Here is a 55,804-nt window from a genome sequence, read left to right on the forward strand (position 1 = left end):
CACCCCACCCGGGGGTTCTCCTCACATCAAGCCGACACGCCCGCTACCAACGTCATGTCCCGGTACAGCTAGCCGGGCGGCGCGAAACCGCCAGGCTCCGGCTCCGGCCAGGGGACCGGGGGCTGCTGGGGCTGCGGGGGCGGTTGCGGCCAGGGTGTAACCGGTGCCGGCGGTTGTGGCCACGGCCCCGCGGCAGGGGGTAGGTGGGGTGCCAGCCGGGCCAGTTCGCGGCGGTGCCGCTCGGCGAGCACCGCGGCGAGCACCAACTCCGGTGGTGCGCCGGGCGGCGGCGGTGGTGCGATGCGCGACAAGACGTCGCCGGCGATCCGGTAGCCCATCTGTAGGCGCAGTTGAGGATCGAGTTGCGGTGCGCGGGAAAGGAATTGGCGCGCCACTTCGGCCTGTCCGGCGCCCAGTCCCGACAGCTGCAGCGAGGACGCCCACCACGCCAGCGACGGCGGCATCATGGGCGGCGGGCTCAGCCGAGGCCCGCGCTCGCTGATCACGACCGTGCCGGCGAAGACGTCGCCGATGCGCTTGCCCTTCGGCGAGAAGATGCTGCAGATGACCGCGGGACTCCCGGCGAGCATCCAGATCTCCACCACCGACGCCAGCGCCCGAAACAGCGCCTGCCGGAAGCGTTCTGGGCCGCCGTCCTCGGACACCACCCGCAGGCCCAGCGCCATCTTGCCCACCGACCTTCCCCGCGTGGCGGTTTCGAACGCCAACGGGTAGCCGACCACCACCAACACCGTGAAGATGAGCAGGACGGCGGTGCTCAGCGCGGAGTCGAACTCGGTCAGGGTGGCCGCCCACAACATCAGGCCGAGCACGTAGCAGATGAAGATCACCGTGATATCGATCAGCGCGCTGGCCGCCCGCACCGGCAACTGTGCGATCTGCACGTCGAGCACCACGGCGTCCCCGGTCACCACCTCCGACATAACACCGAACGGTACAGGCCGATTAGGCTGCGCAGGGTGGACGTCGACGCATTCGTGCTGACCCATCGCGGTACGTGGGACCGGCTCGACCAGTTGGTCAAGAGGCGCCGCTCGCTGACCGGCGCGGAGGTCGACGAACTCGTCGAGCTTTACCAGCGGGTCTCCACCCATCTGTCGATGCTGCGCTCGGCGTCGTCGGATTCGCTGCTGATCGGTCGGCTGTCGAGCCTGGTCGCGCGGGCCCGGTCCGTGGTCACCGGCGCCCACGCGCCAATGAGCAGCACGTTCGTCCGCTTCTGGACCGTGTCGTTCCCGGTGGTGGCGTACCGCACCTGGCGGTGGTGGTTGGGCACGGCGGTGGCGTTTTTCGCCGTCGTGGTGATCATCGCGATGTGGGTGGCCGGCAACCCGGAGGTGCAGTCCGCACTCGGAACACCAAGTGACATCGACGAATTGGTCAACCACGATGTCGCGTCGTACTACAGCGAGCACCCCGCCGCCGCGTTCGCGCTGCAGGTCTGGATCAACAACTCCTGGGTGTCCGCGCAATGCATCGCGATGTCCGTGGTGCTGGGGCTGCCGATCCCGATCATCCTGTTCAACAACGCCGCCAACCTCGGGCTGATCGCCGGGTTGATGTTCCAGGCCGGCAAGGGCGGCATCCTGCTGGGCCTGCTGGCCCCCCATGGGCTGCTGGAGCTGACGGCGGTATTCCTCGCGGGCGCAACGGGGATGCGGCTGGGCTGGTCGGTGATTTCGCCGGGCGATCGCCCCCGTGGGCAGGTGCTCGCCGAGCAGGGGCGCGGCGTCGTCGCGGTCGCTGTCGGACTGGTGGGTGTGTTGCTGGTCTCGGGGCTGATCGAGGCGCTGGTGACGCCCTCGCCGTTGCCGACGTTCGTCCGGGTGGGCATCGGGGTCATCGCCGAGGCCGCGTTCCTGTCCTACATCGTGTATTTCGGCCGCCGCGCGGTGAAAGCCGGTGAGACCGGTGATGTCGAGGACGCGCCCGACGTGGTGCCCACCGGCTGAGCCTCACCGAAACTTACAGCCGCCCGGTGGCTTTCATCGCCAGATAGCGGTCGGCGAGGGCGGGTGCGATCTCGGTGGGCGGGGCGTCGACGACCTCCACGCCGCCGCGTCGCAGTCGGGTCGCGATCGCCCCCCGGTCGTTGCGCGACCGTTCCGCGGCCGCGGCGTCGTAGACCGCGGCCGCGTCCGAGCGCCCGGCGGCCATCTGGTCGACGCGTGGGTCGCCGACGGCGGCGATCATCACGTGGTGTTTGGCCGACAGCTGCGGCAGCACCGGCAGCAGGCCCTCGTCCAGGGCGGTCGCGTTGAGGTCGGTCAGCAGCACCACCAGCGACCGCCGCCGGGTGCGCCGCAGGATGGTGGCAACCATTGCGCGCCAATCCGATTCGATGAGCGCCGGCTGGACCGGGGCCATCGTGTCGACGAGCTGGGCAAGCAGCTCAGTGCGCGACGCGCCGAACACGCCGGCGCGGCTTACCCGGTCGTGGGCGAGAAAGTCAACGTGGTCGCCGGCCCGCGACGCCGGGGGGGGCAGCAGCAGCGCCGCGTCCATCGCCCAGTCCAGCCGGGGCCACCCCGCCGGGTCGGAGGCGGTGGGGTCGACGCCGACGCGGCCGGCCGCCGTGCGCCCGGTGTCGAGCGCGATCACCACGCGCCGGTCGCGTTCGGGTCGCCAGGTGCGGACGACTACGTCGGCGCGCCGCGCGGACGCACGCCAGTCGATCGAGCGCACGTCGTCGCCGACGACATACTCACGCAGCGAATCGAATTCGGTTCCCTGCCCGCGTATCAGCGTCGGCAGGAGGCCGTCGATCTCGCGCAGCTTGGCGAGCCGCGACGGCAAGTGCTTGCGCGACAGGAACGGCGGCAGCACCCGGACCTGCCCCGGCACCGGCCGCGAACCCTGCCGTCCGGCCAGCCCCAGCGGCCCGATCGAACGCGCCGTGACCGCGGCCGCGCGCTGATCGCCGCGACGGACCGGACGCAGCCGGGTCTCCAGCGGCTGCGCCTGCCCGGCCGGAATGTTGACGGCGTGACTGCGCGGCTCGGCGCATGCGCTGGGCGGCCAGGCGTCGCGGATCTGGCCGCGGAATCGCCGGCGGCCGTCGTTGTGCACCTGCAGACCGACCTGCACCTGCTGCGCCAGCCGGGCCGAGCAGTCCGGGGAACGGGTATAACGCAACGCGCGGGTGCTGGCCGCGAGCGTGGCGTCGACGACCACCAATGTCACCAGCAACACCAGCAGGACCACGAAAGCCCTTGCGGGCCAAGGTGATACCGCGATGGGCAGGACGCAGATCAGCGCCAGCAGCCCGGTGCGCCCCGTCAGGATCACTAGCGGGGCACCGGCACCGACGCCAGGATTCCGTCGAGCACACCGTCGGGCGTCGCCCCTTCGAGCTCGGCCTCGGGGCGCAGCATCACCCGGTGCCGCAGGGTGGGGCGGGCCATGGCCTTCACGTCGTCGGGGGTGACGTAGTTGCGGCCAGACAGCCAGGCCCACGACCGCGCCGTGCCCAGCAGCGCCGTCGCCCCGCGCGGCGACACACCAAGCTGCAGGGCGGGCGACGAGCGGGTGGCGCCGACAATGTCGACGATGTAGCCCAGCACCTCGTCGGCGACCAGGACCTGTTGCACCGCCTTGCGCCCGGCCGCGAGCTCGTCCGGTCCGGCCACCGGGTTGATCTCCGACAGGTCGCGGGGATCGAAGCCGTGCGCGTGCCGGCCGAGGATGGCGATCTCGGCGTCGCGCGACGGCAGCGTGACGTTGAGTTTGAGCAGGAACCGGTCGAGCTGGGCCTCGGGCAGTTGGTAGGTGCCCTCGTATTCGATCGGGTTCTGGGTCGCGGCGACGATGAACGGGTCGGGCAGCGGCTTGGCCTCGCCTTCGACGCTGACCTGACGCTCTTCCATCGCCTCGAGCAGCGCGGCCTGCGTCTTGGGCGGGGTGCGGTTGATCTCGTCGGCGAGCAGCAGGTTGGTGAACACCGGGCCCGGCCGGAACACGAACGCGGCGGTGCGCGCGTCGTACACCAGCGAGCCGGTGACGTCGCCGGGCATCAGGTCGGGGGTGAACTGCACCCGCTTGAACTCCAGCTGCAGGGCGGCCGACATCGCCCGCACCAGTAGCGTCTTCGCCACTCCCGGAACGCCTTCCAGCAGCACGTGCCCGCGGCACAACAGCGCGATCACCAGGCCGCTGACGACCCCTTCCTGCCCGACGACGGCCTTGGCGAGTTCGGCCCGCAACGCCAGCAGCGCCTCGCGGGCCGCCTCAGCGGTGGGCGTGGTTTGTGATTGCGTCACGTTCGTGTGACCTGCCTTTCGATGTCGTCGAGCGCACGGGCAAGTTGTAACAGGTCGTGGTCGGTGGCCGGGGGCGGCCCGAACAGGTGGTAGGAAACGAATCCCGGATCGGCGCCACTGCGCCGGGCCACCGTCGCCACCACCGCGGGAGCCGGCGCGCCCGGGCCTAACCCCAGGCGGGGCAGCAACCGCTGCACCGTGGCGGTGCGCAACGCCGCCGGCCTGCGGTCGCGGGCGCGCCGGGACCGGTAGAGCCGGCCGCGGCCCTCGACGGTCTCCGACGCACGCACCACGACGGGCAGTTCCTCGGCCACCAGCGGGCCGGTCCGGCGGCCCTTCCACAGGGCAACCAAGAGCACGACCAGGCACAGCTGCCACACGATCCAGGTCACGTTTTCCGGGATCAGGTCGGAAATCGATGACGGGGACGACGTTTCACCCTCGATGCGGTGGGGCGCGTACCAGATGAGCCGGGGCCGCGCGCCCGCGAGGTTCATCGCCAGCGCGGCGTTGCCCGCCTGCAGCAGGCTCCCGTTGGTCATGAAGTCGGTGCTGCCGACCGCGGTGACGACTCGCCCGTCGTCCCGGTACCGGATGAGTATCCCGTCGTAACAGCTCGTCATGGCCCGGTGGTCGGTGGCCCGATAGGTGTTGCTGGGCCCGAATCGCACCGTGCCGGCGCGGTTCGCCTCTCGCAGTGAGCAATTCGGGCTCTTGTCGAACGCCGTGCTGCCGGCCGACATGCGCACCCCCGGCATCAGCGCCTCCCGGGTGCGCACCGTCGGCTCCACCAGCAGCAGATCGCCGGGGGCGCTCCCCAGCCGGTCCAGCAGCGCGGAGTCGGTGAGGTATTGGCTCTGCGCCACCAGGATCTGCGTGCCCGGCCGCGCCGCGCGTTCAACGTCGGCGACGGTGTCGGCCACCACCACCTCGACACCGCCGTCGCGCAGCAGTGTCACGAGCGCGCGTGCCCCGTCCGGCTCGGTGGATTTCGGATCCATCCGGGCGCCCGGGCGCGGTGCGGTCAGGTAGGCGCCCACGCCGGCGATGACGGCGAGCGCGACGATGGTGACGACCACCCAGGCCCACGTTCGCCACCGCCGCACCGGCGTTGGCGCCGCCGGACGCGTCGTCGTCATCGGACCTGCGCCCAGGAGTCGGTGGCCGCGGGCCGCCCGGCCGCCGGGGCCGTCGCGGGTGAGCGCGAGCGCAGATGGTCGTCGAGGGCGGCGATCATCCGGTAGGCGGCCTCGGTTCCGGGCCGCTCGCCGTACGTCACGTCGTTGAAGGCCGTTGCGGCGTCCGATAATTCGCTGCCCAGGTGTGGGAGCGCCGCGCCGGCGTCGCGGGCCAGCTCGTTGGCGGTGCGTCCGGGAGCCGGTTCCAGCACACCGGTCTCCTCGAGCTGACGCGCGACGGCGCGCAGCCGATGCCGAATCGCCGCCGACCAATCCCCCTGCGCGGCATAGCTTTCCGCGGTGGCGCGATGCTGCGCCGCGGTGAGCTGAGCCGCCTCGAACAACTGATAGTCGCCGCCGCGGTTGGTGCGCATAGTGCGCCGCGCGACACGGACGGCGACCGCGACCGCGATCACCAGCAGGATGAGCAGCACACTGGTGGTGAACCAGCCGCCCGGTATCGACGCGGTCTTCTCCAGCAGCCGGTAGATCAGTTCGTTGACCCACTCGGCGAATTGTTGGGCGGCCGAACCTTTCGAATAGATCGGCTTGCCCAGCTCTATCTGTGCGGCCTGATGGGCGGCATCGCGGTCGATGTCGATGGAAGGCACTGTCGGTTGGTCCTAAACCGGCCGGGTCAGCCAGAGGTTGTCGGTGGACGCGACCGCGTAGGGGCCGCCGGCGGCGCCGGTCTGCAGCACCAGGTCGAACGCCTCGGCCCGCATCCGGCGGTCGGTGTAGAGCAGCGTGATGACGCCGGCGTTGAACGGCGCGATGATGATTTGGCCGATAGCCGATCCGACGGATGCGATCGCGCTGCTCAGCAGCAGTCCGCCGGTGGACGGGGCGCCGCCGCTGATCAGCAGTACCTGCCCGACGATGCTGAACGGCAGCGCGACCGCGTTGCCGACGAAGGACGCGACCACGAACGTCAACGCCCGGATGCCCAACACGCGCCAGAAGCCGCCACGGACCAGCCGAAACGATCGGGTGATCGCATCCATGACGGGCAACCGCTCCAGCACGATCAGCACGGGCGCGAACAGCACCATGTTGTAGAGGTAGACCAGCAACACGATCGCGACGAGCACCAGCGGCAGGCCGAAGAGGACCGCCAGCGCCGGGCCGCCGGCCACGGCGAAGACCGCGACGATCACCGCCACCAGCCCGAAAAGGACCGCCACGGCGGCGCCCTCCAGCAGCGCCAGCCCGAGCAACGAGAGCAGCCGCCCGCGGATCTTGACCCAGGTTTCGCCGATGGTGATGGGCGATCCGAACACCGCCCGCCCGACGATGACGGTGAGCATGCCGGACAGCAGCATGCCGCCGAGCCAGGTGACCAGCATTCCCGCGGCCATCGAACCCAGCCACGCGCCGACGACGCCGCCGCTCAGCTCGCTGGAGCGCGCGACCGTGAGCCGGCCGTAGGCCGCCAACGGGCCGAACGTCGCAAGCATGGAGATGAGCTGCATGACCACGACGACCATCGCGGTCAGTCCCAGCGTCGCCTTGGGGTTGGCCCGGATGAACCCGACCGCGCCGTTGAAGATGTCGCTGAGGGTCAGGGGCCGCAGCGGGATGATCCCGGGCTTGAGCGCCCCGGGAACCAATTGCGGCGGCCCGTACCCCGGCGGCGGCCCGTACCCTGGCGGCGGCCCGTACCCCGGCGGTGGGCCGTACCCCGGTGGCGGGCCGTACCCCGGTGGCGGGCCGTAGCCGGGCGGCGGAACGCCGTACCCCGGCGGGGGACCGTACCCGGCCGGCGGGTAGCCCAGCGGTGCGTATCCACCGGGCGGGGGGAACGCCGGATAACCGGGCGGCGGCAGCGTGCTCACCGGGTGCTGTGTCCTTCAAGGCTTGCGCGGCCGGGCCCGTCGTTCGTCATGGGCTCCATCCTGTCGGCGGTCCGGGCATTTCTCAATCTTGACCGGCGCCGCGGCGCGTAGCGTCTGAGCCATGGCGGAACTGAAATCCCGGCTGCGGGCCGACCTGACGCAGGCGATGAAGACCCAGGACAAGCTGCGCACCGCGACACTGCGCATGCTGCTGGCCGCGATCCAGACCGAGGAGGTCTCCGGCAAGCAGGCGCGCGAGCTCACCGACGACGACGTCATCAAGGTCTTGGCCAGGGAATCGCGCAAGCGGGCCGAGGCGGCCGAAATCTACACCCAGAACGGTCGTGGTGAGCTCGCCGCCAACGAGCACGCCGAGGCCCGGGTCATCGACGAATACCTGCCCACGCCCCTCACGGAGGCCGAGCTGGCCGACGTCGCCGACACCGCGATCGCACAGGTCGCCGAGGAGATCGGCGAGCGCCCGGGCATGAAGCAGATGGGCATGGTCATGAAGGCGGCCACCGCGATCGCGGCGGGAAAGGCCGACGGCGCGCGGCTGTCGGCCGCGGTGAAGGAGCGCCTGTAGGGCCGATCGATCAGGCCATCGTCCGGGTGCCGTCGCCGGCCCGCCGGGTGACCCGCCGGTCGTCGAGCCGCTCGAGCAATGGCACGGCCACGCGGCGGGTGGTGCCCAGCGCGCGGCGGGCCTCGCTGACGGTGAACGGCTGCGGCAGCTTGGCCAGGACGCCGGCCGCCCGGTCGAACGCGTCCGGACCCAGCACCACACCGTCGGCGATCCGGGCGAGCCGCCCGGCGCGCACCGCCGCGGCCAGCTCACGGGGGCCGAGCTTGAGGTCGGCCAGTTCGTCGGCCTCCGGGGCGCGAAAGGGCTCGGCGGCCAGCCATTCCTCGATCGCGCGCACCGCCTTGTCGACCCGGGCCGGCAGGCCCGCGCCGGGCGGGCGGACCAGCCCGTCGGCCACCTCCAGGCCGGTGCCGGCCAGCAGCGGGGGCAGCAGTTCGGCGGCCGGCAGCCCGGCGCGCTGCCGCAGCGTCTCGAGCGGCATGCCCGCCGCAACGTCGTGCTCGCCCGCCCAGCGCCGCACCGCCTCGATCGCACGGACGCGCCGCTCGGCCCACCACCGCGGGTCCACCACCCAGTCGCCCACCCGCTGCCCTTGCGCCGGCAGGCCCATCGCGCGCAGGTCGCTCGCCCGCGCGCACTCGGCGGGACGGACCCGGCCGGTCGCCAGCTCGGCCGCGCGTTCGCGCGCCGCTCCCCGGCGGCGCAGCCCCGGCGGCCGGACGTCGAGCACCTCGATGCCCGCCGCGATCCGATGCTCCCCGGGATCGCGCAGCAGGCCTATGTCCCCGACCCGCAACGGCAACGGGTTCGCCAGGCGCAGCCGCGCCGCGGCGGTCCCCAACGTACGCACCTGCACCGGCACGGCCGCGGACCCGACGTGCAGCACCAGCTGGCGGTGCAGAGTGCCGGGCGACCGCAGGCCGACGTCGATCTCCGCGGTGTCCAGCCACACGCCGGGCGTCCGAACGGTGTCCCCGCGGCCGATGTCGTGGCGGTCCACCCCCCGCAGGTTCAGCGCGACCCGCGCCACCGCGCCGACCTCAATCTCGTTGCGGCCCAACGACTGTAGCCCGCGGACCGTGACGCGCCGGCCCGCGTGTTCCAGCTCGTCACCCACCCGGATGGTGCCCGCCGCCAGCGTCCCGGTCACCACGGTGCCCGCCCCGCGGACGGTGAACGACCGGTCGACCCACAACCGCACGTCGGCGTCGCGGTCCGGCACCGGCAGCCGATCGATCAGCGCCGCCAGCCCCGCCCGCACCCGCTCCAGGTCGGTGCCGACCGCGACGGGGACGTCGCCGAGCGAGGTGGCGGCGAATCGTTCCCGCGCCCGCTCGATCGCCGGTCCGGGGTCGGCGAGGTCGGCCTTGCTGATCACCAGCAGGCCGTGCCGGACCCCGAGGGCGTCGAGCGCCGCCAGGTGTTCCTCGGACTGCGGCATCCAGCCCTCGGTGGCGGCGACGACAAACAGGACGGCCGGCACCGGGCCGACGCCCGCGAGCGTGTTCGCGACGAACCGTTCGTGGCCGGGCACGTCGACGAACGCGACCTGACGGCCGCCGACCTCGGCCCACGCGAAGCCGAGGTCGATGGTCAGGCCCCGGCGCCGCTCCTCGGCCAGCCGGTCGGGCCACATGCCGGTGAGCCGGTGCAGCAGGGTCGACTTCCCGTGGTCGACGTGGCCCGCGGTGGCTATGACGTACACGCGCGCACCGCCGCCGCCAGCAGCTCGTCGCCCTCCGGCGCCACCGTGCGCAGGTCGAGCAGGCAGCGGCCGGATTCCAGGCGGCCGACGACCGGCGGGCTGCCGGCGCGCAGCGCGGCGGCGTACCACTCGGGCAGGCTCACGGCGGCGCTGGGCAACTCGACGCCCGGCGCACCCCCGCCGCCGACGGCGGCGACGCAGTCCACCGCGACCGCGTCGGGCAGTTGGGCGGCGAGCGTTTCGGCGCGGGCCCGCAGCCGCGCCACGTCGGCGTCCAGCGCCTGGGCCACCGGCGGCGGCGGGCCGGTCAGCGTGGCCTCCAGCGCGGCGAGGGTGAGCTTGTCCACGCGCAGGGCGCGCGCCGCGGGATGGCGGCGCAGCCGCTCGATGAGCGCGGCGTCACCGAGCAGCAGGCCGGCCTGTGGACCGCCCAGCAGCTTGTCGCCGCTCGCGGTGACCAGGCTGGCGCCGTCGCGCAGCATCGACGTGGCGTCGGGCTCGTCGGGCAGCACCGGGTGCGGGGCCAGCAACCCGGAGCCGATGTCGACCACGAGCGGCACGCCCAGGTCCTTCAGCTGTGTGACGTCGACGGCCGATGTGAACCCGGTGACGTGGAAGTTGGACGGGTGCACCTTCAGCACGAAACCGGTGTCGGGCCCGATCGCGTCGGCGTAGTCGCGCAGGCTGGTGCGGTTGGTGGTGCCGACCTCGCGCAGCCGCGAACCGGTGGACGCCAGCAATTCGGGGATGCGGAAGCCGTCGCCTATTTCGACCAGCTCGCCGCGGCTGAGCACGATCTCCTTGCCCGGGGCAAGGGTCAGGGCGGTCAGCAGCAGCGCGGCGGCGTTGTTGTTGACCACGTGCACGCCGCCCGCGGTGGGCACCGCCCGCGCCAGCGCCCCCAGCGCGCCCCGGCCGCGGCGCGCGCGCCGGCCCGTCGCCAGGTCGAACTCGACGTCCGTCGTCCCGGCCGCGGCGATCACCGCGTCGACGGCGGCCCGCGACAGCGGCGCCCGGCCCAGGTTGGTGTGCACGACGACGCCGGTGGCGTTGAGGACGGGTCGCAGGCTCGACGCGGTGGCCGGAAGCGCGGCGACGGCGTGCTCGGCGACGCGGTCGGGCTCGATCTCCCCGGCGCGGGCGCGACGCTGGGCCTCGACGATCACCGACTTGACCAGCGCGCGGCCCAACACCCGTTGCGCCTCGACCAGGCGCGGGTCGGCGAGCAGGACGTCAGTCCCGGGGACCCGTCGGCGCGGGTCGCTCATGCGAGGCTCGAGGGAGTATGGCGGAGGCGGACGGGAATCGAACCCGCCAGCGGCAGCGTCTGCCGTTCGACGGTTTTGAAGACCGCGCCGGTCACCAGACCGGACACGCCTCCTCGGACCATGTCGACAAGTATGGACTTCGTGACATACCGACTGACCCAGTACACCCACGGCGGCGGCTGCGCGTGCAAGATCCCGCCCGGTGAACTGGAGGACATCGTCCGCGGGCTCGGGCCGGCCGGGCCGCGCGACCCGCTCGGCGAGCTGCTGATCGGGCTGGACAGCGGCGACGACGCGGCGGTGGTGCGCCTCGAAACTGGCACGGCCGGCACGGCGCTGATCGCGACGACGGACTTCTTCACCCCGGTGGTGGACGACGCCTACGACTGGGGCCGCATCGCGGCCACCAACGCGCTGTCCGACGTGTACGCCATGGGAGGGCGGCCGGTGGTCGCGGTGAACCTGCTGGGCTGGCCGCGCGACGTGCTGCCGTTCGAGCTGGCGGCCGAGACGCTGCGCGGCGGGCTCGACGTGTGCGGCCTGGCCGGCTGCCACCTCGCCGGCGGGCACAGCGTCGACGACCCGGAGCCCAAATACGGGCTGGCCGTCACCGGGATCGCGGACCCGAACCGGTTGCTGCGCAACGACTCCGGCAAACCCGGCACGCCGCTGTCGCTGACCAAGCCGCTCGGCATCGGCGTGCTGAACAGCAGGCACAAGGCCACCGGGGAGCGCTTCGAGCAGGCGATCGACGCGATGACCATGCTCAACGCCGATGCGGCCGCCGCCGCGCTGGCCGCGGGCGCCGAATGCGCCACGGACATAACGGGTTTCGGATTGCTGGGACACCTCTACAAGATGGCGCGGGCCAGCGGCGTCACGGCGGTGATCGACTCGGCGGCGGTGCCCTATCTGGATGGCGCGCGCGAGGCGCTGGCGGCCGGCTACGTCAGCGGCGGCACCCGGCGAAACCTCGACTGGGTGGCGCCGCACGCCGACCTGTCCGCCGTCGGTGAGGACGAGGCCCTGCTGCTCGCCGACGCGCAAACCTCGGGCGGTTTGCTGATCGCCGGCGAGGTCCCGGGGGCGCCCGTCGTCGGGGAGCTGGTGCCCCGCGGCGAGCGCACGATCGTGGTGCGCTGAGCGGGCGGGGTTTTGGCGTGACGCACTAGGGTAAGGGGATGGCGATGCGGAAGATCTTCCTGGAATGGCCCGTGCTGCGTCAGCTGCGTTCGGGGGACAAGCTCGGCCGCGGGTCGGCGGTGACCTCCAAGCACACCCGCAGCCTCGCCCCGCGCACGGCCACCGCCGACCGGGTGGTGCAGAGCGTGTGCCCGTACTGCGCCGTCGGCTGCGGTCAGCGGGTGTACGTTAAGGACGAGCGGGTGGTCCAGATCGAGGGTGACCCCGACTCGCCGATCTCGCGGGGGCGGCTGTGCCCGAAGGGGTCCGCCAGCGAGCAACTCGTCAATTCGCCTGGGCGGCAAGTGAAAGTGCTGTATCGCGCGCCACGGGCCACCGAATGGCAGCCGCTGGAACTGAACACCGCGATCGACATGATCGCCGACCGCTTCCTGGAATCCCGCCGGCACACCTGGCAGGACATCGACAAGAAGGGTCAGCTGCTGCGCCGCACCATGGGCATCGCCTCGCTGGGCGGCGCGACGCTGGACAACGAGGAGAACTACCTCATCAAGAAGCTGTTCACCGCCGCGGGTGCGATCCAGATCGAGAACCAAGCTCGCATTTGACACAGCTCAACGGTTCCCGGTCTGGGAACCTCCTTCGGGCGCGGCGGCGCCACCCAATCACTGCAAGACATGGCCAACGCCGATTGCATCGTCATCCAGGGCTCCAACATGGCCGAGTGCCATCCGGTCGGGTTCCAGTGGGTGGAGGAGGCCCGGGCCCGCGGCGCCCGGGTGATCCACGTCGACCCGCGCTTCACCCGCACCTCGGCGGTGTCGGACCGGCACATCCCGATCCGGGCCGGCTCGGACGTGGTGCTGCTCGGCGCGCTGATCAACCACGTGCTCACCAACGACCTGTGGTTCAAGGAGTACGTCCTCGCGTACACCAACGCCGCCACCCTGATCAACGAAAACTTCCGGGACACCGAGGATCTCGGCGGGCTGTTCTCCGGTTTCGATCCCGAGACCGGGCAGTACGACATGTCGACGTGGGCGTACGACGAACAGGGCGACGCCGGGCCCGGACCGGCCGGCGAGCACGGCGCCGAGTCGTCGGCGCGTGCGGCCGGTGACCAGCACGGCAGCGGCGGGCCACCGCTCGCGCACGCCCGGGTGAAGCGCGACGAGACCCTGGCGCATCCGCGCACGGTATTCCAGATCCTCAAGCGGCACTACGCGCGCTACACCCCGGAGATGGTCCGGGACGTCTGCGGCATCGGCGCCGAGGACTTCGACTACCTCGCCCGCTCCATCGTCGAGAACTCCGGGCGCGAGCGCACCACCTGCTTCGCCTACGCCGTCGGCTGGACGCAGCACACCCTGGGGGCCCAATTCATCCGCACCGCAACGATTTTGCAGCTGCTGATGGGCAACGTGGGCCGGCCGGGCAGTGGCATCATGGCGTTGCGCGGCCACGCCAGCATCCAGGGCTCCACCGACATTCCCACGCTGTTCAACCTGCTGCCCGGATACCTGCCGATGCCCAAGGCCGGGACGCACGACTCGCTGCGGGATTACCTCGACGCGGTGGGATCCAAACGGCAGAAAGGCTTTTGGGCCAACGCCGACACCTACACGATCAGCCTGCTCAAGGCGTGGTGGGGCGACGCGGCGCGCGCGGACAACGACTGGGCCTACGATTACCTGCCCCGCCTGACTGGCCCGCACGGCACCTACCAGACCGTTACCGCGATGCTGGCCGACGAGGTGGAGGGCTACTTCCTGCTGGGCCAGAATCCCGCGGTCGGTTCGGCGCACGGCCGGATGCAGCGCCTGGGCATGTCCCACCTCAAGTGGCTGGTCGTCCGCGACCTCAACCTGATCGAGTCGGCCACCTGGTGGAAGGACGGTCCCGAAATCGCCTCCGGCGAACTGAAAACCGAGGACATCGAGACCGAGGTGTTCTTCCTGCCCGCGGCAACGCATGTGGAGAAGGCGGGCTCGTTCACCCAGACGCAGCGGCTGCTGCAGTGGCGCCACAAGGCGGTCGAGCCGCCCGGCGACTGCCAAAGCGAGTTGGCCTTCTTCTACGAGCTCGGCAAGCGCATCCGGGCGCGCCTGGCCGGCTCGACCGACGAGCGCGACCGCCCGCTGCTGGACCTGACGTGGGACTACCCGACCGACGAGCACGGCGACCCCGACGGCGAGGCGGTGCTGGCCGAGATCAACGGGTATCACGTCGCGGAGGGCACGCCGTTGTCGTCGTACACCGAGCTGCGCGCCGACGGGTCCACCGCGGCCGGGTGCTGGATCTACACCGGGGTGTACGCGGACGCCACCAACCAGGCCGCGCGCCGGGTGCCGCACGGCGGTGACTCGCCCAGCCAATCCGAGTGGGGCTGGGCGTGGCCCGCCGACCGGCGGATCCTCTACAACCGCGCGTCCGCCGACCCGGACGGCAAGCCGTGGAGCGAGCGCAAGCGATACGTCTGGTGGGACCCGGACCGGCAACGGTGGGTCGGCCATGACGTGCCCGACTTCGTGGCCGACCGCGCGCCCGGAGCCCGGCCCGACCCCGACGTCGGCGGCCCCGATGCGCTGGCCGGCGACGACCCGTTCATCATGCAGGCCGACGGCAAGGGCTGGCTGTTCGCGCCGAAGGGGGTGCTGGACGGGCCGCTGCCCACGCACTACGAACCCCAGGAGTCGCCGGTCGCCAACGCGCTGTATCCGCAGCAGCGAAACCCGGCGCGAATCACGTTCCCGCGCAAGGACAACCTCAGCGCGCCCAGCGCCGGGGAACCCGGGGCCGACGTGTATCCGTACGTGTTCACCACCTACCGGCTCACCGAGCACCACACCGCGGGAGGCATGAGCCGGTGGCTGCCCTACCTCTCGGAGCTGCAGCCGGAGATGTTCTGCGAGGTTTCGCCGGAGCTGGCGGCCGAGCGCGGCCTCGAGCCCTACGGGTGGGCCACCATCGTCTCGCCCCGCGCGGCGATCGAGGCCCGGGTGCTGGTCACCGAGCGGGTGGCCCCGCTCGTCATCGGCGGACACACGGTGCACCAGATCGGGTTGCCCTACCACTGGGGCGTCGGCAGCGACGCGGTGGTCAGCGGGGACGCGGCCAACGACCTGCTCGGCGTGACACTGGATCCCAACGTGCAGATCCAGGAGTCGAAGGCCGGCTCGTGCGACATCCGGCCCGGCCGGCGGCCGCAGGGGGAGGAGCTGCTGCGCCTGATCGCCGAATACCAGTCTCGCTCGGGCGCCACCGCCGAGACCGGCAATGAACGAGTGAGCGATGCCGCCTGGGAAGGGGGAGCCGATGGGCCAGCTGAGCGGACCGACTGACCCCGCCGCCGACGCCGGTTGGGCAGAACCCAAGCCGCGCAAGGGATTCTTCACCGACACCTCGATCTGCATCGGGTGCAAGGCCTGCGAGGTGGCGTGCAAGGAATGGAACCGCAACCCGCAGGACGGGGAGCTGGAGCTGTTGGGTTCGTCCTACGACAACACCGGCGCGCTCGGCGCCAGCACGTGGCGGCACGTGGCGTTCGTCGAGCAGGGCCGCGACCGCATCGAGGAGGCGCGCGAATCCGGCCGCGCGCTAATCGGTTTGGGCATGCCCGCCCTCCCCGGCCGCCCGGACATCAGCCCGCCGGACACGCCGGAGTTCCGCTGGCTGATGTCGTCGGACGTGTGCAAGCACTGCACCCACGCCGGGTGCCTCGACGTCTGCCCGACCGGCGCGCTGTTCCGCACCGAATTCGGCACCGTCGTCGTGCAGGACGACGTCTGCAACGGGTGCGGCACGTGCGTCGCGGGGTGCCCCTTCGGCGTGGTCGAGCGTCGCAGCGACGGCACCTACACGACGCCGGCGCAGCGACCGGGTTCCGCGGGCGAGAAGCCCGTCACCGGGGTGGCCCAGAAGTGCACCCTGTGCTACGACCGCCTCGTCGAGGACCAGACGCCGGCCTGCGCCCAGACCTGCCCGACGACCTCGATCAAGTTCGGTGACCACGACGACCTGGTGGTCAAGGCGCGCGAGCGGGTCGCCGCGCTGCACGCCCAGGGGCTGACGGAGGCCCGCCTGTACGGCGCCAACGAGCACGACGGGGTGGGCGGCACCGGCTCGATCTTCCTGTTGCTCGACGAGCCTGAGGTCTACGGCCTGCCGCCCGACCCGCGGGTGTGCACGGCCGACCTGCCCCAGATGTTCAAGCGGGCCGGCCTGGCCGCGGCCGGCATGTTCGGCGCGGCGGTGCTGGCGTTCTGGAGGAACAAGTGACCACCTCGGAATTCGACAGCGTGCGCCCGCCCGAGCCGACGGGCGGCAGGCGGCGCAACGGAAAGGGCAAGGGGCGCAAGGGCGGTGCCGACGGCTCGCGCGAGATGCCGATGGTCCCCGAAGCGGAGTTCACCTCCTACTACGGACGCCCGGTGGTCAAGCCCGCGCCCTGGGGACACGAGGTGGCGGCGTACCTGTTCCTGGGCGGCGTCGCCGGCGGGTCCGGCCTGCTGGCGGCCGGAGCCCAGCTCACCGGCCGGCACAAGCTGCGCCGCAACACCAGGCTGTCCGCCCTGATCGCGGTGATGCTGGGCGCGGTCGCGCTGGTGAAGGACCTGGGCCGGCCCGAGCGCTTCGTCAACATGCTGCGGACGATCAAGCTGACCTCGCCGATGAGCGTCGGATCGTGGATTCTCAGCTTCTTCAGCGCCGGCATCGGGTTGGCCGCCATGTCCGAGGTCGACCGGATGACCGGCGGGCGCATCCCGCTGGGCCCGCTGCGGCCCGTGCTGCGCGCCGTCGAGGGACCGGCCGGATTGGAGGCCGCGGTCTTCGCGCCGCCGCTTGCCGTCTACACCGCGGTGCTGCTCAGCGACACCGCGACCCCGACCTGGAACGCCGCCTACAAGGACCTGCCGTTCGTGTTCGCCAGCTCGGCGAGCCTGGCCGCGTCGGGATTGGCGATGATCACCACCCCGGTCGCCGAGGCCGGGCCCGCCCGCACGTTGGCCGTCATCGGTGCGGTGAGCGATCTCGTCTCCGCCAGGTTCACCGAATACCGGATGGACCCGGTGACCAGGGAACCGCTGCACCACGGCCGGCCCGGCCGGCTGCTGGCCTGGAGCGAACGGCTCGCCGCCGCAGGCGGTTTGGGCGCATTGCTGGGCGGCAAACATCGCGGCGTCGCCGCCCTGTCCGGCATGGCGCTGCTGGCAGCCTCGGCGCTGCTGCGGTTGGGGTTCTTCGAGGCGGGCCTGGAATCGACCCGCGACCCCCGCTACACGATCGAGCCGCAGAAGCGCAGGCTGGCGGCCCGCCGGGCGGCCGGCGTTACCGGCGACTCCATCACCACGGCGGACTAGCCGCCTTGTGAGTGCATTCAGGGCCTTGAGTGTGCGGTGGCGGTTTTCGGTGTGAACCCTGGGCGGGGATCCGACGATTTTCCCGCCCAGGCTTCACAATCAAAGCCCGGGCTTCACACTCAACGCCCTAGGGCCCGATTTTTGCCGCGGCGTTAGGCTCGCGAACCCGTGGGTATCCATTTGGCTATGACGAATTTTGGCTACACTTTGATGACCGAGCAGAGTGGACCCAAAGACCTTGTGCGGCATTCAGTTTCAGCCGAAGATCGCGGGTTCGACTTCGAGGTATGCAGTGACCATTTCTCGCCCTGGCTGGTGTCGCAGGGGCACGCGCCGAACGCCTGGGCGGTACTGGGCGCGGTGGCGCATGCCACCGAACGGGTGGACCTGTACACCTACGTGACCTGCCCGACGATCCGGTACCACCCCGCGATCGTCGCGCAGCAGGCCGCCACGGTGCAGATCCTGTCCGACGGCCGGTTCACCCTCGGCCTGGGCAGCGGCGAGAACCTCAACGAACACGTCGTCGGCAGGGGCTGGCCCACCGTCGAGCGTCGGCAGGACATGCTCCGCGAAGCCATCAAGATCATCCGCGAGCTGTTCGGCGGCGAGCTGGTGAACTGGCGCGGCGAGTACTACCAGGTGGACTCTGCGCGGCTGTGGGACGTGCCGGACGTCCCGGTCGCCATCGGGGTCGCAATGTCCGGCCCGAAGGGCGTCGAGCGGTTCGCCCGGCTCGCCGAACACCTGATCGCGGTGGAGCCCGACGGGGAACTGGTCCGCGAGTGGCACGCCGCGCGCCAGGCCGCCAACCTTGCCGGGGGCGGACGGGTGGTCGGTCAGATCCCGATTTCCTGGGATCCCGACAAGGATGCCGCCATCCAGCGCGCGCACGATCAGTTCCGCTGGTTCGGCGGCGGCTGGAAGGTCAACGCCGACCTGCCCACCCCGGCCGGTTTCGCCGGCGCGACCCAGTTCGTGCGGCCCGACGACGTTGCCGAAGCCATCCCCTGCGGCCCCGACCTGGATGCGATCGTCGAGGCCGTCCGACCCTACTGGGAAGCCGGGTTCACCGACATCGCGCTCGTCCAGATCGGCGGCGAGACGCAGGAGCTCTTCCTCAAAGAGGCGGCCCAGCCTTTGCTCGACGCGCTGCGCGACGCGTCGGGCTGATTAGGCGTTTGGGCGTTTCCTGCAGGGGTATCCGAATTCCAACGTGGGCATCGGGCTACCACCGGCAGTTTGACGTACGAACGAAGGCTATGGGCCAGGCGGCCGGCGAGTTGCTGTGCAACAGCGGATTTGCGGCGTTGTGCGCCCGCGCCGCGGTGGAGACGGAAGTCGTCCTATATCCACGACACAGCGAGGGAGGTACTGCGATGTCAAATGAATTGCAAGGAACAAAGATTGCCATCCTGGCGGCCGACGGCGTAGAGAAGGTCGAACTCGAGCAGCCGCGGGAGGCTCTGGAGCAAGCCGGCGCCCAGGTCGAGGTGCTGTCGCTGAAGGCGGGCGAAATCCAGGCTCGCAACCACGATCTCGAGCCCGCGGGTATTTTTCCCGTCGACCGTGCGGTGTCGGACGCGTCGGTGGGTGACTTCGGCGGCCTGGTGCTCCCGGGCGGCACGGTGAACCCGGACAAGCTGCGTTTGGACGGTGCCGCGGTCAAGTTCGTCCGCGACTTCGTCGTCTCCGGCAAGCCGGTCGCCGCTATCTGTCACGGCCCCTGGACGCTGGTGGAGGCGGGCGTGGCTGTGGGGCGCACGCTGACCTCTTATCCCAGCATCCGCACGGACCTGCGCAACGCCGGCGCCCACGTGGTGGACGAGGAAGTGGTGGTCGACGGCAACCTGATCACCAGCCGCTCACCGTCGGATCTGCCGGCGTTCTGCGAGACCATCATCAAGCAATTCGCCAACGGCAGCGCGGGATAGCCGCCGTCGATCCGTGACGGCACCGTTTTAACCCGCGAGTTTGCGGGCATTACACAGGTCAGGCCGTGGTCGCCACGGCGATCTCTGCCAGGCTGACCGAAAGGCCCACGTTGACAACGACTTACCCTGAACCCGCGATCTCCGTTGCGCAAAATGTGTATCGGCCCCAAGAGGATTCCCGATTGCTGGTCGACGCCATGCACTACTCCGCGCTCATTCCGGGACGACGGGTCCTCGACCTTTGTACTGGTAGCGGATTCGTCGCGATCGCCGCGGCCGAGATGGGTTGCGCCAGCGTGACCGCCTGCGACACCTGCCCTCACGCGGTGCGTTGTTCGCGCGGCAACGCCGCCCTGGCCGGTGTGGAGGTGGACGTGCGCATGGGATCGTGGACCGACGCCGTCGACTGGGCACCGTTCGACGTGGTGGCGGCCAATCCGCCCTATGTGCCGGCCCCGCCCGACGACGGCGCCGAGCCGGCCCGCGCGATCGCCGAACCCACGTGGGCCTGGGACGCGGGCCCCGACGGGCGGCTGGTCCTGGATCCGCTGTGCGACTCGGCGCCAAAGTTGCTGTGCGACGGCGGATCCCTGCTGCTCGTTCACTCGGCGATCGCGGGCGTCCAGCAATCCCTGGACCGGTTGAAATGGGCCGGCCTGAGGGCCGAAGTCATCGCGTCGAAGTGGATTCCGTTCGGTCCCGTCATGTCGGCGCGCGCCAATTGGCTGGAGCAGACCGGGCGGATCCCGCGCGGGCGGAGGGAAGAGGAACTCGTGGTGATCCGGGCGGATAAGCCATGAGCACCACGCGGGTACAGGTGGTGGCCGGAGGGCCCGTGCTGGTGTCCGGGCCGGTGCGGGTGGAAACCCCAGGCGGCGACGTCGTCGAGTCCGACCGCTTCATGGTCGCGATCTGCACCTGCCGGCGTAGCGACGATTATCCGTTGTGCGACACCAGCCATCGCCGCTGCCGCGGCGTCAAAACCACCAGCTAGTCCAGGGGCTGGCGCAACGAGGTCTGGCCCTGCTTCCACGCCTCGATGAGCTTGTCCGCCAGGCGGTTTTCCACCGCCGCGTGCGCGCGGATCCCGAAGACGACATCGGAGTCGAGGTGCGGTTCCCGCGCGACGAGGTCGCCGACGACGTCGATGCGCACCACCTGTTCGTGTACCGCGTCAGCTTCGACGTGCTCGCTGTAGAAGCCGATGCAGGCCGGCGGCGCATCCATCCGCTGTAGGGCCTGCACCATGCGCCGCGATCCCGGCGGCGAGGTGATCTCGGTCGAGGCGAAATGCCCGATCGCGGCGCCACGCAGCCGACGGTGCAACCCGAACAGCGACATGAGGTTCACGACGGCCAACGCCTCGGCGGGGACGGCGCCGAGATAGCCGAGATACGTCGCGTCCAGGCCCGCCGCCGTCAACAGGTCCGCGAAGAGTTGCTGGTGCAGGCGCGGGCCCTGGCCGGCGCCATACTCGTCGAACTCGACGGCCACGAATGCCGCCTTGGCGGTGCCGATCAGCCGCGGGATCGCCCACGCGTGCGGGTCGCCCTCTTTGAGGTGATACAGCGACCGGTGCACGAAGTATTCGCGCATCTGCTGCCAGGTTCCCGAGTCGCGCAGGAAATACGACGGCCCGCCACCATCGGCGGGCTCGATGGAAATCGCCTCCATTTCGGCTTGCGCCGTTTGGTCGGGGTCAATGGGACCGACGTCGCGTCGCACCCCGGCCAGGAAGACGCGTTCCAGTTCCGCGCGCAACCGCAGCAGCGCGGGATTCCACTCCCAGGCGGGATCGACGCCCGCGAAACCCCGGTAATGCAGCTCGTAGCACATGCACAAGGCGAGCTGGAGATCCAGGCCGAAGGGGTCGGAGTCCCGCACCGAGGCGCCGATGCGCGTGAGGTTGTCGTGCGCGGGTGGGCCGGCCAGCGCGCGATGGACGGCCGTCGACAGCGGTCCATGCGCCGCGGGCAGGGCAGGCTCCACCGTGATTGATGCGCGAGTCACGCCGATGACTACCCGAGAATCGGGCCAGGCAAACGGGGGCCCCTCAGGCCGGGGGCTCCGGAATCCGGAAGGTGTTCTCGATGGTTGTGCCCTTAGGGCTGTTGCGCACTTCCATCGTGTCGCTGAGCGCCCGCATCAGCACCAGGCCGCGCCCGCTGTTGCCCGGGTCGGCGGCCGGCGTCTTCCACGAACCGTCGTCGCTCACCCGCGTCTCGACTCGGCCGTCGGTCACTTCCGCCTCGAGCAGCATCGTCCCGATCTGGTGTCCGCGGTAGGCATGCTCGACGCAGTTGGTGCACGCTTCGTTGATGACCAGCACGATGTCGGCGGCCAGCGCGTTCGGAACCTCGACGGCGCGCAGCCACGCGGCGAGCCGGTGCCGGATGTCGACCAATTGATCGGCGACGGCCTCGCTTTCGATCCGCAGCCGCGTCGGCCGATGCCGGTATATCACCATGGCGACGTCGTCGTCATAGCCCGACGCGGGGGCCAGCGTGCGGACCACGGTCTGCGGGACGGCGTCCAGGGGCAGCTTCATCGTCTCGAGCAAAACGTCTGCGGCGCGGGCGATTCCGATGTCGATCGACTCGTGTTTGCGTTCGACCAGGCCGTCGGTGTACAGCATCAGCGTCGAGCCCGCCGGCAGCACCCGCGAGGCCTGCGGCCGCGGTTCGTCGCGCCGCACCGCGAGCGGCACCGAGGCGGCGTCGGTCACCACGGTCGTGGTCGCGGGCCGCGGGCCGGCGACCATCGCGGGCATGTGGCCGGCGTTGCTGTATTCCAGGACGCCGGTCTCGGTGTCCAGGATCGCGAGAAAGACCGTGGTGCAGTAGGCATTCGGGATCAGCGACGCCGCCAGGTCGAGCTGTTCGAGCAGGAGCGCGGGCTGGGCGCCGTTGATCAACAGCGCGCGCGCCGAACTGCGCAGCTGGCCCATGACCGCCGCCGCCGGCAGGCCGCGGCCGACGCAGTCCCCGACGACGATGCCGATGCGGTTACCACCGATCGGTAGAACGTCATACCAGTCGCCCCCGATCTCCAACGGCAGGACGGCCGGTTCGTAGCACACGGCGAAGCCGGCGGGGAGCTGCACCGTGGGCAGCATGGCGCGCTGCAGGGTCAGCGAGGTTTCGCGCGCGCTCTCGAACTGGCGCACGTGCTGCATGGCCAGGCTCAGGTGGCCGATAAGCACCGTGACCAGCAGCCGATCCTCGGCACTGATCCAACGGGGTGTCAACAGCTCCAGCCACAGCGCGAGGTCCCCGGTGTTGGACAGTACCGCCACCAATCCCTGTGCCTTGCCGGGATTCTCGGGCCTGTCCACCGTCTTGGCCGTCAGCGGAAGCTGGTGGCGCGCGTCCTGAAACGTGTCACGCAGCCAGGGATCCAGTTCGCGCCAGGAGGATTCGGCAGGTTCGCCCGCCACCTGAACGGTCGGTTCGCCCCCGCCGCCGGGCCACGAGACGGCGATCACCCGCTTGACGTCGATCGCCGTCCGGCATTCGTCGAGGGTGATCGCGAGCAACTCGGCCACGCTCTTGGCCACGGCCACCGCCGTCGCGAGCCGCAGTACCGCGCTCTCGCGGGCGGCGAACGCCCGCTCCGCGGTGATGTCCCGGATCGTGCCCACGAAGGCGTCCCGGTCGCTGCCGGCCTCCTTGACCGCGTTGATGCTGACCATCACCCACGCGAGATGCCCGTCTCGATGACGAATCGGTGTTTCGTACTCGGCGCTGCCGTTACTGCGGACCAGGGCCTGCTGCTCACGGGCGGTCTTCCGGTCGACCAGCCACGGGTGGGGCCACCGGTATGGCAGCCCGTCGGCGGGATAGCCGAGGATTTCGATGAAGGCGTTGTTCACTTCCACCACCGAGCCCTCGTGGTCGGCGACGAAAAAGCCCTCCTGCAGCGAATTCACCAGCGCCGTACGGAATTTGTCGCGATCGGCCAGGCCCTCGGCCCGGGCCCGCTCCTGCGCGAAACGCCTGGTGCCGTCGAGGAATCCGCGGGTCGCGACGTCCAGGGGGGCCAGCGTCTGCAGGAGAAATTCGAGCCCGGCCGACGCATCGGCCCAAGGGGACTCCTGGGTTGCCTGCACCAATCGGAAATGGTGCTCGATGATTTCGAGCACGCTGATGTCCTCCTCAAGGGCGCGGCGTCCGAGCTCGTGGCCGACGGTCAGGGCGTCCTCGTCGCGCGACTGCAGGTAGTCGCGCAGGGCGGCGCGGTACTGCGCGTGGAAGTCGTGGTTGCCGTTCATGTCGATGCCCCCCGGTGACGCGCGGCCAGCACCATGGCATCGTCGGTTTCCCTGGCGTGCTTGGCCAGGAGCCCTTCGGCGATGACGACGGCGGAGGCCGCGAAGTCGATGTGCTCCAAGTAATCCTCGGCGATACCGTCGGTGGTCATCACGAGCAGGTCCCCGGGGCGGATCGAAACCACCTGGGCGGGCCGGATTTCGGGCATTCGGTAGCCGACGATTCCCCCGGTGAGGCGCGCGCTGGACCGGATCTGAATACCGGTCGGAGCCTTGGCCACCAGCTCCGCGGTGACGTTGCCCACCCCCGTCCACGACAGCGTGCCGGCCGCAAAGTCTATCCGCGCCAGCGTCATCGCGACTCCTCGGGTGCCGTCCAACACCCGGTGGCAGAGCTGCATCAAAACCTCGAGGCGCTCGGAACCCGAGCGCTTGACCACGTCGACGGCGCGCAGCGCGGCCGCCGCTGCGTCCGGGCCGTGGCCGAGGCCATCCACCACGCCGAACAGCGCGCCGGCACCGTCGAGGTCGACCGCGATACCCCGGTCGCCGGAGGTGAACTCGCTGGGCATGGGGCGGCCCGCCCTCGCCCACTCGATCGGCCCGAAGCGCCCATTCTCATGCACGGCCGGGGACCCACTTCCACATCTCGATCACCGTTCCGCGGCCGAGCGTCGAGTCCACGATCAAGCGGTCCATCAGGCGGCGGGCGCCGGGCAGACCCATCCCCAGCCCGCGGCCGGTCGAGTAGCCGTCCTCCATCGCGCGCTCGATGTCGGCGATGCCCGGGCCGTCGTCTTCCGCGCGCACCACCAGGGCCTTGCGCCCGTCCCGTTCGGCCACGGCGATCCGGACGGCCCCGCGTCCGGCGTAGCTGGTGATGTTCCGGGCTATTTCGGAGATCGCCGTGGCGATCATGGTCACGTCGGTCAGCGAGAACCCGAGATCGAGGGCGAGTTGGTGTCCGGCCTTGCGGGCGGCGACGATGTCGTCGGAGTTGTGGATGTCGACGACGATATCACCCGCCACCATCGCGCCCGATCGTCGATTTCCCCACTCCGCCTTGGCGATTCAGCAGCGCGAGGCCCTCTTCGAGATCCAGTGCGGTGTTCATGTCATCGAACTGCAGACCCAGTTGCACCATCGCGAAGGCCACTTCCGGTTGCAGACCCACGATCACGGTGTCCGCGCCGCGCAGCCGGGTCATGTGGGCGATGGTTCGCAGCGAGCGGGCGGCGAACGAGTCCATCACGTCGATGGCGGTGACATCGACGATGATGCCTTGGGCGCGAAACCTGCTGACCCGCTCCATCAGGTCGAAGCGAAGGCGTTCGGCGTCGGAGTCGGTGAGCGCGGACTGCACCGAAGCGATCAGAATCGCGCCCTGTTTCAGAATCGGTACTGGCATGGGGTGCTCGTGCTGATGGTGGTTATCCGGTCTGTTCGCCGGTGCGTGTGACTTCGTAACCGAGCAGGCGTTCGGCCTCTTCGATGCCGCCCTGCAGGTCGCCGACGGCGTTCATCTTCGACAGGTCGAGCCCGATGGTGACCAGGGTCAGCGCGATCTCGGAGGACAGGCCGGTGATGATCACGCTGGCGCCCATCAGGCCCGACGCGTCGACCGTCTGCACCAGGTGGTTCGCCACGGTGGAGTCGATGGTCGGCACACCGGTGATGTCGATGACGACGACCTTCGCGCGGTTCGCGCGGATCGCCCGCAGCAGCTGCTCGGTGACCTGGCGGGCCCGCTGGCTGTCGAGCACGCCGATGATCGGCAGAATCAGCAACTGCTCGCGCACCTGCAGCACCGGCGTGGACAGCTCGCGGATGGCCTCCTGCTGCTGGCGAATGATGCGCTCGCGTTCCTGCACGAAGGACACGGCCACGGTGTTGGCGATCCGGTTGGCCGCCGGTTCGTAGGCGTCGAGGACGCGGTTGAGCATTTCGAAGTCGGTCTGATACTTCTCGAACAGCGATCGCGCCAGCACGTCGCGCAGCAGCAGCACGATGCCGAGGACCTCGTCGGTTTCCACGCCTCGCGGGATGATGCGTTCCGACAGATCGCGGGCGTAGTCCTGCAGCGCCTCGACGCTACCGGTCTCGAGCACCTCGACGTAGCTGTCGTAAACCGTCGTCGCCTCGGAGAAGATCTCCTCCGGCGTCATCGCCGTGAGGAGTTCGGCCTCGGTGATCCTGCGGGCCCACACCTCGCGCAATACCGTGCGGTTCTGGCGCAGGTGCTGGACCAGCTGGGGCAGCAGGCCCTCGCTGACCGTCTGCGCGGCGATGCTGGTGGTTCCGAGATCCAACGGCGAATCTGACATCTGGCCTCCCATGTGCCGCGTCGCGCTCCGCAGTATGCCTATGGGGAGACTAGCCTGGGCAATCGCGTAGCAGGTGTCGAGGGCATATTCTTCTCGCAGTTCGCATGGCAGGCTAGGCTTGCACCACACTTCACGGCCCGGACAAAGGATCGCCATTGTCAGCTCCCGATTCGATTACCACGCTGGTCACCGACCACGACGGTGTGTCCGTGGTCAGCGTCAGCGGCGAAATCGATCTGGTCACCGCTCCGGCGCTCGAACAGGCCATCGGCGCGGTGATCGCGGACGGTCCGACGGCACTGGTCATCGACCTTTCCGCGGTGGAGTTCCTCGGGTCGGTCGGGCTGAAGATCCTGGCCGCGACGTACGAAAAACTCGGGAAGTCCACCGAGTTCGGTGTCGTCGCGCGGGGGCCCGCGACCAGGAGACCGATCCACCTCACCGGCCTGGACAAGACCTTCCCGCTGTACCCGACGCTGGACGACGCGTTGACCGCCGTCCGGGACGGCAACGCCAACCGCTGACGCGCCTTCGCGGCCCTATCGCATCAGCGTGAAGTTTCGCCAGAAGTTCAGCCCAGGCGCTTCGGGCGGGTAACCGGGGACTGAAACCAAGCGTCCGGTGGGATGATCGGTGCTATGGGTGACGACGTCGATCATCCCGAAGACGATCAGCGGTGGGATCGCGATCAGCGCGGCGAGACCGAAATCGAACGGCTGGACCGCAATTGGAACAGCCTGCTGCAGGAGCTGCGCGTGGTGCAGACCGGCGTCCAGCTGCTCACCGGTTTCCTGCTGACGCTGCCGTTCCAGCAGCGCTTCGACGTTCTCACCGAACCCATGCGGATCGTGTACCTGGTGACGGTCGGCTGTTCGGTGGGCGCCACGGTGCTGCTCGTCGCCCCCGTCGGCATTCACCGGCTGCTATTCCGGCGCCATCGCCTCCAGGTCCTGGTGTCGGCCGCGCATCGGTGCGCCTACGCCGGGCTGGGCCTGCTGGGCAGCGCGCTGACCGGGGTGACGGTCATCGTTTTCGATTCGGTCGCCGGACGCAGCGCCGGGCTCATAGCCGGGGCTTGTGCGCTGGCGCTGTTTGCGTTCTTTTGGTGGCTCTTACCGCTGTTGCTGCGCACTCACGGTATGTAGCGCCCCGATCGGGCTGGAGTCCAGCTGCTCGAGGAGATCTTGCGGATCGGTGAAAATCGGTGACGCGCCGGCCGACTCCAATTCGGCGCGGGAGATGCCGCCGCTCAACAGCCCGATGCACGGCAGTCCCGCGGCGGCGGCGGCGTGGGCGTCCCACACGGCGTCGCCGACGAGCACCGCGTGGTCGGCGTCCACGCCGGCCCGGTCCAGCGCCACCTGCACGATGCCCGGGTCGGGTTTGGCGGTGTCGACGTCGCGTGACGACGTCTTCTCGCCGATGACGTCGTCGCAGTCGAGCGTCTTGAGCAGGGTTTTGAGTTCGTCGTCGGGCGCCGAACTGGCCAGCACCACTTGCAGTCCGAGGTCGGCGACGCGGTGCAAAAGCTCGCGGGCCCCGGGCAACGGGGCCAGTAACCCTGTGACCTCGCGGTAGTAGCGGCTGTGCCCGTCGCTGAGCCGGTCCTGCACGTCATCGGGTGCGTCGTTGGAAAGCGTGCGCACCAACGTGTCGCCGTCCATGCCGATGCAGCGGTGGATCTGCCACCCCGCGACCGGCATGCCTTCGGCGTCGAAGGCGCGCTGCCACGCGTAGACGTGCAGATAGTTGGAATCGACGAGGGTCCCGTCCACGTCAAACAGGACGGCGGGCGCTTTGTGCATGCGCGGGGCATACCCGCGGCGGGGCCGGCTGACACGAGCCGCCGTTTGGCCCATGGGGGCGGTGGGTAGACCTCGACGAGGCTTCGGCGCGATCTGCCCTGCGAACAGCACTGGCACAAAAGCTTTTTCACGAGGAGAGAATTTGCGAACCCCGAAAAGCGACCCGGTTGACCACCACCGAACTTCTCGTCAGCATGCCGGCGAATCGTTCACGTACGCCGCCAATGCTCCAGGCCTCGCGTGGGCGGCCGTCGCGGTGGTCGCCCTGGTGATCGGCCTGTACGCGTTCGCGACCGGCCATGTCCTGGTCGGTTCGGTGGTCGTGCTGTTGGCGGCCGTGTCGGGCGCCGCCGGTGTGGCCTGGCTGTTGCAGACCCACCGCAAGGTGCGGGCGGCCGAACTGCGCTGGCAGGCAACGCATTCCGACGAGCCCGCACCGCCGCCGAGCAGTTGACCGTTGCGCGGCCGCGCCGCAGCCGAAATGTTTAATTTTCGGGCTGACCGGGCATAAGGGGCGCATGTTCGACACGTCCGGCCCGTTGCGCCCCACCGTCGCGGGCCTCGTGGCTGCCGCCGTCTGGGCGGTCGGCCTGGCGGTTGGCGTTCTTGCGCTGGTCGCCGGGCATCCGGGGGTGGCGGTCCTTGCGCTGTTCCTCGCCGTCGTGGCGCCCTGGTTCGGCCTGGCTTTTGTATCGCGGAGTCAGCGACGGGCCTTCAACGTCGCACTGTTTCTGCACGGCACCAGAGCCGACGACTCCACGGCGCGCGTCAAGGCGCCAATCGCCTGCTGAGTCGGCCCTCCACCCGACATGGGAGGCGCTCAATTGTCGTTCACGCAATTTTTTGGGCCGAGTAGGTGTTATCGGCAGTTGATCGGGGTATCGACTGACCCACGGGTGAGTACAGGCAAGTGCGTCAACCCGTCGTCCAGCAGGGAGGAACAGCCATGACGACCACCAGCGATTACGACGCACGCCGCATACCCGACGTCGAGACCCAGGATGCATCCGCACTACGCGAGCTCGCGACCACCGGCTCACCGACAGCGGTCGTCGACGAGGACCCCAACGACGTCGTCTTCTTCGAGCTGCCGGGCGCGGATCTTTCCGGCGAGGAATTGTCGGTGACGGTGATACCGCAGCGCTCCGACGAGTTCACGTGTTCAAGCTGCTTTCTAGTGCAGCACCGCAGCCGGTTGCGCCCCTCGAGCTCGGGTCTTCCAGTCTGCGCAGACTGCGCGTAACCCCGTCGCGGGCGGCCTTGACCAGCTAGGCCCGCCGTGTTTCTGTCGTCAGCGTGCCCTTGAGCCGTCCGCCCGGCCTGCCGGCTCCGCGCACGCTGCGGCCAATGTTCGCCGCGGCGTATGCGGCCGCCTATCTTGTCGGCGGCGAGCGGCGGATGCTGCGGTTGATCCGCCGCTACGGGCCGATCATGACCATGCCGGTTCTCAGCCTGGGCAACGTGGCGATCGTGTCGGACCCCGAACTGGTCAAGCAGGTTTTCACCGCGCCGCCGGACGTGCTGCTCGGCGGCGAGGGCGTGGGACCGGCGGCGGCCATCTACGGCTCGGGGTCGATGTTCGTCCAGGAGGAGCCGGAGCATCTGCGCCGGCGCAAGCTGCTGACACCCCCGCTGCACGGCGCCGCGCTGAGCAGTTACGTACCGATCATGCAGGACTGCGCCCGCGCGGCGATGCACAGCTGGCCCGTCGACCGACCGTTCGAAATGCTGAAGGCGGCGCGGGCGCTGACGCTGGACGTGATCGTCAGGGTCACCTTCGGCGTCGATGATCCCGAGGAGGTCCGCCGGCTGGGCCGGCCCTTCGAGCGCCTGCTGAACCTCGGCGTCTCAGAGCAATTGACCGTCCGCTACGCGCTTCGTCACCTCGGCGCGCTAAGGGTGTGGCCGCAGCGGGCGCGGGCCAACGACGAGATCGACGGCGTCGTCATGCCGCTCATCGCGCGACGGCGAGAAGACCCCCGCTTGAGCGAGCAGCTCGACATCCTCTCGTTGCTGATGTGTGCCCGCGGCGACGACGGGGAACGGCTGTCCGACAGCGAGATTCGCGACGACGTGATCACTCTGATGCTGGCCGGTCACGAGACCACCGCGACGACGCTGGCGTGGGTCTTCGACCTGCTGCTGCACCACCCCGATGCGCTACGACGGGTACAGGACGAAGCGTTGAGCGGGGAGGAGGCCTTCACGACCGCCGTGATCCACGAGACGCTGCGGGTCCGGCCGCCGGCGCCGTTCACGGCCCGCGTTGCGGCGCAACCGTTTCCGATCGGCGGCTACCTCGTCGAGCCCGGCACGCGCATCGTCGTCCACATCATCGCGATCAACCGCAACCCGCGCACCTACGAGCGCCCCAACGAGTTCCGCCCGGAGAGATTCCTCGGCACCCGGCCCGAGACCTACGCGTGGGTGCCGTTCGGCGGCGGCATCAAACGGTGTCTGGGCGCCGCGTTCTCGATGCGCGAGCTGATCACCGTGCTGCACACGCTGCTGCGCGAGGGCGAGTTCACCGCCGTCGACGAGAAGCCGGAGAGGATCGTGCGGCGCTCCATCATGCTCGCGCCGCGCTACGGGACCCGGGTTCGGTTCCGCCTCCGCTGAATTGTCGTAACCCTCCGCTACGTTCATCGCACGAGTCCGCATCGCCACCGTGGGGAGTCATGGAGATAGCCGCCGGGTCCTTGCTGCTGTTGGGGTTCGCTGTCCCTTGGTATTTCGCCCAGCACGCCACCGGCAGCGTCCCGGCGGGATTTTCGGCCGGTCTGACCGGCCTCGCCCTGACCGTCGTCGCCCTGCTGTGGCTCGGCCTCCGACGCGACCGTTATAACGTCGGGCGGCAGCGACGGCGCGACATGCGATACGCGGCGTCGGACCTGGCGGCCATCGACCAAATGTCGGGCGTCGAGTTCGAGGAATTCGTTGCGGCACAGCTTCGAACCGTGGGGTGGAGCGTCGCGCACACCGCCAGCACGGGTGACTACGGTGTGGATCTGATCGCGAAGCGCGACGGCGCGTGCATGGCGGTCCAATGCAAGAGGCAGGCGAAGGCCGTCGGGGTGGCCGCCGTCCAGCAGGTGGTGGCCGGCGCCCTGCACCACCGGTGCAACCAAACGGTCGTGGTGACCAATCAGGGGTTCACGAAGGCCGCCCGCCAGTTAGCGACGACGCACCGTTGCCGCCTCGTCGGTAGGGAGCAGGTGCAGATCTGGGCGCGGGCCGATCGTCGGCGGGTCCAACCCGAGTTGGAAGGCTAGCCGCCACGTGCCGTGATCTGTGCCCGCAGGCCGTCGCTCCGAAGAGATCGACAGCGGTTACTTGGGCGCGATACGGCCGTTGACCGCGGCGGTGGACTGGGTACCGATGACCTCGCGAGGATCAGCCGCCGGAACGGCCCGGCCGTCGATGTCGTCGTTTGCAGGCGGTCGCGTCGTGTCCTCCTTGGTTTCCGGGAAGGCGTCCCAATACCAGAAGTCTGGCCCGGGCACCGAAGCGGAAATAAACAAGAAAATCACGAGCGGAAAGAACATGCCCAACACAACCGCAAAGAATGCCGCTACGCCGCCGGGCACAGAATTATTAGAAATGAGACTGGCGTGCAAAGGCGCCACCAAGGCCATGCCGGCCGTCAACACCACTACGCAGATGACGGGTCCTCGTCGCAAAAGTCGCGCTACCTTGGACTCGTCGCGTTCGTCCCACTTTCCATCAATTCTTTTCTGTCGGACCCGGTAATATCCTGCGGTCCGGACGTAGATTATGCGGGCGTCAACAGCCATGCTCAACCCAAATGTCCACCAAGCTACGGCCTTCAAAGAACTCGGCGCATGGACGCCGAGGCTGCCCATCAGGTCGTAATAACCGAGCGAACCCCTCGTCAATAGCAGCGATACCGTGGCAATGGCGACGAACACAAGGAAGTTGCCAAGATGTATCAGGGTTCTGCGGTCCTGAGCGCCGTTTTCCTGGGCGTTCCGGCTAATGTTTCCGTCCACCGCGTGAGCCATCATCCAGACCAGTCCGGCGACCGCGACGACGAAGCCCACGCCCAACATGCCGTTCGCGGTCGTTCCCTGCGTCCAGCCGACGCTGCAGGCGACTTTTGCCGAGCCTTGTATGACCTGGTCGCCGGATTTAGCCGGGGCTTGCGCCGTGATACCGACAAACTGATTGCAAGCCAGTGCCAGAACCAGCAACCCTGGCGCAAATAGCGCGACGGCGTGCAGGATTTTGTCCTCTCTCCGTTCTCTGCCCAGCAAGAAGGCGATCGCGGAGATCATGAAGCCGGTCAGCAGAGCCGCAAAACCCGCGTCGGCCGGAGCGGCGGCAATAAAACTCACCAGGACGTTGTCGCCCCGACAATGCTCGTCAAAATTCATGACGCCATCCCTTCGTGCTCAGATGGCGGCCCGCAGTCGCCGCGCGGTCAGTTCTACGCACTAGCGGGCCAGCCAATTCCGTGACGGTTCCAGCAGTCGCCGACGTCGCTAATACTTCACCCGGATATGCGCGGCGGATAGAGTAGGCGGCTACTCGGATTCACGGCGAATGAGCGCCGCGCCGTAATGCGTAGGCGCAGTGGGCTGCTGATGATCGCCGGCGGTGCCCCGGCGCGTTTCAAACGCGATAGCGCATCCGATATCGCGTTCGCGAATCGAGTGGTGGCCCCGGCGTGACGCCGGAGGGCCAGTGACAGTCGGGGTGGCGGGATTTGAACCCACGGCCTCTTCGTCCCGAACGAAGCGCGCTACCAAGCTGCGCCACACCCCGCTTGAAGCCACGACAGCGTATCGCACCGGCCGGTCGGCTGGCCAAACCGCTGGCTATGGGCTCGACCACGCGCAGCTGCGCTCGAATTCGACCAGCGCCTCGGCGGGGCCGGACGGATCGAGCCCCTGCGCGCTGACCCACTCGTCGCTGAAATAGGTGTCGGCGTAGCGGTCGCCGCTGTCGGCCAGCAGGGTGACCACCGACCCGCTGCGGCCCTGGGAGACCATCTCGGCGAGCAGCCCGAAGGCGCCCCAGAGGTTGGTGCCCGTCGACGGCCCCACCCGGCGCCCCAGCACGGCGCTGACGTGGCGGGCGGCGGCGATGGACGCCGCGTCGGGCACCGCGACCATGCGGTCCACGACGCCGGGCAGAAACGACGGCTCGACGCGCGGTCGACCGATGCCCTCGATCCGGGAGGACACCGGCATCACGATGTCGTCGCGGTCCTCGGCGTAGGCGGGAAAGAACGCGGAGTTCTCCGGGTCGACGACGCACAACCGGGTCGCGTGGCGCCGGTAGCGGATGTAGCGGCCAATGGTCGCGCTGGTGCCGCCGGTGCCCGCGCCGACGACGATCCACTCCGGGACGGGGTGCCGCTCGTCGCGCATCTGCTCGTAGATCGACTCGGCGATGTTGTTGTTGCCGCGCCAGTCGGTGGCGCGCTCGGCGTTGGTGAACTGGTCCAGGTAGTGGCCGCCGGTGTCCTTCGCGACGCGCTCGGCCTCGGCGTACACCTGGCTCGAATCCGTCACGAAATGACAACGGCCGCCTTGTGATTCGATCAGCTTGATCTTGGAGGCGCTGGTCGACGCGGGCATCACCGCGACGAACGGCAGCCCCAGCAGGGCCGCGAAGTAGGCCTCCGACACCGCCGTCGAACCCGAGGACGCCTCGACGACCGTGGTGCCCTCGCCGATCCAGCCGTTGCACAGCGCGTACAGAAACAACGAGCGCGCCAGCCGGTGCTTGAGGCTGCCGGTGATGTGCGTGCTCTCGTCCTTGAGGTACAGCGCGACATCCGCGTCGCCGCCCCACGCCGACGGCAGGGGATAGCGCAGCAGGTGGGTGTCGGCGCTGCGCCGCGCGTCGGCCTGGATCAGCCGGACCGCGTCGTCCGTCCAGCTTCGTGGCAGGGTGCGGACCGCGATCCGGGTCCGGTCGCTCAACGCACCGAAGCGGTCGGCTGTGAACGGCTCAGGTCGCTGGTGGAATCGCGGTCGCCCATCGGGCTGGCGATCAGCGTCAGCAGGGTCGCCTCGGGCCGGCAGCAGAACCGCACCGGCGCAAACGGCGAGGTGCCGAGCCCGGCCGAGACGTGCAGCGCCATGTTCGCGCCCCAGCGCGACGGTCCCTTGGCCCGCGAGCGGTCCAGGCCGCAGTTTGTCACCAGGGCCCCGTAGAACGGCAGGCACAGCTGCCCGCCGTGCGTGTGCCCCGCCATCACCAGCTGGTAGCCGTCGGCGGCGAAGCGATCCAGCACCCGGGGCTCCGGGGAGTGCGTCAGACCGAGCCGCAGGTTCGCGGCCGGGCTGGCCGGCCCCGCGATCGCGTCGTAACGGTCCCGGTCGATGTGCGGGTCGTCCACGCCCGCGGCGGCGATGTGCAGGCCGGCCACCTCGAACTCGCGGCGGGTGTGCGTCAGGTCGAGCCAGCCGCGCTCGGTGAACGCCGCCCGCAGATCCTGCCAGGGCAGCGGCTCGCCGCGAACCCGGTGGGACGGGTTGGTGAGGTAGTTCAGCGGGTTCTTCAGGCGGGGCCCGAAGTAGTCGTTGCTGCCGAAGACGAAGACGCCCGGGCGCGACAGCAGGTCGCCCAGCGTCTGCACCACCGCGGGCACCGCCTTGGGGTGCGCCAGGTTGTCGCCGGTGTTGACGACCAGGTCGGGTTCCCACGCGGCCAGCTCGCGCAACCAGGCCTGCTTGCGGCGCTGGTTGGGCGTCATGTGCAGATCGCTGATGTGCAGCACCCGTAGCGGCGTGGAGCCCGGTGACAGGACGGGCATGGTTATCTCGCGCAGGACGAACGCGTTGCGCTCGACGAGCGAGGCATAACCGATGCCGGCCAGGGTCGAGCCGAGCACGACGGCGCCGGTGCGCATCAGGACGGGCAGCGGGGCAATCGGGCGAACGTCAGCCATGCAGGAAGCCTACTGCCGGTAGCGGTCTCGGCGCGTATAGCTTGCGCCACAAGTCCGTTTTGCAGGCCCGTTACGGAGGGGGCGGCCCCCCGGGCGGCGGCGGGGGCGCCAGCAGCGGGATCGTGATCGGCGGCAGGCCGGGAATCTCGACCACCTGCGACCCCACCACCGGGGGCGCGCCCTCCGGCGGTGGCGGCGGCGCCGGCGGGATGCCGTTGCTGACCTGGATCGTGATGATCGACCCCGGAATCGTCTGGCCAGAGGGCGACGTCCCGACCACCTCGCCGGCCTTGGCGCTGCTGTTCACGGAGTTGGTCTGGTCGGCGACCGGGAAGCCCGCCTCCTTGATGCGCTGTCGGGCCGCGTCGACGTCCAGGCCGGTGACGGACGGCACCCGCGACGCCGGAGAGCCCTCGACGTAGCGGGGGTCGGTCGGCGGCAGCTTCACCTCGCCGAAACTGGTAGCGATCGGCTTCATCGCGGTGAACCACGTTCGTGCCGGCTCGTTGCCGCCGTAGAGGTCCCCCTCGCCGCAGTGGCGCAGCGGGGCGGAGCACAGATCCGTCGGGTTGGGCGAGTCGTCGTAGATGTAGTTGGCCGCCGCGTAGTGGCTGGTGAATCCGACGAAGCCGGACGAGCGGTGGGCCTCGGTGGTGCCGGTCTTACCCGACATGGGCAGGTCCCAGCCCGCCGCGCCGGCGGAACCGGCCGCCGTGCCGCTGCCCACGGCGTCCTTGCTCATCGCGTTGGCCATGGTGTTGGCCAGCCCCTCAGGCACCACCTGGTCGCAGGTCTCGGTCGTGACGGAGACCTCGTTGCCGTTGCGGTCGATCAGCTTGTCGATGGGGTTGGGCGGGCACCACACGCCGCCGGAGGCCAGGGTGGCCGCGACGTTGGACAACTCCAGCGCGTTCACCTCGATCGGGCCGAGGGTGAACGAGCCGATGTTCTGCCGTTTGACGAAGTCGGCCAGGCTCTCGTTGCTGTCGCGGTTGTAGTCGCGCGCGGTGCCCGGATCGGCGTAGGACCGCAGGCCCAGCTTGATCGCCATGTCCACCGTCCGGCTGACGCCCACCTGCTGGATCAGCTTGGCGAACGCCGTGTTGGGCGAGGTGGCCAGGGCGTCGGTCACGTTCATCGAGCCCCGGTAGTTGCCGGCGTTGACGACGCACCAGGTGTCCTTGGGGCAGCCCTTGGCCCCGCCGCTGCCCATGCCCTTGGCCTGGAACCGGCCCGGAACCTCCAGCGTGGCGTTGATGCCCATGCCCATGTCCAGCGCGGCGGCGGTGGTGAAGATCTTGAACACCGACCCGGCGCCGTCGCCGACGAGGGAGAACGGTTGCGGTCGCATGGTCTCGCCGGCGTCGAGGTTCAGGCCGTAGGTGCGGTTGCTGGCCATCGCCATCACGTGGTGGGAGGTCTTGCCCGGCTCGATCACGCTCATCACGCTCGAGATGCCCGGGAGGGTCGGGCTGGCGTACTTGTCGATGGACGCCTTGACCGGGATCTGCACGTCGGGGTCCAAGGTGGTGCGGATCAGGTAGCCGCCCCGGGCCACCTGTTCCTTACTGATCCCCGCGCGCGACAGGTACTCCTGGACGTAGTCGCAGAAGAAGGCGCGGTCGCCGGCGGCGATGCAGCCGCGGGGCAGCTCGTTGGGCTGGGGCAGGACGCCCAGCGGCGTGGCCTTGGCGGCGCGTAGCGCTTCGGCCTCCTGGGGCAGGTTCTCGATCATGGTGTCGAGGACGAGGTTCCGCCGGGCCAGGGCGCCGTCCGGGTTGGTGTACGGGTTGAGCGCGCTCGTCGACTGCACCATGCCCGCCAGCAGTGCTGCCTGCTGCCAGTTCAGGTCCGAGGCGTTGATGCCGAAGTACGTCTGGGCCGCGTCCTGCACCCCGAAGGAGTTGTTGCCGAACGACACCAGGTTCAGGTAGCGCGTCAGGATCTCCGGCTTGGTGAAGGTCTTGTCCAGCGTGAGCGCCATCCGGATCTCGCGCAGCTTGCGCGCCGGGGTGGTCTCCACGGCCGCGCGCTTCTCGGCGTCGGTTTGGGCGGTCACCAGCAGCTGGTAGTTCTTGATGTACTGCTGTTCGATGGTCGAGCCGCCGCGGGTGTCGACGTCGCCGGAGGCATAGCCGGCCAGCCCCGTCAGGGTGCCCTTCCAGTCCACCCCGTTGTGGTCGGCGAAGCGCTTGTCCTCGATCGAGACGATCGCCAGTTTCATGGTGTTGGCGATCTTGTCGGTGGGCACCTCGAAGCGGCGCTGAGAGTAGAGCCACGCGATGACGTTGCCCTTCTTGTCGACCATTGTCGACACCGCGGGCACCTCGCCCTGCGTCAGCTGGGCGGACCCGTTGGCGACGACCTCGGAGGCCCGATTGGACATCAGCCCGATCCCGCCCGCGAGCGGAAACATCAGGGCTGTGGCGACGACGCTGGCCAACAAGCAGCACCCCGCGAGCTTGAGAACCGTGAGGACGGCCGGGGGGCGGTCTGACATGCGTTCTAGGGTAGCCGCCCCCGGTCAGCCGGCCACGCCACGAGTTGGCCCAAACTCCTCGCGCGCTGTGACCAGCGAACTTACGATGGGGCTCCGCAAAAAATTTTCGGTTCCGTCACTGGTCAGCCACCGAGGTGAAGTGCGCGCGGACCCGCTCGGCATTATCCTTTTCGGCAAGACTGCACGCCCGTCCCAAAAAAAGCGTTATCAGACTGTTGCGCAATTGCCACCTGACCACCTAACTTAGACACACGGTGAGATTCAGATAACACCGATTTGCATGGTGTGGCGTAGATCGCAGCAGGGGTCTGCACCCGAGGAGGGCGGCCGCGACAAGCGGTCGGAAGGAAGGGAACAGCTCGTGTCAGGTTCACGGCCGGCCGCGCGTCGAACGAACATTGCGGCTGCTCAGGGCGTATTACGCAGTGTTGACGCCGAGGAACGGATCGCGTGGGTTTCGAAGGCGCTATGTCGGACCACTGACCCCGATGAACTGTTCGTTCGGGGCGCCGCCCAGCGCAAGGCGGCGGTGATCTGCCGCCACTGCCCCGTGATGCAGGAGTGCGGCGCGGACGCGTTGGACAACAAGGTCGAGTTCGGGGTGTGGGGTGGCATGACCGAGCGGCAGCGCCGGGCCCTGCTCAAGCAGCACCCAGAAGTCGTCTCCTGGCAGGACTTCTTCGACAAGCGCCGCGGCCGCAGCGTCGGCTGAGCCGGGGGTTACCAAGGACGCGTCCGGCTAACCCGGGGCGCACCTGAACTAACGGTCCTGAAAATATCTGTTTTCATGATTACGCTATTGTTACAACGCTGAGCGGCACTCTTACTGGACTGTGTTCAATACACTACTGGCTCGTGTTCAATACGAGCTGGCTTGTGCCCAATAGGAATTCGACAGCAACGAACCCGCCGACGCCAACCGCGACGGCTCATGTCAAATAGCCTCTGCGAGCGCCCGGCTGGCCCATTCTCGCTGGACTGACTGCTCACCAGGGGCGCGTTTCTCAGCCGCCCGCCGCGCGGGCCGCCTCGTCACCGATGGCGGTGATCTGATCGGCGAGCGCCCGCAGCGCGTCCAGATCCGAAACGTCGAACGGCAGCGACGGAACCCCGATGACCGGCACATGCGGGTGGGCTCCGGTGAAACGGGACAGCAGTCTGATTTCCCGCTTGGCGGTTTGCGCCCGGTCGGCGTGGATCTTCAGCACGGCGGAAGCCAGCGCGGCGGCCTCGGAATCGGAGGCGTCCAGGGTCTCGCTGCCGTCGATCGCGCGCTCGACCGGCAGGGAGCACAGCGTGGGGTGGGTTCGGTTCAGGACCAGTCCCGCGAGCGGCATGCCCTCCTGGGACAGCCGGTCGACGAAGAAGGCCGCCTCGCGCAGCGCGTCCGGTTCGGCCGCGGACACCACGACGAACTGCGTGCCGCGCCTCTTCAGCAGCGCGTAGGTGCGGTCGGCCTTTTCCCGCCAACCGCCGAAGGTCGATTCGAGTGACTGCACGAATGAACCGATGTCGCTGAGCAATTGCGAGCCCATGATTGTGGACATGCCCTTCATGGCCAAACCCATTGCACCGGTGACCAATCGGCCGATGCCGCGGCCGGGTGCGAGCAGCAGCCGCCACAACCGGCTATCCATGAAGCTGCCCAGTCGTTTTGGCGCATCCAGAAAGTCCAGCGCGTTGCGAGACGGCGGGGTGTCCACCACGATGAGGTCCCAGCGGTCCTGGTTCAGCAATTGGCCGAGCTTCTCCATCGCCATGTACTCCTGCGTGCCGGCAAGCGACGTGGCGACCGTCTGGTAGAACTGGTTGTTCAGCAACGCCTCTGCCCGCTCGGGGCCGGAGTACTGCATCACCATCTCGTCGAAGGTGCGGCGCATGTCGAGCATCATGGCGTGCAGCTCGCCCGGCACTTCGGGCGCCAGCGGGACTCGCTGCGGGGTGTTGCCGAGGTCGTTGACCCCGAGCGCCTGCGCCAGCCGCTTGGCCGGGTCGATCGTCAAAACGCAGACCGTGCGGCCGTATTCGGCGGCACGCAACGCCATCGCCGCCGCAGTGGTCGTCTTGCCCACCCCGCCGGCGCCGCAACACACGACCACCCGATTGGATCGGTCGGCCAGGATCGCGGCCATATCAAGGGTTTTCGGCGTTGCGCTCATCGGACCCCCTGCTGCGCAAGCGTTTCCGACAGCTCGTACAGACTTCCGAGGTCGACACCGTCGGAAATCGCCGGCAGCTCCAGCCGCGGGACCTTCAACGCGTCGAGTTGCTGCGCCGTCTCGGCGCGTGCGGTGATCCGGGTCGCGTGCTGAATGGTCTCCGTCAGCAGGCCCGCAAAGTCGCTGTCGCCGAGCTTGATTCCGGCCATCTCGAGACCGGCCCGCACGGAGTCCGCGTCCACGTCGCCCTCGGCGGCCTTCGCCAGATCGCGCGGCTCGAGGAACGACGGGATGTTGCGGTTCACGATCACGCTGCCGATCGGCAGCTCCATCTCGGCAAGCTCCTCGATGGCCTCGAGCGTTTCCTGCACCGGCAGCGCCTCCAACAGAGTGACCAGATGGATGGCGGTCTGATCGGAGTGCAGCAGCTTCACCACACCCTCGGATTGCGAGTGCACCGGCCCGCCCTTGGCAAGGTCGGACACCGCCTTGGTGACATCGAGGAAGCGCGCGATGCGGCCCGTCGGCGGCGCGTCGACGACGACCGCGTCGTAGACCGGGTTCTTGGCCCCCTTCTCGAGGCGGACCACCGACTCCTTGATCTTGCCGGTGAGCAGCACGTCGCGCAGGCCGGGCGCGATCGTCGTCGCGAATTCGATGGCGCCGATGCGTCGCATCGCCCGGCCCGCGATGCCCAGGTTGTAGAACATGTCCAGGTATTCCAGGAACGCGGCCTCGATGTCGATGGCCAGCGCGTTGACCTGACCGCCGCGCTCGGCGGTGGCGATCTTGAGCTCCTCGTAGGGCAGCGGCGGCACGTCGAAGAGTTGCGCAATCCCTTGGCGGCCTTCGACTTCGATGAGCAGGACCTTGCGGCCGCCCGCCGCCCGCGTCAGGGCGAGCGCGGCCGCGACCGTCGACTTACCCGTCCCGCCCTTGCCGGTCACGAAATGTAAGCGCGCCTTCGACAAGCGGGCGGGCCAACCGACGGAACTACCGCCGTTAGGAGTGGATGCCACCTTCGCATGCTAGCCCGGCCGCCGCACCGCCCTTGGGCTGGCCAGAGCCCTGGAAAGCCGACCGATAAGCTCGCGTCATGAGCCAACCCACCGCATGGGAATACGTCACGGTCCCGCTGCTGACGCACGCCACCAAACAGATCCTCGACCAGTGGGGGGCGGACGGCTGGGAGTTGGTGTCCGTACTGCCCGGGCCCACCGGCGAGCAGCACGTCGCATATCTGAAGCGCCCCAAGTAGAGATGAGCGCATCGGCCCGGCTCGGGCAGCTCGGCCTCACGCTTCCCGAGGTGGTTGCGCCGCTGGCGTCGTACGTTCCCGCGGTGCGGACCGGCAACCTGGTCTACACCTCCGGTCAGCTGCCGATGGACGGCGGAAAGCTCCCGCGGACCGGCAAGGTCGGTGCCGAGGTCAGCCCCGAGGACGCCAAGTCGCTGGCGCGGATCTGCGCGCTCAACGCGCTGGCCGCGGTGCACTCGCTGGTCGGCATCGACACCGTCGCGCGGGTGGTCAAGGTCGTCGGGTTCGTCGCATCGGCACCGGGTTTCCACGGCCAGCCCGGCGTCGTCAACGGCGCCTCCGACCTGCTCGGCGAGGTGTTCGGCGAGCGAGGCGCGCACGCGCGTTCGGCGGTCGGCGTGGCCGAGCTGCCGCTGGACGCGCCGGTGGAAGTGGAGCTGATCGTGGAGGTCGGCTGACGCCCGTGACCGAGACCGCAGAGTCGCTGACCCATCCCGCATACGGCAGGCTGCGGGCGGTCACCGACACTGCCTCGGTGCTGCTGGCCGACAACCCCGGCCTGATGACGCTGGAGGGCACCAACACCTGGGTGCTGCGCGGGCCGGGTAGCGACGAGCTGGTGATCGTGGATCCCGGCCCCGACGACGACGAACACATCGCCCGGATCGCCGCGCTGGGCCGCGTCGCGCTGGTCCTGATCAGCCACCGGCACGGCGACCACACCGACGGCATCGACAAGCTGGTCGAGCTGACCGGGGCGACGGTCCGGTCCGCGGGCAGCGGATTCCTGCGCGGCCTGGGCGGTCACCTGACCGACGGCGAAGTGATCGATGCGGCCGGCCTCAAGATCAAGGTGATGGCGACGCCCGGTCACACCGCCGACTCGCTGTCGTTCCTGCTCGACGACGCCGTGCTGACCGCCGACACCGTGCTGGGCCGCGGCACCACCGTCATCGACAAGGAGGACGGCAGCCTGGCCGACTACCTGGAATCACTGCGGCGGCTGCGCGGATTGGGCCGGCGCACGGTGCTGCCCGGGCACGGCCCCCAGCTGCACGACCTGGAATCCGTCGCGTCCGGCTACCTGACGCACCGGCACGAACGTCTGGAGCAGGTGCGCGCCGCGCTGTGGGATCTCGGTAATGAGGCCACCACGCGGGAGATCGTCGAGTACGTCTACGTCGACGTCGACGAGAAGCTCTGGGACGTGGCCGAATGGTCGGTGCAGGCGCAACTGGACTACCTGCGTCGAGACTGAAGTTTTGCAGGAGAAGTGCGAGTAGGGGCCTGCAAAATTACAGGCTCGGCGCAACCGGGATCAGCGCGCGCGCCGCGCCAGCCGCTCGGAGTCCGAGATCAGCACGCTCTTGCCCTCCAGGCGGATCCAGCCGCGGTGGGCGAAGTCGGCCAGGGCCTTGTTGACCGTTTCCCGCGAGGCGCCGACGAGTTGGGCGATCTCCTCTTGGGTGAGGTCGTGGGTGACCCGCATCGCGCCGCCCTCCTGGGTGCCGAACCGCTGGGCCAGCTGCAGCAGCTGCTTGGCCACCCTGCCGGGCACGTCGGTGAAGATCAGGTCGGCGAGGTTGTTGTTGGTCCGGCGCAGCCGTCGGGCGAGGACCCGCAGCAGTTGCTCGGCGATTTCCGGGCGGTCGGCGATCCAGGCCCGCAGCGCGTCGCGGTCCATCGACACCGCTCGAACTTCGGTGATGGTGGTCGCGCTGGAAGTCCGCGGGCCGGGGTCGAAGATCGACAACTCGCCGAACATGTCCGACGGGCCCATGATCGTCAGCAGATTCTCGCGGCCGTCCGGCGACCGCCGGCCGATTTTGACCTTCCCCGAAACGATGATGTACAGCCGGTCGCCCGGTTCCCCCTCGGCGAAAACCGTGTGCCCGCGCGGGAAGTCGACGGGTTGCAATTGTTTGGTCAGCGCGGTGACCGCGCCGGGCTCAACCCCTTGGAAGATTCCTGCCCTTGCCAGGATCTCGTCCACCGTTGCCTCTTCAGCTTCCAGTTGTGATACGGGCAGGCCAACCCTGCTCGTGTGACGCAAGTCTAGAGGTAGGCCAATTGTGTCCAACGTGCCACGCTACACACGATTGACGTGTCTAGTCCCCCCTAATTGTGGATTGACATGCGAAAGGGGCCTTATCCGCGTCGGTAGACCGGCCTCGTCGCGGTCGCCCAGGGCGGTGGCAAACACCGGCTTGGCGTGCCGCGGTCCGATTGCCGGGCGCGCCGGCGGTGAATCCACGGGCCGCAGGGCCTGGCGCCGATGCAGGTATTCCAGCGCCTCGGGCATGCCTTCGCGGGCCAGCGTGTGCACGTCGACGGCCTCGGCGTACTCGAGGAATTCGTCGACGTCGGCCACGGAGACGGTGTCGTGGGCGAGGTCGGATTCCAGCCGGCCCAGACCGAACGTCACGAGCATCAACAGCCCGGGAACGCACGCCACCAGCAACCATGACACAGGGAAAGTAAACATGGCTTAGGTCTCAGCCAGATCACGAAATCAGTACTCTGTCGTAGGTGACAGCGGCAAAGGCATCCGGACGCTCGAAGTCAACGCCTTCCGCTCCGGACGGTGCCGTCGGCGATCGTTGGTCCAAAGAAACGCGAGTCGGGTTGGTGCGACGGGCGCGGCGAATGAATCGCGCACTGGCGCAAGCGTTTCCGGACGCCCACTGCGAGCTCGACTTCACGACGCCGCTGGAGCTGACGGTGGCCACCATCCTCTCGGCGCAGAGCACCGACAAGCGGGTCAACCTGACCACGCCGGCGTTGTTCAAGCGATACCGCTCCGCGCTGGATTATGCGCAAGCCGACCGCGACGAACTGGAAAACCTCATCCGTCCCACCGGTTTCTTCCGCAACAAGGCGTCGTCGCTGATCGGGCTGGGGCAGGCCCTCGTCGAGCGGTTCGACGGCGAGGTGCCGTCGACCATGGCCGAGCTGGTCACCCTGCCCGGGGTGGGCCGCAAGACCGCCAATGTGATTCTGGGCAACGCCTTCGGCATCCCGGGAATCACCGTCGACACCCATTTCTCGCGGTTGATGCACCGGTGGCGGTGGACCATCGAAAAGGATCCCGTCAAGATCGAGCACGCGGCCGGCGAGCTGATCGAACGCCGGGAGTGGACCATGCTCAGCCACCGGGTCATCTTCCACGGCCGCCGCGTCTGCCACGCCCGCAAACCGGCGTGCGGTGCCTGCATCCTCGCCAAGGACTGCCCGTCCTTCGGGCTGGGCCCCACCGACCCGCTGCTCGCCGCGCCCCTCGTCCAGGGCCCGGAAACCGAGCACCTGCTGGCCCTGGTCGGGCTGTAGTACCGGGGCGCGCGACGTTGACCCGGACCACCCGGTGGACCATCGCCATCCTGGCGGTGGTGGCCGCGTTGGTCGCGGCGCTGGTGGCGTCGCTGCACGACGATTCGGCACCGACCGCGACAACACCGGCGCCCGCCCCCCGGGAGCACCGCGACGCCGACACACCCGCCGCGCTGGCGGGTCCGCGCGAGCGCGCCAACCTGCCGCGGTGTCCCGCGCCCGGCGGGGGCCCCGGCCCGGCCGCGCTGCGCGGCGTCACGGTGGAATGCGCCGCCGACGGTTCGGCCGTCGACGTCGCCCGCGCGCTGGCCGGACACCGCGTGGTCCTCAACCTCTGGGCGTATTGGTGCGCGCCGTGCGCGGCCGAACTTCCCGCGATGGCCGAGTATCAGCGGCGGGTCGGGTCGGACGTGATGGTGGTGACGGTTCACCAGGACGAGAACGAGACGGCGGGGTTACTGCGGTTGGCGGAGTTGGGTGTTCGGCTGCCGACGCTGCAGGACGGCCGTCGTCGGGTCGCGGCCGCGCTGCGTGTGGTAAATGTGATGCCTGCGACGGTCGTCCTCCGGCCGGACGGTAGCGTTGCGCAGATGCTGCCGCGGCCTTTCGCCAGTGCCGACGAGATCGCAGCTGCGGTCGGAAACGACGCGGGATAGGCAGATTGACTGGACCGAGGGAGGCGCCGGTGAGTTCAGTCATCCCGCTGATGCCCGACGTGTCCCCGCCCTGGTTGCGTCCGCTGGTGGACAACGTCGGTCAGATCCCCGAGGCGTACCGGCATCGGCTGCCCGCCGGCGTGCTCGCGATGGTGACCGCATCCAAGGCCGCCGCATCGATGGCGTCGTTGCTCGGTGACGACCGCGAGGCGGCGGTGCTGGTGTTGTTCTCGGGTCCCGAGTCCGGCCCGGCCGACGGCGGTGTGCCCGACGATGCCGACCTGTTGCTGACCGTGCGGGCCTCGACATTGCGCCACCACGCCGGCCAGGCGGCCTTTCCCGGCGGCGCCTCCGATCCCGGCGACGACGGCCCGGTGGCCACCGCGCTGCGCGAGGCGCAGGAGGAAACCGGGATCGACGTCAGCCGGCTGCGTCCGCTGGCCACGATGGAACGGACGTTCATCGCGCCGTCGCGGTTCCACGTCGTCCCCGTGCTGGCCTACTCGCCGGACCCCGGGCCGGTGGGCGTCGTCGACGAGACCGAAACGGCGATCGTGTCGCGGGTTCCGGTGCGCGCCTTCATCAATCCGGAGAACCGGCTGATGGTGTACCGCGGCAACCTCGGCCGCCGCTGGGCCGGGCCGGCGTTTCTGCTGAATCAGATGCTGGTGTGGGGATTCACCGGCCAGGTGATCTCCGCGGTGCTGGATGTCGCCGGCTGGGCCCGGCCCTGGGACACCACCAAGATCTTGGAGCTCGACGAGGCGATGGTGCTGGTCGGCGAGGCGGGCGGTCGCCGTCGATGAACATGAATTCGATGACGCCGTCGCAGTGGCTGGACATCGCCGTGCTGGCGGTCGCTTTCATCGCGGCCATCTCGGGTTGGCGTTCGGGGGCGCTGGGCTCGCTGCTGTCGTTCGTCGGCGTGTTGCTCGGCGCCATCGCGGGCGTGCTGCTGGCGCCGCACATCGTCAGCCACATCGCCGCGCCCCGCGCCAAGCTGTTCACCGCGCTGTTCTTGATCCTCGCGCTGGTCGTCGTCGGTGAGGTCGCCGGCGTGGTGCTGGGGCGGGCCGTGCGCGGCGCGATCCACAGCCGCACAATCCGGACCGTCGACTCCGTCATCGGCGTGGGCGTCCAGCTGGTGGTGGTGCTGACCGCGGCGTGGCTGCTGGCCACCCCGCTGACGCAGTCCAAGGACCAGCCCGAACTGGCCGCCGCGGTCCGGGGTTCGCGGGTGCTCGCGCAGGTCAACGAGGTCGCGCCGCCCTGGCTGAAGACGGTGCCCAAGCGCCTCTCGGCGCTGTTGAACACCTCCGGCCTGCCCGCGGTGCTCGAGCCGTTCAGCCGCACCCCGGTGATTCCGGTCGCGTCGCCCGACCCCGCCCTGGCCACCAACCCGGTGGTGACGAACGCCGCGCCGAGCGTGGTCAAGGTGCGCAGCCTCGCGCCCAGCTGCCAAAAGGTTTTGGAGGGCAGCGGATTCGTGATCGCGCCCGACCGGGTGATGACCAACGCGCACGTGGTGGCCGGGTCCAACAGCGTCCAGATCTACGCCAGCGGCAACCCCCTCGACGCGACCGTGGTGTCCTACGACCCATCGGTCGACATCGCAATCCTCGCCGTCCCGAACCTGTCGGCGGCGCCGTTGGCCTTCGCCCAGGGCGAGGCGAAAAGCGGCGAAAGCGTTGTGGTGCTGGGCTATCCGGGCGGCGGCAACTTCACCGCCACCCCGGCCCGGATCCGCGAGGCCATCAGGCTCAGCGGCCCCGACATCTACCGGGATCCGGCGCCGGTCACCCGCGACGTGTACACCATCAGAGCCAGTGTGGAGCAAGGCAATTCGGGAGGTCCGTTGATCGACCTCAACGGCCACGTGCTCGGCGTCGTGTTCGGCGCCGCCGTCGACGACCCCGACACCGGGTTCGTGTTGACCGCCGACGAGGTCGCCAGCCAGCTCTCCAAGATCGGCGACACCCAGCAGGTCGCCACCGGGTCCTGCGTCAGCTGACGGGACGCCCGTACACCAGCTCGAGGAACTTCATCAGGTGCCGGTTGATTTCCTCGGGGGCCTCTTCGTGGCTGAAATGTCCTGCGCCGGTGATGGATACGTAGCGGCCCTGGGGCGCGTAGCGCTGGGTGCGGTCGACCGGGTCGGCGAGCACGTAGGGATCGGCGTCACCGCGCAGGTGCAGCAGCGGCAGGCCGAGCTGCCGGCTCATCGACTTCATGAACCGCCGGCCCTCGCCGCGCAGCTGGCTGCGCACCGCCCAGCGCTGGTATTCCAGCGCGGAGTGCGCGGCCGCCGGTATCCGAATCGCCGTCCGCATGTGCCGGACGGTCTGTGAAAAATCCTCGGAGGCAACCCATTTGGGGCAGCTCCGGCTCCGGACGAGGCGCTCGATCTCCGTGGCGTCGTGCCGCGTCAGCAGCCGCTCCGGCCAGATGGGCAGCTGGTATTGCAGCAACGTCGGCAGCAGGGCATACCCCTGGTCGCGCCGGGTCAGGGTGGATCGCCGCAGCGCCGCCGGGTGCGGCGAGCTGATCAGCGCGATGGCGCGCACCAGTCGCGGATGCAGCAGCGCGGTGGCCCAGCAGGCCAGCCCGCCGTCGGCGTGGCCGACCAGCGTCGCCGACGAGTGCCCCAGCGCGCGGATCAGCCCGGCGGTGTCGCCGGCCAGCGTCCAGCCGTCGTAGCCGCGGGGCGGTTTGTCGCTGCCGCCGTAGCCCCGCAGGTCGACCGCGACCACGCGCGCCCCGGTCAGCCCCCGCAGCTGATGCCGCCAAGACCACCAGAACGATCCGAAACCGTGCAGCAGCATCACCAGCGGCCGCGCGGTGGCCGGCTGCGCCGGCGGCACGCCGTCGCCTTGCCCGTCGGGCAGGGCCTCGACGACGTGGAATCGGATGCCGTTGGCGTGCACGTCCAGGTGTCGCCACGGCCCGTCGATGCGGGTGACCGACGGATCGGGTGCCGGCATCTACCAACCCGAGGGATCCGCGGGCTTTGCGTGCCTGCCGCCGGAGGACTCGGTGAGCTCCTTCGGGGCCGGGGCGGGCTTGTCGTGGCCGGGGGTGAGCGCGGTGCGCGTCTCCTTGACCGATTCGATGGTCTGCCGCGGGCCGCGGATGCGGCGGACCTTCAGGAAGCCCAGCAAGCCGAGCACGGCGCCGACGACCACCATGATCCCGAACACGATCAGGAACGCCACCCAGCGCCATAGCCATTCGTCGAGCAGCTCGGCGAGGAAGAAAAAGAAAAAGAACGTCGAATAGAACAGCACCACCAGCGCGGCGATGAAATAGACGCTGCCGGTCAGGCCCTTCTTGACGTCCCGGGTGATCTCCGAACGGGCCAGTTCGACCTCGGCGCGGACCAGGGTGGACATCTGCGCTGTGGCGTCTTTGATCAGGTCACCGATCGACGGCTCGGCCGGCTTGGCGTGCGGGTCGGCCAACGGAATCGTGGTCAGCGTGCTGGGCACACCGTTGTTGCGATCGTCTTTGCTCACGGACCGTCCTCTCGGTTCTCTCGTCGCGGTTCATGTTGCCATGCGGTGCGGTGCCAAACGAGGCCAGCTGAAGGCGCCGCGGGAGGGCACTCGGTTGCGCCATCTGCGCTGACGAATCCGCCACCCCGGCCGACTAGACTGACCAGGCCGCTCAGGATGTCCGACCGCTCGATGGGGGTAATGCTTTGCAGACTGCCTACCGTTGCTACAAGGCGGCGATGGTGGCCGTGCTGGTGGCCCTGATGAGCGTCCCCGCCAAGGCGGCCGCCGACGACCGGGTCCCGATGGGCGGCGGCGCCGGCATCGTCGTCAACGGCGACAACATGTGCACCCTGACGACGATCGGCACCGATGCCGCCGGGGAGCTGATCGGCTTCACCTCGGCGCACTGCGGCGGCCCGGGCGCGCAGGTCGCCGCCGAGGCCGCCCAGGACAGGGGCCCGCTGGGCGTGATGGTCGCCGGCAACGACAACCTCGACTACGCGGTGATCAAGTTCGATCCGGCCAAGGTGGCGCCGGTGGCCAACTACAACGGCTTTGTGATCAGCGGCATCGGCCCGGATCCGACGTTTGGACAGGTCGCCTGCAAGCAGGGCCGCACGACGGGCAATTCCTGCGGGGTCACCTGGGGCCCCGGCCAGGACCCGGGCACCATCGTCATGCAGGTGTGCGGCCAGCCCGGTGACTCCGGGGCGCCGGTAACCGTGAACAACCTGCTGGTCGGCATGATTCACGGGGCGTTCAGCGACAACCTGCCCACGTGCGTCATCAAGTACATCCCGCTGCACACGCCGGCGGTGGTGCAGTCGTTCAACGCGATCATGGCCGACATCAACGCCAAGCACCGGGCCGGCGCGGGATTCGTGCCGCTGCCCGGCTGAGCGGGCCCGCCTACTTCGCGCTCCTGATCGCGTCGAACACGCCGGGGTCGAGCAGCGTCGACGTGTCGCCCAGCTCGCGGTTCTCGGCGATGTCGCGCAACAGCCGGCGCATGATCTTGCCGCTGCGGGTCTTGGGCAGTTCGGGCACCACGTGGATCTCGCGCGGCTTGGCGATGGGTGAGATCTCCTTGGCCACCTCGGCGCGCAGCTCGTCGACGATCCCGTCGTGCACCTCGTATTCGGCGCACAGGACGACGAACGCGCAGACGGCTTGGCCCGTGGTCTCGTCGGCCTTCGCGACCACCGCGGCCTCGGCGACTCCGTGGTGGCCGACGAGCGCCGACTCCAACTCGGCGCTCGAGAGCCGGTGCCCCGACACGTTCATCACGTCGTCGATGCGGCCCACCACCCAGATGGCGCCGTCGCGGTCGTAATAGGCGCTGTCGCCGGCGAAGTACCAGCCCTGCTCGGCGAATCGGGACCAGTAGGTCTCGACGTAACGCTCCGCATCGCCCCAGATGCCGCGCAGCATGGAGGGCCACGGCTGGTCCAGAACCAAGTAGCCGGTGATGTGTTCGCCGTGATGGACGGCGGGCGTCAATCGCTCGCCGTGGTCGTCGACGATGCTCGCGGAGATGCCCGGCAATGCCCTCATCGCCGAACCCGGTTTGGCCGCGGTGATCCCGGGCAGCGGGGAGATCATCGCGGCGCCCGTTTCGGTCTGCCACCAGGTGTCGACGATGGGCAGGCTGTCGGCGCCGATCACCATGCGGTACCAGCGCCACGCCTCGGGGTTGATCGGCTCGCCCACCGTGCCCAGCAGTCGCAGGCTGGACAGGTCGTGCGCGTCGGGGATCTCGCGCCCCCACTTCATGAACGTCCGAATCAGCGTGGGTGCGGTGTAATAGACTGTCACCCCGTACTTTTCGATGATCTCGAAATGCCGGTGTTGGGTCGGCGAGTCGGGCGTCCCCTCGTAGAGAACCTCGGTGACCCCGTTGGACAGCGGACCGTAGACACCGTAGGTGTGTCCGGTGACCCAGCCGATGTCGGCGGTGCACCAATAGACGTCGCGCTCGGGCTTGATGTCGAAGACGTAGTAGTGCGTGTAGGAGGATTGGGTCAGGTAGCCGCCGCTGGTGTGCACGATGCCCTTGGGCTTGCCGGTGGTGCCCGAGGTGTACAGCAGGAACAGCGGCTGCTCGGCGTCGAACGCGTCGGGGGTGTGTTCGTCCGAGGCCGCGTCGACGACCTCGTGCCACCACAGGTCGCGGTCGTCGTTCCAGGACACGTCAATTCCGGTGCGCCGCACCACCAGAACGCGCTCGACGGGACTGTCCGGATCCGAGACCGCCTCGTCGGCCGCCTCCTTCAGCGGCGCGGGCTTGCCGCGGCGGAACTGCCCGTCGGTAGTTATCAGCAGCTTGGCCTCGGCGTCGGCGATGCGGGCGCGCAGCGCCTTGGCGGTGAAACCCGCGAACACGACGCTGTGCATGACACCCAGGCGCGCGCAGGCCAGCATCGCGATGACGGCCTCGGGGATCAAGGGCATGTAGATGGCGACGCGGTCACCGGCGACCAGGTCGAGGTCGGTCAGCGCGTTGGCCGCCTTGCACACCTCTTTCTGCAGATCGGCATAGGTCAGGCTGCGGCTGTCGCCGGGCTCGCCCTCCCAGTGGATGGCGACGCGATCCCCGTGGCCGGCCGCCACGTGGCGGTCCACGCAGTTGTAGGCGACGTTGAGCTTGCCGTCGGCGAACCATTTGGCGAAGGGCGCCTCCGACCAGTCCAGGATCTCGGTGAACGGTGTCGACCAGGCGAGCCGGTTGGCCTGCTTGGCCCAGAACGCCAGCCGGTCCTGCTCGGCCTCGCGGTACAGCTCCTCACCCGCGTTGGCCTGCTCGGCGAACTGCGCCGACGGCGGATAGGACGTCGGTCCCTCGGTGTGGGTGGCGGTCACTGGATTCCTCCTAGCGTCGAGGCTCGTCAACCGTCAGTGAGCCTAGACCTTCCAGATGAAATGCCGTCGCCCGATCCGGGGTCATATACGTCCGCGTGCCGCATAATCACCGATGTGCCGGGTACGCCGCGCTTGCGATCGCGACTAGCTTTCAGCTTCGCCGCGGCCGCAACGACTTACGCGGCGACGACGATGTCGGGGGCGCTGGGATCGCCCGCGCGGGCCGCGCCGGCCGACGCCGTCGACCAGCCGGCGCCGTGCTGGTCGGAGCAGGTCGCGGTCAGCGCTTCGCCGACGCAGGCCGCCGTCGGCCACCGCGGCGTGACGCTGCTGTTCGCCCTCGCCGGCGGCGCGGACCCCTGCACGCTCACCGGTTACCCGAGCGTCGACTCGGGCAGCGGCGGGCCGCTCATTCACGCCCAGCCGACGCCGCGCGGTTACCTGGGTGGGCTGCCCGCCAGCGTCGACGTCCCGCCGACGGTCACCCTGTCGCTGTCGACGCAGGGGCAGGCAGTCGTGGAGGGCGTGGCCGTCGACGCCGACGGCAAGCCGTGCCCCGGCTACACCGACCTGGCGGTCAGCCCTCCCGCCATCCTGCAGGTGTTCACCGTGCCGGCGGCTATCGACGCCTGCCGGCTGGAGGTCCATCCCGTCACCGCCGACTGATGGTGCTCAGGTGCGTGCCAGGCAGTAGACGCGCGGCGGCACCGGATAGGCGATGGCCTTGTCGCCGGACGCGCACCGCGCCGTGTCCGTGCTGCCGTCGATGCGCTGGACGACTCGGTCCAGCGCCGGCTGGGGCTCGGCGCAGTCGTCCGGCCTCAGCGTCAGGTTTTCGGCTCCGTTGGTCAGTTGGTAGCAGCGGCCCTGCTGGAGGTTGAGCGCGAAGCACAGGATGGCGGAGTCGTCGGTGTACCGGCTGTAGACGGAGTTGTCGCGCTTGCCGTCCGGGCAGTTCGCCGCGGGGCTGCCCTTGTAGGCGAGTTGATAGGTGTTCGCCGGGTTCGTGCAGTCGTTGGCCGGTCGTGAACTGAAAGACCTTGCGAGAAACGCGTTTTGGTCGATGCACTGACCCACCGGCATGGACTTGTCGGTATCGAACAGGCTCCTCTTGTTCAGTCGCACGAGGTTTCCCGCGACCTCGAGCGCACCCAGCGTGAGCAGTACGGCGCCGACGACGATCAGCGCGGTGGCCCACTTCGCGGGGCGCGCCGGCGCCGAATCCGGGGCTCCGGTGGTGACGGCCCGCACGCTGCGCGCGCGCAACCCCAGTATCAGACAGACCAGTCCGATCGCCGGAACGGCGAACATCGCCGCCAGATATCCGACCTGAAGGCCGACCTCGCGCGCGGTCACGGCGCCATCCTAGTCGCGGCGCGCGTCCCGTTCGGCCGGCGGCGCCGCAGGCCTTAGGGTCGCTGGCATGCGTCGGATGCGGGCCGCGCTGGCCGTCCTTGCCGCCGGGATGCTGGCGGCCGGGACGCTGGCCGGCTGCGGCGGCGGCATGCTCAGCCCCGATCTGGTGGTGGTCAACAGCGGGGAGCCGCCGAACCCGTTGATTCCGACCGGCACCACCGACAGCCTGGGTGGGCGGATCCTCGATCGACTGTTCGCCGGCCTGGTGTCCTACGATGCCGCCGGCAAACCTTCGCTGGAGGTGGCGCAGTCGATCGAGACCACCGATAACGTCAACTACCGGATCCTGCTCAAACCGGACTGGAAGTTCACCGACGGCTCGCCGGTGACGGCCCACTCGTTCGTCGACGCCTGGAACTACGGGGCGCTGAGCACCAATGCCCAACTGCAGCAAGACTTTTTCAGCCCGATCGACGGTTTCGACGAGGTTGCCGGTGCCGATCCAAAGCGGACCACCATGTCCGGGCTGCGGGTGGTCAACGATCTCGAGTTCGGCGTGCACCTCAAGGCGCCCACCGTCGACTTCGTGCTGCGGCTGGGCCATAGTGCGTTCTATCCCTTGCCGGACAGCGCATTTCGGGACATGGTGGCGTTCGGCCGCAACCCCGTCGGCGACGGCCCGTACCAGCTTTCCGACGGACCCGACGGGCCGGCATGGGAACACAACGTGAAGATCGACCTGCGACCAAACCCCAGTTACCACGGCAACCGCAAGCCGCGCAACAAGGGCCTGAGGTTCGAGTTCTACGGCAACCTGGACACCGCTTATGCCGACCTGCTGTCCGGCAATCTCGATGTCCTGGACACGATTCCGTCGAGCGCGCTAACGATCTACAAGCGTGACCTGGGTGGTAACTTCGCCAGCGGTCCCGTCGCGGTGAGCCAGTCGCTCGACACTCCGCTGCGGCTACCGCACTTCGGCGGTGAGGAGGGCCGGCTGCGCAGGTTGGCGTTGTCGGCGGCCATCAACCGTCCGCAGATCTGTCAGCAGATCTTCAATGGAACCCGCAGCCCGGCACGCGATTTCACCGCCCGATCGCTACCCGGGTTCGATCCGAACATCCCGGGCAACGACGCGTTGGACTTCAACCCCGAACGGGCCCGGCAGCTCTGGGCGCAGGCCAACGCGATCGCGCCGTGGAGCGGGCGCTACCTGATCGCCTACAACGCCGACAGTGGCCATCAGGAGTGGGTGGACGCGGTCGCCAACAGCATCAAGAACGTGCTGGGCATCGATGCCGCCGGCGCGCCGCACCCCACCTTCGCGGGATACCGCACCCTGATCACCAACCACACGATCGACACCGCGTTCCGTGCGGGCTGGATCGGGGACTACCCGTCGAGGATCGAGTTCCTCGCCCCGCTGTACGCGACGGGCGCGGGATCCAACGACGTCGGGTACGCCAGCCGGGCGTTCGACGCCGCGCTGGCCACCGCCGAGGCCGCGCCCAGCCTGCAGGAGGCGGACGCGCTGGTCAACGCCGCACAGCGAATCCTGCTGCACGACATGCCCGCCGTGCCGCTCTGGTATTACATCGCCGTGCTGGGATGGTCGTCGGCGGTGCGTGGCGTCACGGTGACCTGGAACGGGATGCCTGACTACGAGAACATCGTCAAGGCCTGACATGGGTTGGTACATCGCGCGCCGGATCGCCGTCATGGTGCCGGTTTTCCTCGGCGCCACGCTGCTGATCTACGCCATGGTCTTCCTGTTGCCGGGTGACCCGGTGGCCGCGATCGCCGGGGATCGGCCGCTGACACCCGCGGTGGCCGCAGCGCTGCGCTCCCGTTATCACCTCGACGATCCCTTCCTGGTCCAGTACCTGCGCTACCTGGGCGGCATCTTCCGCGGCGACCTGGGCCGCGCCTATTCCGGGCTGCCAGTCAGTTCGGTTCTGGCACATGCCTTTCCGGTGACCATCCGGCTCGCGCTGATCGCCCTGGTGGTGGAGGCGGTGCTGGGGATCGGGTTCGGTGTGATCGCCGGCCTGCGCCAGGGGGGCATCTTCGACGCGACGGTGCTCGTCACCGGGCTGATCATCATCGCGATCCCCATTTTCGTGCTGGGCTTTTTGGCGCAGTTCGTGTTCGGCGTGCGGTTGGGGATCGCGCCGGTCACCGTCGGCGAACGGGCGACCTTCGGGCGACTGCTCTTGCCCGGGATCGTATTGGGCGCCGTGTCATTCGCCTACGTGGTGCGGTTGACCCGCTCCTCGGTGGCCGCAAACGCGCACGCGGACTACGTCCGCACCGCCACCGCCAAGGGATTGTCGCGGCCCCGGGTCGTGACGGTACACATCCTGCGAAATTCGCTGATCCCGGTGGTGACCTTCCTGGGCGCGGATCTGGGCGCGTTGATGGGCGGAGCCATCGTGACCGAGGGCATCTTCAACATCCACGGTGTCGGCGGCGTGCTGTATCAGGCGGTCACCCGGCAGGAGGCGCCGACGGTGGTGTCGATCGTGACGGTGCTGGTGCTGATCTATCTGGTCACCAATCTGCTGGTGGACCTGCTGTACGCGGCCCTGGACCCAAGGATCCGCTATGGATGAGCACTCCGGCTTCTGGGGCGAGACCTGGCGCAAGCTGCGCCGGCGGCCGAAGTTCTTCGTCGCCGGCGCGCTGATCCTGTTCGTCGTTGCGGTGGCGGCGTTTCCGGCGTTGTTCACCGGGGCCGATCCCAGCTATGCCGATCCCGCCCAGAGCCTGCTCGGGCCGTCGTCGGCGCACTGGTTCGGCACCGATCTGCAGGGCCACGACATCTACGCGCGCACCGTCTACGGAGCGCGGGCCTCGGTCTCCGTCGGGCTGGGCGCCACGCTGCTGGTGTTCGTCGTCGGCGGGGTGCTGGGCGCGCTGGCCGGCTTCTACGGCGGTTGGGTCGACGCGGTGGTCTCCCGGGTCACCGACGTGTTCTTCGGATTGCCGCTGCTGTTGGCCGCCATCGTGCTGATGCAGGTCTTGCACCACCGCACGGTGTGGACGGTGATCGCCATACTGGCCCTATTCGGCTGGCCGCAGGTGGCCAGGATCGCCCGCGGTGCGGTGCTCGAGGTGCGCGCCAGTGATTACGTGCTGGCCGCGAAGGCGCTGGGGTTGAACAGGTTTCAGATCTTGGTGCGCCACGCGGTGCCCAACGCGCTGGGCCCGGTGATCGCGGTGGCGACCATCGCCCTGGGCCTATTCATCGTCACCGAGGCGACGCTGTCCTACCTCGGGGTCGGGCTGCCGACGTCGGTGGTGTCGTGGGGTGGCGACATCAACATCGCGCAAACCCGGCTGCGCGCCGGCTCGCCCATTTTGTTCTATCCGGCCGGCGCGCTGGCGATTACGGTGCTGGCGTTCATGATGATGGGTGACGCCCTGCGCGACGCCCTGGACCCGGCGTCGCGGGCGCTGCGCGCATGAGCACGCAAGCGGCGCCGCTGCTGTCGGTCGAGGGCCTGGAAATCAGGTTCGGGACAAACGCCCCCGTCGTGTGCGGCGTGGACCTGACTTTGCTGCGCGGCCAGACCGTCGCGGTGGTCG

58 protein-coding genes and 2 tRNA genes (1 of these 60 cut by a window edge) are annotated in these 55,804 nt (G+C 69.2%); 31 read left to right on the top strand and 29 right to left on the bottom strand.

Going from position 1 to position 55,804, the window contains the following annotated elements; all coding sequences use genetic code 11:
• Positions 1-68: 68 nt before the first annotated feature.
• The gene (locus tag A9X00_RS20245) at positions 69-944 is read right to left on the bottom strand and encodes an RDD family protein (protein WP_067157441.1); all 876 of its coding nucleotides are present in this window, start codon (positions 942-944) and stop codon (positions 69-71) included.
• Between the two features lie 36 nt (positions 945-980).
• On the opposite strand from A9X00_RS20245, the gene A9X00_RS20250 reads away from it, so the two are divergent.
• A complete protein-coding gene (locus A9X00_RS20250; protein WP_067157444.1) occupies positions 981-1,973 on the top strand; it encodes a stage II sporulation protein M in 993 nt (330 codons plus the stop codon).
• Positions 1,974-1,986: 13 nt separating this feature from the next.
• Here A9X00_RS20250 and A9X00_RS20255 read toward each other — a convergent pair whose 3' ends face one another.
• Genes A9X00_RS20255 through A9X00_RS20275 form a run of 5 tightly spaced genes read right to left on the bottom strand, consistent with a single transcriptional unit; the run spans position 1,987 to position 7,293 of the window.
• Positions 1,987-3,309 (bottom strand): DUF58 domain-containing protein, encoded by a 1,323-nt coding sequence (locus A9X00_RS20255; protein ID WP_067157447.1) that lies wholly within the window; start codon positions 3,307-3,309, stop codon positions 1,987-1,989.
• A complete protein-coding gene (locus A9X00_RS20260) occupies positions 3,309-4,280 on the bottom strand; it encodes a MoxR family ATPase (protein WP_067157451.1) in 972 nt (323 codons plus the stop codon). The genes A9X00_RS20255 and A9X00_RS20260 overlap by 1 nt, the downstream gene beginning before the upstream one ends.
• A complete protein-coding gene (locus A9X00_RS20265) occupies positions 4,277-5,419 on the bottom strand; it encodes a DUF4350 domain-containing protein (RefSeq protein WP_067157454.1) in 1,143 nt (380 codons plus the stop codon). The genes A9X00_RS20260 and A9X00_RS20265 overlap by 4 nt, the downstream gene beginning before the upstream one ends.
• Positions 5,416-6,069, bottom strand: coding sequence for a DUF4129 domain-containing protein (locus A9X00_RS20270; protein ID WP_067157457.1), 654 nt, complete (start codon positions 6,067-6,069; stop codon positions 5,416-5,418). Before A9X00_RS20270 ends, A9X00_RS20265 begins: the two co-directional genes overlap by 4 nt.
• Before the next feature lie 12 nt (positions 6,070-6,081).
• Entirely contained in the window at positions 6,082-7,293 is a 1,212-nt protein-coding gene (locus A9X00_RS20275) for a hypothetical protein (RefSeq protein WP_067157460.1), read from the bottom strand.
• 121 nt (positions 7,294-7,414) lie between these two features.
• Between A9X00_RS20275 and A9X00_RS20280 the strand changes: the two genes are divergently transcribed.
• The gene (locus A9X00_RS20280; RefSeq protein WP_067157463.1) at positions 7,415-7,879 is read left to right on the top strand and encodes a GatB/YqeY domain-containing protein; all 465 of its coding nucleotides are present in this window, start codon (positions 7,415-7,417) and stop codon (positions 7,877-7,879) included.
• Between the two features lie 10 nt (positions 7,880-7,889).
• Here A9X00_RS20280 and A9X00_RS20285 read toward each other — a convergent pair whose 3' ends face one another.
• From A9X00_RS20285 to A9X00_RS20295, 3 genes are all read right to left on the bottom strand, one after another.
• A complete protein-coding gene (locus A9X00_RS20285) occupies positions 7,890-9,584 on the bottom strand; it encodes a selenocysteine-specific translation elongation factor (RefSeq protein ID WP_067157466.1) in 1,695 nt (564 codons plus the stop codon).
• Positions 9,572-10,852 (bottom strand): L-seryl-tRNA(Sec) selenium transferase, encoded by a 1,281-nt coding sequence (gene selA / locus A9X00_RS20290; RefSeq protein ID WP_067157469.1) that lies wholly within the window; start codon positions 10,850-10,852, stop codon positions 9,572-9,574. The genes A9X00_RS20285 and selA overlap by 13 nt, the downstream gene beginning before the upstream one ends.
• Positions 10,853-10,870: 18 nt before the next feature.
• A tRNA-Sec gene (locus A9X00_RS20295) sits at positions 10,871-10,965 on the bottom strand.
• Positions 10,966-10,984: 19 nt separating this feature from the next.
• Between A9X00_RS20295 and selD the strand changes: the two genes are divergently transcribed.
• The 8 genes from selD to A9X00_RS20340 all read left to right on the top strand — a co-directional run bounded on the left by selD (position 10,985) and on the right by A9X00_RS20340 (position 20,283).
• On the top strand, positions 10,985-11,995 hold the full coding sequence (selD, locus tag A9X00_RS20300; RefSeq protein ID WP_369830776.1) for a selenide, water dikinase SelD: 1,011 nt from the start codon (positions 10,985-10,987) through the stop codon (positions 11,993-11,995).
• Positions 11,996-12,033: 38 nt separating this feature from the next.
• A complete protein-coding gene (gene fdh, locus A9X00_RS20310; protein WP_232006890.1) occupies positions 12,034-15,336 on the top strand; it encodes a formate dehydrogenase in 3,303 nt (1,100 codons plus the stop codon).
• Positions 15,311-16,273: a 4Fe-4S dicluster domain-containing protein gene (locus tag A9X00_RS20315; RefSeq protein ID WP_067157478.1), complete on the top strand. Its 963-nt coding sequence runs from the start codon at positions 15,311-15,313 to the stop codon at positions 16,271-16,273. The genes fdh and A9X00_RS20315 overlap by 26 nt, the downstream gene beginning before the upstream one ends.
• Positions 16,270-17,355: an NrfD/PsrC family molybdoenzyme membrane anchor subunit gene (gene nrfD / locus A9X00_RS20320; RefSeq protein ID WP_067157482.1), complete on the top strand. Its 1,086-nt coding sequence runs from the start codon at positions 16,270-16,272 to the stop codon at positions 17,353-17,355. The genes A9X00_RS20315 and nrfD overlap by 4 nt, the downstream gene beginning before the upstream one ends.
• Before the next feature lie 186 nt (positions 17,356-17,541).
• Positions 17,542-18,528: an LLM class F420-dependent oxidoreductase gene (locus A9X00_RS20325; RefSeq protein ID WP_067157484.1), complete on the top strand. Its 987-nt coding sequence runs from the start codon at positions 17,542-17,544 to the stop codon at positions 18,526-18,528.
• Between the two features lie 206 nt (positions 18,529-18,734).
• Complete coding sequence (locus A9X00_RS20330; RefSeq protein ID WP_067157631.1) at positions 18,735-19,289, top strand: type 1 glutamine amidotransferase domain-containing protein; 555 nt, start codon at positions 18,735-18,737, stop codon at positions 19,287-19,289.
• Positions 19,290-19,399: 110 nt separating this feature from the next.
• Positions 19,400-20,089 carry a HemK2/MTQ2 family protein methyltransferase gene (locus A9X00_RS20335; protein WP_067157637.1) on the top strand — a complete coding sequence of 230 codons (690 nt, stop codon included), beginning with the start codon at positions 19,400-19,402 and terminating at the stop codon, positions 20,087-20,089.
• A complete protein-coding gene (locus A9X00_RS20340; RefSeq protein WP_067157487.1) occupies positions 20,086-20,283 on the top strand; it encodes a CDGSH iron-sulfur domain-containing protein in 198 nt (65 codons plus the stop codon). The genes A9X00_RS20335 and A9X00_RS20340 overlap by 4 nt, the downstream gene beginning before the upstream one ends.
• Here the strand turns inward: A9X00_RS20340 and A9X00_RS20345 are convergent.
• The 6 genes from A9X00_RS20345 to A9X00_RS20370 are packed head-to-tail and all read right to left on the bottom strand — an operon-like array spanning position 20,280 to position 25,880.
• A complete protein-coding gene (locus A9X00_RS20345) occupies positions 20,280-21,299 on the bottom strand; it encodes an iron-containing redox enzyme family protein (protein WP_067157490.1) in 1,020 nt (339 codons plus the stop codon). The genes A9X00_RS20340 and A9X00_RS20345 overlap by 4 nt on opposite strands.
• A gap of 43 nt (positions 21,300-21,342) precedes the next feature.
• Positions 21,343-23,559 carry a SpoIIE family protein phosphatase gene (locus tag A9X00_RS20350; protein WP_067157493.1) on the bottom strand — a complete coding sequence of 739 codons (2,217 nt, stop codon included), beginning with the start codon at positions 23,557-23,559 and terminating at the stop codon, positions 21,343-21,345.
• Positions 23,556-24,128 (bottom strand): SpoIIE family protein phosphatase, encoded by a 573-nt coding sequence (locus A9X00_RS20355; RefSeq protein ID WP_082975408.1) that lies wholly within the window; start codon positions 24,126-24,128, stop codon positions 23,556-23,558. Before A9X00_RS20355 ends, A9X00_RS20350 begins: the two co-directional genes overlap by 4 nt.
• A gap of 46 nt (positions 24,129-24,174) precedes the next feature.
• The gene (locus A9X00_RS20360; RefSeq protein ID WP_067157634.1) at positions 24,175-24,585 is read right to left on the bottom strand and encodes an anti-sigma regulatory factor; all 411 of its coding nucleotides are present in this window, start codon (positions 24,583-24,585) and stop codon (positions 24,175-24,177) included.
• A complete protein-coding gene (locus tag A9X00_RS20365; protein WP_067157499.1) occupies positions 24,575-24,964 on the bottom strand; it encodes an STAS domain-containing protein in 390 nt (129 codons plus the stop codon). The genes A9X00_RS20360 and A9X00_RS20365 overlap by 11 nt, the downstream gene beginning before the upstream one ends.
• Before the next feature lie 22 nt (positions 24,965-24,986).
• Entirely contained in the window at positions 24,987-25,880 is an 894-nt protein-coding gene (locus tag A9X00_RS20370; RefSeq protein ID WP_067157502.1) for an STAS domain-containing protein, read from the bottom strand.
• A gap of 155 nt (positions 25,881-26,035) precedes the next feature.
• On the opposite strand from A9X00_RS20370, the gene A9X00_RS20375 reads away from it, so the two are divergent.
• On the top strand, positions 26,036-26,404 hold the full coding sequence (locus A9X00_RS20375; protein ID WP_232006891.1) for an STAS domain-containing protein: 369 nt from the start codon (positions 26,036-26,038) through the stop codon (positions 26,402-26,404).
• Positions 26,405-26,518: 114 nt separating this feature from the next.
• Entirely contained in the window at positions 26,519-27,025 is a 507-nt protein-coding gene (locus A9X00_RS20380; protein WP_067157505.1) for a DUF6328 family protein, read from the top strand.
• Here A9X00_RS20380 and A9X00_RS20385 read toward each other — a convergent pair.
• On the bottom strand, positions 26,993-27,685 hold the full coding sequence (locus A9X00_RS20385; RefSeq protein ID WP_067157508.1) for an HAD family hydrolase: 693 nt from the start codon (positions 27,683-27,685) through the stop codon (positions 26,993-26,995). The two genes, A9X00_RS20380 and A9X00_RS20385, sit on opposite strands and share 33 nt — an antisense overlap.
• Before the next feature lie 142 nt (positions 27,686-27,827).
• Between A9X00_RS20385 and A9X00_RS20390 the strand changes: the two genes are divergently transcribed.
• From A9X00_RS20390 to A9X00_RS20410, 5 genes are all read left to right on the top strand, one after another.
• Positions 27,828-28,139 (top strand): hypothetical protein, encoded by a 312-nt coding sequence (locus A9X00_RS20390; protein ID WP_067157511.1) that lies wholly within the window; start codon positions 27,828-27,830, stop codon positions 28,137-28,139.
• A gap of 64 nt (positions 28,140-28,203) precedes the next feature.
• Complete coding sequence (locus A9X00_RS20395) at positions 28,204-28,476, top strand: hypothetical protein (RefSeq protein ID WP_067157514.1); 273 nt, start codon at positions 28,204-28,206, stop codon at positions 28,474-28,476.
• 155 nt (positions 28,477-28,631) lie between these two features.
• Positions 28,632-28,928, top strand: coding sequence for a DUF4193 domain-containing protein (locus A9X00_RS20400; protein WP_067157517.1), 297 nt, complete (start codon positions 28,632-28,634; stop codon positions 28,926-28,928).
• A 104-nt stretch (positions 28,929-29,032) separates the two neighbouring features.
• Positions 29,033-30,304, top strand: coding sequence for a cytochrome P450 (locus A9X00_RS20405; RefSeq protein ID WP_067157520.1), 1,272 nt, complete (start codon positions 29,033-29,035; stop codon positions 30,302-30,304).
• A 59-nt stretch (positions 30,305-30,363) separates the two neighbouring features.
• Positions 30,364-30,957, top strand: coding sequence for a restriction endonuclease (locus A9X00_RS20410; protein WP_067157523.1), 594 nt, complete (start codon positions 30,364-30,366; stop codon positions 30,955-30,957).
• A gap of 57 nt (positions 30,958-31,014) precedes the next feature.
• On the opposite strand, the gene A9X00_RS20415 is transcribed toward A9X00_RS20410, so the two are convergent.
• The 5 genes from A9X00_RS20415 to ponA2 all read right to left on the bottom strand — a co-directional run bounded on the left by A9X00_RS20415 (position 31,015) and on the right by ponA2 (position 37,107).
• The gene (locus A9X00_RS20415) at positions 31,015-32,079 is read right to left on the bottom strand and encodes a hypothetical protein (protein ID WP_156772198.1); all 1,065 of its coding nucleotides are present in this window, start codon (positions 32,077-32,079) and stop codon (positions 31,015-31,017) included.
• Positions 32,080-32,396: 317 nt separating this feature from the next.
• Positions 32,397-32,470 (bottom strand) — tRNA-Pro (locus A9X00_RS20420).
• A gap of 53 nt (positions 32,471-32,523) precedes the next feature.
• Positions 32,524-33,636 carry a PLP-dependent cysteine synthase family protein gene (locus tag A9X00_RS20425; RefSeq protein ID WP_067157529.1) on the bottom strand — a complete coding sequence of 371 codons (1,113 nt, stop codon included), beginning with the start codon at positions 33,634-33,636 and terminating at the stop codon, positions 32,524-32,526.
• Positions 33,633-34,607: a metallophosphoesterase gene (locus A9X00_RS20430; RefSeq protein ID WP_067157532.1), complete on the bottom strand. Its 975-nt coding sequence runs from the start codon at positions 34,605-34,607 to the stop codon at positions 33,633-33,635. Before A9X00_RS20430 ends, A9X00_RS20425 begins: the two co-directional genes overlap by 4 nt.
• A gap of 70 nt (positions 34,608-34,677) precedes the next feature.
• Positions 34,678-37,107, bottom strand: coding sequence for a transglycosylase/D,D-transpeptidase PonA2 (gene ponA2, locus A9X00_RS20435; RefSeq protein WP_067157535.1), 2,430 nt, complete (start codon positions 37,105-37,107; stop codon positions 34,678-34,680).
• Positions 37,108-37,468: 361 nt separating this feature from the next.
• Here ponA2 and A9X00_RS20440 point away from each other — a divergent pair, with 361 nt between their 5' ends.
• Positions 37,469-37,819, top strand: coding sequence for a WhiB family transcriptional regulator (locus A9X00_RS20440; RefSeq protein WP_066938055.1), 351 nt, complete (start codon positions 37,469-37,471; stop codon positions 37,817-37,819).
• Between the two features lie 292 nt (positions 37,820-38,111).
• On the opposite strand, the gene A9X00_RS20445 is transcribed toward A9X00_RS20440, so the two are convergent.
• Complete coding sequence (locus tag A9X00_RS20445; protein WP_067157540.1) at positions 38,112-39,266, bottom strand: ArsA family ATPase; 1,155 nt, start codon at positions 39,264-39,266, stop codon at positions 38,112-38,114.
• Positions 39,263-40,285, bottom strand: a complete 1,023-nt coding sequence (locus A9X00_RS20450; RefSeq protein ID WP_067157543.1) for an ArsA family ATPase — start codon at positions 40,283-40,285, stop codon at positions 39,263-39,265. The genes A9X00_RS20445 and A9X00_RS20450 overlap by 4 nt, the downstream gene beginning before the upstream one ends.
• A 77-nt stretch (positions 40,286-40,362) precedes the next feature.
• Between A9X00_RS20450 and A9X00_RS30860 the strand changes: the two genes are divergently transcribed.
• The 3 genes from A9X00_RS30860 to A9X00_RS20460 are packed head-to-tail and all read left to right on the top strand — an operon-like array spanning position 40,363 to position 41,782.
• Complete coding sequence (locus A9X00_RS30860; RefSeq protein WP_007166633.1) at positions 40,363-40,524, top strand: DUF4177 domain-containing protein; 162 nt, start codon at positions 40,363-40,365, stop codon at positions 40,522-40,524.
• A 2-nt stretch (positions 40,525-40,526) separates the two neighbouring features.
• Positions 40,527-40,982, top strand: coding sequence for a RidA family protein (locus A9X00_RS20455; protein WP_067157546.1), 456 nt, complete (start codon positions 40,527-40,529; stop codon positions 40,980-40,982).
• A 5-nt stretch (positions 40,983-40,987) separates the two neighbouring features.
• Positions 40,988-41,782, top strand: coding sequence for an MBL fold metallo-hydrolase (locus A9X00_RS20460; protein WP_067157549.1), 795 nt, complete (start codon positions 40,988-40,990; stop codon positions 41,780-41,782).
• A 60-nt stretch (positions 41,783-41,842) separates the two neighbouring features.
• On the opposite strand, the gene crp is transcribed toward A9X00_RS20460, so the two are convergent.
• Together crp and A9X00_RS20470 are read right to left on the bottom strand one after the other, a co-directional pair.
• A complete protein-coding gene (gene crp / locus A9X00_RS20465) occupies positions 41,843-42,517 on the bottom strand; it encodes a cAMP-activated global transcriptional regulator CRP (protein ID WP_036465140.1) in 675 nt (224 codons plus the stop codon).
• 96 nt (positions 42,518-42,613) lie between these two features.
• Positions 42,614-43,009: a hypothetical protein gene (locus A9X00_RS20470; RefSeq protein WP_067157551.1), complete on the bottom strand. Its 396-nt coding sequence runs from the start codon at positions 43,007-43,009 to the stop codon at positions 42,614-42,616.
• 161 nt (positions 43,010-43,170) lie between these two features.
• Here A9X00_RS20470 and nth point away from each other — a divergent pair, with 161 nt between their 5' ends.
• Genes nth through marP form a run of 4 tightly spaced genes read left to right on the top strand, consistent with a single transcriptional unit; the run spans position 43,171 to position 46,518 of the window.
• Positions 43,171-43,851: an endonuclease III gene (nth, locus tag A9X00_RS20475; protein WP_067157554.1), complete on the top strand. Its 681-nt coding sequence runs from the start codon at positions 43,171-43,173 to the stop codon at positions 43,849-43,851.
• Positions 43,852-43,868: 17 nt separating this feature from the next.
• The gene (locus A9X00_RS20480; RefSeq protein WP_067157557.1) at positions 43,869-44,507 is read left to right on the top strand and encodes a TlpA disulfide reductase family protein; all 639 of its coding nucleotides are present in this window, start codon (positions 43,869-43,871) and stop codon (positions 44,505-44,507) included.
• A 50-nt stretch (positions 44,508-44,557) separates the two neighbouring features.
• Positions 44,558-45,313, top strand: a complete 756-nt coding sequence (locus tag A9X00_RS20485) for a CoA pyrophosphatase (RefSeq protein WP_082975411.1) — start codon at positions 44,558-44,560, stop codon at positions 45,311-45,313.
• An 11-nt stretch (positions 45,314-45,324) separates the two neighbouring features.
• On the top strand, positions 45,325-46,518 hold the full coding sequence (marP, locus tag A9X00_RS20490) for an acid resistance serine protease MarP (RefSeq protein WP_156772200.1): 1,194 nt from the start codon (positions 45,325-45,327) through the stop codon (positions 46,516-46,518).
• On the opposite strand, the gene A9X00_RS20495 is transcribed toward marP, so the two are convergent.
• Positions 46,511-47,488: an alpha/beta fold hydrolase gene (locus tag A9X00_RS20495; protein WP_067157566.1), complete on the bottom strand. Its 978-nt coding sequence runs from the start codon at positions 47,486-47,488 to the stop codon at positions 46,511-46,513. The genes marP and A9X00_RS20495 overlap by 8 nt on opposite strands.
• Positions 47,489-48,019, bottom strand: a complete 531-nt coding sequence (locus A9X00_RS20500) for a phage holin family protein (protein WP_067157569.1) — start codon at positions 48,017-48,019, stop codon at positions 47,489-47,491.
• 185 nt (positions 48,020-48,204) lie between these two features.
• Here A9X00_RS20500 and A9X00_RS20505 point away from each other — a divergent pair, with 185 nt between their 5' ends.
• A complete protein-coding gene (locus A9X00_RS20505; RefSeq protein WP_156772201.1) occupies positions 48,205-48,900 on the top strand; it encodes a S1 family peptidase in 696 nt (231 codons plus the stop codon).
• 10 nt (positions 48,901-48,910) lie between these two features.
• Here the strand turns inward: A9X00_RS20505 and acs are convergent, their stop codons facing one another.
• Positions 48,911-50,860: an acetate--CoA ligase gene (gene acs, locus A9X00_RS20510; protein WP_067157575.1), complete on the bottom strand. Its 1,950-nt coding sequence runs from the start codon at positions 50,858-50,860 to the stop codon at positions 48,911-48,913.
• A gap of 192 nt (positions 50,861-51,052) precedes the next feature.
• Between acs and A9X00_RS20515 the strand changes: the two genes are divergently transcribed.
• Complete coding sequence (locus A9X00_RS20515) at positions 51,053-51,526, top strand: DUF4232 domain-containing protein (RefSeq protein WP_067157578.1); 474 nt, start codon at positions 51,053-51,055, stop codon at positions 51,524-51,526.
• Positions 51,527-51,532: 6 nt separating this feature from the next.
• On the opposite strand, the gene A9X00_RS20520 is transcribed toward A9X00_RS20515, so the two are convergent.
• On the bottom strand, positions 51,533-52,216 hold the full coding sequence (locus A9X00_RS20520; protein WP_067157582.1) for a hypothetical protein: 684 nt from the start codon (positions 52,214-52,216) through the stop codon (positions 51,533-51,535).
• Positions 52,217-52,283: 67 nt separating this feature from the next.
• Between A9X00_RS20520 and A9X00_RS20525 the strand changes: the two genes are divergently transcribed.
• The 4 genes in view from A9X00_RS20525 to A9X00_RS20540 are tightly spaced (at most 1 nt apart) and all read left to right on the top strand, a layout consistent with a single transcriptional unit that may run on beyond the window.
• Positions 52,284-53,900: an ABC transporter substrate-binding protein gene (locus A9X00_RS20525; protein ID WP_067157585.1), complete on the top strand. Its 1,617-nt coding sequence runs from the start codon at positions 52,284-52,286 to the stop codon at positions 53,898-53,900.
• A gap of 1 nt (position 53,901) precedes the next feature.
• A complete protein-coding gene (locus A9X00_RS20530) occupies positions 53,902-54,828 on the top strand; it encodes an ABC transporter permease (protein WP_067157588.1) in 927 nt (308 codons plus the stop codon).
• Positions 54,821-55,684 carry an ABC transporter permease gene (locus A9X00_RS20535; protein ID WP_067157591.1) on the top strand — a complete coding sequence of 288 codons (864 nt, stop codon included), beginning with the start codon at positions 54,821-54,823 and terminating at the stop codon, positions 55,682-55,684. Before A9X00_RS20530 ends, A9X00_RS20535 begins: the two co-directional genes overlap by 8 nt.
• Positions 55,681-55,804, top strand: the beginning of a protein-coding gene (locus tag A9X00_RS20540) for an ABC transporter ATP-binding protein (RefSeq protein ID WP_067157594.1). It continues 1,490 nt past the right edge of the window; only the first 124 of its 1,614 coding nucleotides appear in the window; its start codon is at positions 55,681-55,683; the stop codon falls past the right edge of the window. Before A9X00_RS20535 ends, A9X00_RS20540 begins: the two co-directional genes overlap by 4 nt.

This window comes from Mycobacterium sp. 1245805.9 (genome assembly GCF_001672915.1).
GTDB lineage: Bacteria > Actinomycetota > Actinomycetes > Mycobacteriales > Mycobacteriaceae > Mycobacterium.

Coding starts and splice junctions, on each gene's coding strand:
- A9X00_RS20245 (WP_067157441.1), bottom strand. CDS start 944: ATGTCGGAGGTGGTGACCGGGGACGCCGTGGTGCTCGACGTGCAGATC.
- A9X00_RS20265 (WP_067157454.1), bottom strand. CDS start 5,419: ATGACGACGACGCGTCCGGCGGCGCCAACGCCGGTGCGGCGGTGGCGA.
- A9X00_RS20280 (WP_067157463.1), top strand. CDS start 7,415: ATGGCGGAACTGAAATCCCGGCTGCGGGCCGACCTGACGCAGGCGATG.
- selA (WP_067157469.1), bottom strand. CDS start 10,852: ATGAGCGACCCGCGCCGACGGGTCCCCGGGACTGACGTCCTGCTCGCC.
- selD (WP_369830776.1), top strand. CDS start 10,985: ATGGACTTCGTGACATACCGACTGACCCAGTACACCCACGGCGGCGGC.
- A9X00_RS20315 (WP_067157478.1), top strand. CDS start 15,311: ATGGGCCAGCTGAGCGGACCGACTGACCCCGCCGCCGACGCCGGTTGG.
- A9X00_RS20325 (WP_067157484.1), top strand. CDS start 17,542: ATGACGAATTTTGGCTACACTTTGATGACCGAGCAGAGTGGACCCAAA.
- A9X00_RS20330 (WP_067157631.1), top strand. CDS start 18,735: ATGTCAAATGAATTGCAAGGAACAAAGATTGCCATCCTGGCGGCCGAC.
- A9X00_RS20340 (WP_067157487.1), top strand. CDS start 20,086: ATGAGCACCACGCGGGTACAGGTGGTGGCCGGAGGGCCCGTGCTGGTG.
- A9X00_RS20350 (WP_067157493.1), bottom strand. CDS start 23,559: ATGAACGGCAACCACGACTTCCACGCGCAGTACCGCGCCGCCCTGCGC.
- A9X00_RS20355 (WP_082975408.1), bottom strand. CDS start 24,128: ATGCCCAGCGAGTTCACCTCCGGCGACCGGGGTATCGCGGTCGACCTC.
- A9X00_RS20365 (WP_067157499.1), bottom strand. CDS start 24,964: ATGCCAGTACCGATTCTGAAACAGGGCGCGATTCTGATCGCTTCGGTG.
- A9X00_RS20370 (WP_067157502.1), bottom strand. CDS start 25,880: ATGTCAGATTCGCCGTTGGATCTCGGAACCACCAGCATCGCCGCGCAG.
- A9X00_RS20380 (WP_067157505.1), top strand. CDS start 26,519: ATGGGTGACGACGTCGATCATCCCGAAGACGATCAGCGGTGGGATCGC.
- A9X00_RS20385 (WP_067157508.1), bottom strand. CDS start 27,685: ATGCACAAAGCGCCCGCCGTCCTGTTTGACGTGGACGGGACCCTCGTC.
- A9X00_RS20395 (WP_067157514.1), top strand. CDS start 28,204: ATGTTCGACACGTCCGGCCCGTTGCGCCCCACCGTCGCGGGCCTCGTG.
- A9X00_RS20400 (WP_067157517.1), top strand. CDS start 28,632: ATGACGACCACCAGCGATTACGACGCACGCCGCATACCCGACGTCGAG.
- A9X00_RS20405 (WP_067157520.1), top strand. CDS start 29,033: ATGTTCGCCGCGGCGTATGCGGCCGCCTATCTTGTCGGCGGCGAGCGG.
- A9X00_RS20410 (WP_067157523.1), top strand. CDS start 30,364: ATGGAGATAGCCGCCGGGTCCTTGCTGCTGTTGGGGTTCGCTGTCCCT.
- A9X00_RS20415 (WP_156772198.1), bottom strand. CDS start 32,079: ATGAATTTTGACGAGCATTGTCGGGGCGACAACGTCCTGGTGAGTTTT.
- A9X00_RS20430 (WP_067157532.1), bottom strand. CDS start 34,607: ATGGCTGACGTTCGCCCGATTGCCCCGCTGCCCGTCCTGATGCGCACC.
- ponA2 (WP_067157535.1), bottom strand. CDS start 37,107: ATGTCAGACCGCCCCCCGGCCGTCCTCACGGTTCTCAAGCTCGCGGGG.
- A9X00_RS20445 (WP_067157540.1), bottom strand. CDS start 39,266: ATGAGCGCAACGCCGAAAACCCTTGATATGGCCGCGATCCTGGCCGAC.
- A9X00_RS30860 (WP_007166633.1), top strand. CDS start 40,363: ATGAGCCAACCCACCGCATGGGAATACGTCACGGTCCCGCTGCTGACG.
- A9X00_RS20455 (WP_067157546.1), top strand. CDS start 40,527: ATGAGCGCATCGGCCCGGCTCGGGCAGCTCGGCCTCACGCTTCCCGAG.
- A9X00_RS20470 (WP_067157551.1), bottom strand. CDS start 43,009: ATGTTTACTTTCCCTGTGTCATGGTTGCTGGTGGCGTGCGTTCCCGGG.
- nth (WP_067157554.1), top strand. CDS start 43,171: ATGAATCGCGCACTGGCGCAAGCGTTTCCGGACGCCCACTGCGAGCTC.
- A9X00_RS20485 (WP_082975411.1), top strand. CDS start 44,558: ATGCCCGACGTGTCCCCGCCCTGGTTGCGTCCGCTGGTGGACAACGTC.
- marP (WP_156772200.1), top strand. CDS start 45,325: ATGACGCCGTCGCAGTGGCTGGACATCGCCGTGCTGGCGGTCGCTTTC.
- A9X00_RS20495 (WP_067157566.1), bottom strand. CDS start 47,488: ATGCCGGCACCCGATCCGTCGGTCACCCGCATCGACGGGCCGTGGCGA.
- A9X00_RS20515 (WP_067157578.1), top strand. CDS start 51,053: ATGTCGGGGGCGCTGGGATCGCCCGCGCGGGCCGCGCCGGCCGACGCC.
- A9X00_RS20525 (WP_067157585.1), top strand. CDS start 52,284: ATGCGTCGGATGCGGGCCGCGCTGGCCGTCCTTGCCGCCGGGATGCTG.
- A9X00_RS20530 (WP_067157588.1), top strand. CDS start 53,902: ATGGGTTGGTACATCGCGCGCCGGATCGCCGTCATGGTGCCGGTTTTC.
- A9X00_RS20535 (WP_067157591.1), top strand. CDS start 54,821: ATGGATGAGCACTCCGGCTTCTGGGGCGAGACCTGGCGCAAGCTGCGC.